This window comes from Curtobacterium sp. ER1/6, from assembly GCF_001742745.1.
In the GTDB taxonomy this organism is placed as follows: domain Bacteria; phylum Actinomycetota; class Actinomycetes; order Actinomycetales; family Microbacteriaceae; genus Curtobacterium; species Curtobacterium citri.
The window spans coordinates 55,608-99,561 of sequence record NZ_MJAK01000011.1 but is presented as its reverse complement, the minus strand read 5'-3'; the positions used below and the strand labels follow the sequence as shown (position 1 = coordinate 99,561).

Annotated in this window: 43 protein-coding genes and 2 tRNA genes (1 of these 45 running past the window's edge); 16 read left to right on the top strand and 29 right to left on the bottom strand. The window is 71.9% G+C overall.

Going from position 1 to position 43,954, the window contains the following annotated elements:
* Positions 1-46: 46 nt before the first annotated feature.
* From Cus16_RS14345 to Cus16_RS16755, 3 genes are all read right to left on the bottom strand, one after another.
* The gene (locus Cus16_RS14345; RefSeq protein ID WP_069713334.1) at positions 47-1,495 is read right to left on the bottom strand and encodes a flotillin family protein; all 1,449 of its coding nucleotides are present in this window, start codon (positions 1,493-1,495) and stop codon (positions 47-49) included.
* A gap of 205 nt (positions 1,496-1,700) precedes the next feature.
* Positions 1,701-2,528 (bottom strand): ammonia-dependent NAD(+) synthetase, encoded by an 828-nt coding sequence (gene nadE / locus Cus16_RS14340; protein WP_069713333.1) that lies wholly within the window; start codon positions 2,526-2,528, stop codon positions 1,701-1,703.
* 385 nt (positions 2,529-2,913) lie between these two features.
* Positions 2,914-3,081: a hypothetical protein gene (locus tag Cus16_RS16755; RefSeq protein ID WP_189319610.1), complete on the bottom strand. Its 168-nt coding sequence runs from the start codon at positions 3,079-3,081 to the stop codon at positions 2,914-2,916.
* Positions 3,082-3,475: 394 nt separating this feature from the next.
* Between Cus16_RS16755 and Cus16_RS14335 the strand changes: the two genes are divergently transcribed.
* Positions 3,476-4,612 carry an AI-2E family transporter gene (locus Cus16_RS14335; RefSeq protein WP_069713332.1) on the top strand — a complete coding sequence of 379 codons (1,137 nt, stop codon included), beginning with the start codon at positions 3,476-3,478 and terminating at the stop codon, positions 4,610-4,612.
* A 71-nt stretch (positions 4,613-4,683) separates the two neighbouring features.
* Here the strand turns inward: Cus16_RS14335 and argG are convergent, their stop codons facing one another.
* The 6 genes from argG to Cus16_RS14305 form a co-directional block, all read right to left on the bottom strand.
* On the bottom strand, positions 4,684-6,123 hold the full coding sequence (gene argG, locus Cus16_RS14330) for an argininosuccinate synthase (RefSeq protein ID WP_069713331.1): 1,440 nt from the start codon (positions 6,121-6,123) through the stop codon (positions 4,684-4,686).
* Between the two features lie 82 nt (positions 6,124-6,205).
* Positions 6,206-6,280, bottom strand: a tRNA-Arg gene (locus tag Cus16_RS14325).
* A 13-nt stretch (positions 6,281-6,293) separates the two neighbouring features.
* The gene (locus Cus16_RS14320) at positions 6,294-7,409 is read right to left on the bottom strand and encodes an epoxide hydrolase family protein (protein WP_069713330.1); all 1,116 of its coding nucleotides are present in this window, start codon (positions 7,407-7,409) and stop codon (positions 6,294-6,296) included.
* Positions 7,410-7,675: 266 nt separating this feature from the next.
* Positions 7,676-8,170: an HNH endonuclease gene (locus Cus16_RS14315; RefSeq protein ID WP_069713329.1), complete on the bottom strand. Its 495-nt coding sequence runs from the start codon at positions 8,168-8,170 to the stop codon at positions 7,676-7,678.
* Between the two features lie 378 nt (positions 8,171-8,548).
* Complete coding sequence (locus Cus16_RS17080) at positions 8,549-9,544, bottom strand: C40 family peptidase (protein ID WP_069713328.1); 996 nt, start codon at positions 9,542-9,544, stop codon at positions 8,549-8,551.
* 291 nt (positions 9,545-9,835) lie between these two features.
* Positions 9,836-10,531 (bottom strand): metal-dependent transcriptional regulator, encoded by a 696-nt coding sequence (locus Cus16_RS14305; RefSeq protein WP_069713327.1) that lies wholly within the window; start codon positions 10,529-10,531, stop codon positions 9,836-9,838.
* 166 nt (positions 10,532-10,697) lie between these two features.
* Between Cus16_RS14305 and serC the strand changes: the two genes are divergently transcribed.
* On the top strand, positions 10,698-11,816 hold the full coding sequence (serC, locus tag Cus16_RS14300) for a phosphoserine transaminase (RefSeq protein ID WP_069713326.1): 1,119 nt from the start codon (positions 10,698-10,700) through the stop codon (positions 11,814-11,816).
* An 89-nt stretch (positions 11,817-11,905) separates the two neighbouring features.
* Here the strand turns inward: serC and Cus16_RS14295 are convergent, their stop codons facing one another.
* Positions 11,906-12,595, bottom strand: coding sequence for a DUF3027 domain-containing protein (locus Cus16_RS14295; RefSeq protein WP_069713325.1), 690 nt, complete (start codon positions 12,593-12,595; stop codon positions 11,906-11,908).
* A complete protein-coding gene (locus Cus16_RS14290; RefSeq protein WP_069713324.1) occupies positions 12,595-12,972 on the bottom strand; it encodes a cold-shock protein in 378 nt (125 codons plus the stop codon). The genes Cus16_RS14295 and Cus16_RS14290 overlap by 1 nt, the downstream gene beginning before the upstream one ends.
* 55 nt (positions 12,973-13,027) lie before the next feature.
* Here Cus16_RS14290 and Cus16_RS14285 point away from each other — a divergent pair, with 55 nt between their 5' ends.
* The 5 genes from Cus16_RS14285 (at position 13,028) to Cus16_RS14265 (ending at position 19,446) form a co-directional block, all read left to right on the top strand.
* Positions 13,028-13,327: a hypothetical protein gene (locus Cus16_RS14285; protein WP_141719005.1), complete on the top strand. Its 300-nt coding sequence runs from the start codon at positions 13,028-13,030 to the stop codon at positions 13,325-13,327.
* Between the two features lie 28 nt (positions 13,328-13,355).
* Positions 13,356-15,131 carry a helicase-associated domain-containing protein gene (locus tag Cus16_RS14280; protein ID WP_069713322.1) on the top strand — a complete coding sequence of 592 codons (1,776 nt, stop codon included), beginning with the start codon at positions 13,356-13,358 and terminating at the stop codon, positions 15,129-15,131.
* Between the two features lie 101 nt (positions 15,132-15,232).
* Positions 15,233-16,927, top strand: coding sequence for a DNA repair helicase XPB (locus tag Cus16_RS14275; protein ID WP_069713321.1), 1,695 nt, complete (start codon positions 15,233-15,235; stop codon positions 16,925-16,927).
* Positions 16,928-16,982: 55 nt separating this feature from the next.
* Positions 16,983-17,678: a response regulator transcription factor gene (locus Cus16_RS14270; protein ID WP_069713320.1), complete on the top strand. Its 696-nt coding sequence runs from the start codon at positions 16,983-16,985 to the stop codon at positions 17,676-17,678.
* 61 nt (positions 17,679-17,739) lie between these two features.
* Positions 17,740-19,446, top strand: a complete 1,707-nt coding sequence (locus Cus16_RS14265) for a sensor histidine kinase (protein WP_069713319.1) — start codon at positions 17,740-17,742, stop codon at positions 19,444-19,446.
* A gap of 121 nt (positions 19,447-19,567) precedes the next feature.
* On the opposite strand, the gene Cus16_RS14260 is transcribed toward Cus16_RS14265, so the two are convergent.
* The 7 genes from Cus16_RS14260 to Cus16_RS14230 all read right to left on the bottom strand — a co-directional run bounded on the left by Cus16_RS14260 (position 19,568) and on the right by Cus16_RS14230 (position 25,450).
* A complete protein-coding gene (locus tag Cus16_RS14260) occupies positions 19,568-20,458 on the bottom strand; it encodes a hypothetical protein (RefSeq protein ID WP_069713350.1) in 891 nt (296 codons plus the stop codon).
* A gap of 280 nt (positions 20,459-20,738) precedes the next feature.
* The gene (groL, locus tag Cus16_RS14255; RefSeq protein ID WP_069713318.1) at positions 20,739-22,358 is read right to left on the bottom strand and encodes a chaperonin GroEL; all 1,620 of its coding nucleotides are present in this window, start codon (positions 22,356-22,358) and stop codon (positions 20,739-20,741) included.
* A 247-nt stretch (positions 22,359-22,605) separates the two neighbouring features.
* The gene (locus Cus16_RS14250) at positions 22,606-22,809 is read right to left on the bottom strand and encodes a cold-shock protein (RefSeq protein ID WP_022903461.1); all 204 of its coding nucleotides are present in this window, start codon (positions 22,807-22,809) and stop codon (positions 22,606-22,608) included.
* Positions 22,810-22,979: 170 nt separating this feature from the next.
* Positions 22,980-23,585, bottom strand: a complete 606-nt coding sequence (locus tag Cus16_RS14245; RefSeq protein WP_069713317.1) for a LytR C-terminal domain-containing protein — start codon at positions 23,583-23,585, stop codon at positions 22,980-22,982.
* Positions 23,582-23,875 carry a DUF3263 domain-containing protein gene (locus tag Cus16_RS14240; RefSeq protein ID WP_223246633.1) on the bottom strand — a complete coding sequence of 98 codons (294 nt, stop codon included), beginning with the start codon at positions 23,873-23,875 and terminating at the stop codon, positions 23,582-23,584. Before Cus16_RS14240 ends, Cus16_RS14245 begins: the two co-directional genes overlap by 4 nt.
* A 97-nt stretch (positions 23,876-23,972) precedes the next feature.
* Positions 23,973-24,986, bottom strand: coding sequence for a DUF2332 family protein (locus tag Cus16_RS14235; RefSeq protein ID WP_069713315.1), 1,014 nt, complete (start codon positions 24,984-24,986; stop codon positions 23,973-23,975).
* Positions 24,983-25,450 carry a GNAT family N-acetyltransferase gene (locus tag Cus16_RS14230; protein WP_069713314.1) on the bottom strand — a complete coding sequence of 156 codons (468 nt, stop codon included), beginning with the start codon at positions 25,448-25,450 and terminating at the stop codon, positions 24,983-24,985. The genes Cus16_RS14235 and Cus16_RS14230 overlap by 4 nt, the downstream gene beginning before the upstream one ends.
* 65 nt (positions 25,451-25,515) lie before the next feature.
* On the opposite strand from Cus16_RS14230, the gene msrB reads away from it, so the two are divergent.
* Together msrB and Cus16_RS14220 are read left to right on the top strand one after the other, a co-directional pair.
* Positions 25,516-25,926, top strand: coding sequence for a peptide-methionine (R)-S-oxide reductase MsrB (msrB, locus tag Cus16_RS14225; protein WP_069713313.1), 411 nt, complete (start codon positions 25,516-25,518; stop codon positions 25,924-25,926).
* Between the two features lie 45 nt (positions 25,927-25,971).
* A tRNA-Thr gene (locus Cus16_RS14220) sits at positions 25,972-26,044 on the top strand.
* Positions 26,045-26,302: 258 nt separating this feature from the next.
* On the opposite strand, the gene Cus16_RS14215 is transcribed toward Cus16_RS14220, so the two are convergent.
* Positions 26,303-27,334, bottom strand: coding sequence for an aldo/keto reductase (locus Cus16_RS14215; RefSeq protein ID WP_069713312.1), 1,032 nt, complete (start codon positions 27,332-27,334; stop codon positions 26,303-26,305).
* 146 nt (positions 27,335-27,480) lie between these two features.
* Positions 27,481-28,272 (bottom strand): alpha/beta fold hydrolase, encoded by a 792-nt coding sequence (locus Cus16_RS14210; protein WP_069713311.1) that lies wholly within the window; start codon positions 28,270-28,272, stop codon positions 27,481-27,483.
* 22 nt (positions 28,273-28,294) lie between these two features.
* Here Cus16_RS14210 and Cus16_RS14205 point away from each other — a divergent pair, with 22 nt between their 5' ends.
* Positions 28,295-29,077, top strand: coding sequence for an NAD(P)H-hydrate epimerase (locus tag Cus16_RS14205; protein WP_069713310.1), 783 nt, complete (start codon positions 28,295-28,297; stop codon positions 29,075-29,077).
* Positions 29,078-29,086: 9 nt separating this feature from the next.
* On the opposite strand, the gene Cus16_RS14200 is transcribed toward Cus16_RS14205, so the two are convergent.
* Together Cus16_RS14200 and Cus16_RS14195 are read right to left on the bottom strand one after the other, a co-directional pair.
* Positions 29,087-30,028: a 2-deoxy-5-keto-D-gluconate 6-phosphate aldolase domain-containing protein gene (locus Cus16_RS14200; protein ID WP_069713309.1), complete on the bottom strand. Its 942-nt coding sequence runs from the start codon at positions 30,026-30,028 to the stop codon at positions 29,087-29,089.
* Positions 30,029-30,062: 34 nt separating this feature from the next.
* Complete coding sequence (locus tag Cus16_RS14195; protein ID WP_069713308.1) at positions 30,063-31,205, bottom strand: glycerol dehydrogenase; 1,143 nt, start codon at positions 31,203-31,205, stop codon at positions 30,063-30,065.
* Positions 31,206-31,308: 103 nt separating this feature from the next.
* On the opposite strand from Cus16_RS14195, the gene Cus16_RS14190 reads away from it, so the two are divergent.
* Positions 31,309-32,196: a neutral zinc metallopeptidase gene (locus Cus16_RS14190; RefSeq protein WP_069713307.1), complete on the top strand. Its 888-nt coding sequence runs from the start codon at positions 31,309-31,311 to the stop codon at positions 32,194-32,196.
* A gap of 20 nt (positions 32,197-32,216) precedes the next feature.
* Here the strand turns inward: Cus16_RS14190 and Cus16_RS14185 are convergent, their stop codons facing one another.
* Positions 32,217-33,131, bottom strand: coding sequence for a DsbA family protein (locus Cus16_RS14185; protein ID WP_069713306.1), 915 nt, complete (start codon positions 33,129-33,131; stop codon positions 32,217-32,219).
* 250 nt (positions 33,132-33,381) lie between these two features.
* On the opposite strand from Cus16_RS14185, the gene Cus16_RS14180 reads away from it, so the two are divergent.
* Together Cus16_RS14180 and Cus16_RS14175 are read left to right on the top strand one after the other, a co-directional pair.
* Positions 33,382-34,482, top strand: coding sequence for an ABC transporter ATP-binding protein (locus tag Cus16_RS14180; protein ID WP_069713305.1), 1,101 nt, complete (start codon positions 33,382-33,384; stop codon positions 34,480-34,482).
* A 103-nt stretch (positions 34,483-34,585) separates the two neighbouring features.
* Positions 34,586-35,896, top strand: a complete 1,311-nt coding sequence (locus tag Cus16_RS14175) for a DUF4032 domain-containing protein (RefSeq protein WP_069713304.1) — start codon at positions 34,586-34,588, stop codon at positions 35,894-35,896.
* A 217-nt stretch (positions 35,897-36,113) separates the two neighbouring features.
* On the opposite strand, the gene rlmB is transcribed toward Cus16_RS14175, so the two are convergent.
* From rlmB to Cus16_RS14155, 4 genes are read right to left on the bottom strand one after another with little or no spacing between them, the layout of a single operon-like run.
* The gene (gene rlmB, locus Cus16_RS14170) at positions 36,114-37,124 is read right to left on the bottom strand and encodes a 23S rRNA (guanosine(2251)-2'-O)-methyltransferase RlmB (protein WP_069713303.1); all 1,011 of its coding nucleotides are present in this window, start codon (positions 37,122-37,124) and stop codon (positions 36,114-36,116) included.
* Between the two features lie 28 nt (positions 37,125-37,152).
* Complete coding sequence (gene cysS / locus Cus16_RS14165; protein ID WP_069713349.1) at positions 37,153-38,562, bottom strand: cysteine--tRNA ligase; 1,410 nt, start codon at positions 38,560-38,562, stop codon at positions 37,153-37,155.
* Between the two features lie 18 nt (positions 38,563-38,580).
* Complete coding sequence (ispD, locus tag Cus16_RS14160; RefSeq protein ID WP_083264006.1) at positions 38,581-39,735, bottom strand: 2-C-methyl-D-erythritol 4-phosphate cytidylyltransferase; 1,155 nt, start codon at positions 39,733-39,735, stop codon at positions 38,581-38,583.
* Positions 39,736-39,783: 48 nt separating this feature from the next.
* Entirely contained in the window at positions 39,784-40,266 is a 483-nt protein-coding gene (locus tag Cus16_RS14155; protein ID WP_017888066.1) for a CarD family transcriptional regulator, read from the bottom strand.
* 158 nt (positions 40,267-40,424) lie between these two features.
* On the opposite strand from Cus16_RS14155, the gene Cus16_RS14150 reads away from it, so the two are divergent.
* Positions 40,425-41,069, top strand: coding sequence for a hypothetical protein (locus Cus16_RS14150; RefSeq protein WP_069713301.1), 645 nt, complete (start codon positions 40,425-40,427; stop codon positions 41,067-41,069).
* Between the two features lie 102 nt (positions 41,070-41,171).
* Here Cus16_RS14150 and Cus16_RS14145 read toward each other — a convergent pair whose 3' ends face one another.
* Positions 41,172-41,852: a response regulator transcription factor gene (locus tag Cus16_RS14145; RefSeq protein ID WP_069713300.1), complete on the bottom strand. Its 681-nt coding sequence runs from the start codon at positions 41,850-41,852 to the stop codon at positions 41,172-41,174.
* Positions 41,849-43,015: a sensor histidine kinase gene (locus tag Cus16_RS14140; protein ID WP_069713299.1), complete on the bottom strand. Its 1,167-nt coding sequence runs from the start codon at positions 43,013-43,015 to the stop codon at positions 41,849-41,851. The genes Cus16_RS14145 and Cus16_RS14140 overlap by 4 nt, the downstream gene beginning before the upstream one ends.
* Positions 43,016-43,173: 158 nt before the next feature.
* Between Cus16_RS14140 and phoU the strand changes: the two genes are divergently transcribed.
* Together phoU and Cus16_RS14130 are read left to right on the top strand one after the other, a co-directional pair.
* Positions 43,174-43,845: a phosphate signaling complex protein PhoU gene (phoU, locus tag Cus16_RS14135; RefSeq protein ID WP_069713298.1), complete on the top strand. Its 672-nt coding sequence runs from the start codon at positions 43,174-43,176 to the stop codon at positions 43,843-43,845.
* A 22-nt stretch (positions 43,846-43,867) separates the two neighbouring features.
* Positions 43,868-43,954, top strand: the 5' portion of a protein-coding gene (locus tag Cus16_RS14130) for an AAA family ATPase (protein ID WP_069713297.1). 462 nt of this gene lie beyond the right edge of the window; the window shows 87 of its 549 coding nt (coding positions 1-87); it begins with the start codon at positions 43,868-43,870; its stop codon lies beyond the right edge, outside the window.

Genomic DNA, 43,954 nt, shown 5'->3' with positions numbered 1-43,954 from the left:
CGGGGAGCACCCCGCCGCGCCCGTCGTGACGTGCCCGGTCGTCCGATCAGTCCGCGCTGGCCGTCTCCTGCTCACGGACGACGGCACGCGCCGCGGCCTGGCCGGTCGTGGTGCTCCTGACGATGTCGCTCAGCGTGAACCCCGCTGTGGTCCCGAGCAGCGCGTCCACCTCGCTGAACTGGCTCACGACGCTCTTGGACAGGGCACCGGCGCCGTCCGAGGACACCACGGTGAGCTTGTCGATGTTCCCCATCGGAGCGGCGAGCTCGCGGGCGATGCTCGGCAGCGTCTCGATGGCCTTGACGCGGAGGACGGCCTCGGAGTGCTGCGCGAGTGCGTCGGCCTGGGCCTTCGTCGCGTCGGCCTCGGCCTGACCCTTGGCGCGGATCGCGTCGGCGGCGGCCTCGCCCTCGGCACGGGAGGCGTCGGCCGCCAGCTTGCGGGCAGCTGCCTCGGCCTGCGCCTCGGCGGCGACGGCCTCGGCCGAGATGCGGCGGGCCTCGGCCTGGGCGCGGGCGGTCTCGATCTGTGCGGCCGCGGCGGCCTCGGCCTCGACCCGGGTCTTCCGCGCGTTCGCCTCGGCCACGGCGGAGACCTCGGACTCGAGCTCGGCACGACGGAGCTCGGCTCGCTTCTGCGCGGTGATCTGCTCCTGCTCGACGACGCCCTGGGACGCCCGGGCCTGGGCGAGCGGGCCGGCGGCAGCGGCCTCGGCGGAGGCACGGTCGGCGTCGAGCTGCAGCGCGGCACGACGGATGGCCAGGGTGTTCTCGGCCTCGGCGATCGCCTGGTCCGCGGTGGCCCGGGCCTCACGTGCCTCGCGGTCGGCCTGCGCCTCGGCGTTCTCGGCCTCGAGCCGCACGCGGGCACGCTCGGCCCGACCGAGGTCGCTGATGTAGTCGTTGCGGTCGGAGATGCCCTTGATCTCGAACGAGTCGACGTCGAGCCCCTGGCTGTGCAGGGCGTCCTTCGCAACGTCGAGCACCGCGACCGTGAGCTGGTCGCGGTTGCGGATGATCGTCGACACGTCGGTGGCACCGATCGAGGCGCGGAGCGATCCGGAGAGGACCTCCCGTGCGAAGTCGTCGATCTTCTTCTCCTGCCCGAGGAAGCGCTGCGCCGCCGCGCGGATCGACGCGTCGGCCTCGCCCACCTTGACGAGCGCCACGGCCTCGACGTCGATCGTGACGCCGCGGGAGTCCTGGGCGTTCACGTTGATGTCGATCGCCCGCGAGGACAGCGAGATCTTCGCCACCCGCTCGAAGAACGGCCGGACGAGCACACCCGCGCCGAGCACGACCTTGATGCCGGACTCCACCGTCTCGGTGCCGTCTGGGTTCTTGACCTTGCGGGACCGCTTGCCGGTGATGATGAGCGCCTCGTCCGCCCCGGCGTTGCGGTAGACGAGCTTGGCGTACACGAGCACGATGACGGCGAGGACGACGATCCCCACGATGACGAGCGGGACGGCGCCGAGCGCGAGCAGGACTTCCATGGTGATTCCCCCGAGCGGGCCCGCCACGGTCGGTCGTGACCGGGATTCCGCATCTGTTGTTCCGTTGCGCCCATCCTAGGAGTGCGGCGCGGTGCCACGGCAGCCCCGGGACGGGGGCTGTGGAGAACCCCGCCGGACACGACGGGAGGCGCGGTGCAGGTCCGGACCTGCACCGCGCCTCCCGTCCGGTGGTCGCGCCGGGTGCCTACGCGCCCTGCTGCCACCAGTCGTCGAAGGGCGTCGCGGGGACGCGACGCTTGTGCTCGGTCGCGCGGTAGCGCGTCTCGATCGCCTCGGCGACCTCGTCCGGCACGTCGTGCCCCTGCAGGTACGCGTCGATCTCCGCGTACGTGAGCCCGAGGTTGGCCTCGTCCGTCTGACCGGGCAGGTCGTCGAGCAGGTCCGCGGTGGGTGCCTTCTCGTAGAGGCGGGCCGGGGCACCGAGGTGCTCGAGCAGCTGCCGGCCCTGCGTCTTCGTGAGCCCCGTGAGCGGCGTGAGGTCCACGCCGCCGTCGCCGTACTTCGTGAAGAAGCCCGTCACGGCCTCGGCCGCGTGGTCCGTGCCCACGACGAGGAGCCCGAGCTGCCCCGCCACCGCGTACTGGGCGACCATCCGCGTCCGCGCCTTGACGTTGCCCTTGACGAAGTCGCTCAGCTCGACGCCCGACGCTGCCGTGTCCTGCACGACCCCGTCGACGCCGTGCTCGATGTTGACGACGATGCCCGGCTCGGCGGCGATGAACTGCAGGGCGAGCTGCGCGTCGTCCTCGTCCGCCTGCACCCGGTACGGCATCCGTACGGTGACGAAGCGGGCGTCGTGCCCCTCGGCCCGGAGGGACTCGGTGGCGAGCTGCACGAGGCGCCCGGCGAGCGTCGAGTCCTGGCCACCGCTGACGGCGAGGACGTAGCCCTTCGCACCGGTGGTGGTCAGGTAGTCACGGAGGAACCCGACGCGTCGGGCGACCTCCTGCTCCGGGTCGATGGTCGGCTGGACGTCGAGGTCCGCGGCGATGGCGGCTTGGAGTTCACGCACGCGACCAGTATCGCGCGCCGTCCCCACCGGCGCCCGGATTCACCGCGGGCACCCGGCTCCCGTTCACCGGGCCGACTCGTCCGGCCGGCCTCAGCCGATCGTCGGGGCGGCGTGCCGGATCGTGTTGTCGTGGTCCGCCCCGATCGCGCACGTGCAGACGACCCGCAGGGTCTCGTCGGTACGGCTCAACCGGAACCGCTCGACGTGCGGCGGTCCGATGTGACGGTCGAACGGATGGGTGTCGTGGTCGTGCACGTCGGGTCCTCCCTGATCCGGACTCCGCTGGTGAGGCGGAGGAGGGCTCCTGGGAGTCCTTGCCCGAGATTCTCCACGTGGGCCACACCGCGCCGCGATACCCCTGTCCGGGGGTCCCGCAGCGCGGCGGTCAGACCTGCTCGCCGAGGAAGTCGGCGTAGGACGGTTCGTCGTGGTCGGCGCCCGCCGAGCCCGCGGCGTCGGAGGTACCGCCGACGCGGTCGGCGATCATCTGGGCGACCTCGTCGGGGGAACGCAGGCCGTGCCGATGCCAGTCCTCTGCGAAGCGGGGCGTCACGAGAGCACCGACAGCGCGGTCGCGACGAAGGGGGAGGAAACGGGGTAACGGGTCTGGCCCGCGGAGAAGTCGAGGTGCGTGGAGCACGTGCAGCGCATGGCGGTCACGAGACAGCCTTCCGTCGGAGTGGTGCGCACTCCGGATCCGACCGGGCCGTCCCGCTGTGCCAGACCTCGCAGACCGCGAGGGCATCGTGACGACGGGACCCTGAAGGAGAACCCGGTGACTCCAGGGTAGGAGTGGGTGGATCACGCGTCCACGACGATGCGTTTACCGGCGACCGCATCCGCGTGCGCCCGTCGGCTGACCGCGCTCTCCACGGGTCCGTCGGTGCCCGACCCGAGGAGCCGCCGCGTCGGTAGCGTGGTGGCTCCGCACGACACCGAGGAGCCCCATGCCCCTGTTCGGCAACACCGCCGCCCCGTCCGACGCCACCCCGGGACCCTTCGTCCGCAAGTGGACGGACGGCTTCGGCAGCCTCGCCACCCGGTGCCTGCAGGTGATCATCGTGCTGGTCATCGCGATCGGCATCGTCTACGCCGCATCGACCCTCAGCGTCGTGACGATCCCGGTGCTCCTCGCGCTCATCATCGCGTCGGCCATGCATCCCGTGGTGTCCTGGCTGCGCCGTCACAAGGTGCCGTCCGTGCTGGCGACCCTGATCGTCCTCGTCGGGGTGCTGATCGTCCTCGGGCTCGTCGGCTGGCTCATCGTCGTCGCCGTGATCTCCCAGTGGCCTGACCTGCAGAAGTCCGCCGTCGAGGGCTTCGGCCAGCTGCAGGACTTCGTGGCGCACCTGCCGTTCGCGATCTCCGACCAGCAGGTCGACGAGGCCGTCAAGGGCGTCCAGGGCTTCCTGACCAGCTCGCAGTTCGGCTCCGGCGCACTGGCCGGGGCATCCGCCACCGCGAACTTCCTCACCGGCCTCGTGCTGATGATCGTGGTGCTCTTCTTCTTCCTCAAGGACGGCCCGGCGATCTGGGAGTTCCTGCTGCGCCCGTTCACCGGCGCCCGCTACGAGCGCGCCCGCCGGGTGGGTGACCGCGTCGTGCAGACCCTCGGCGGCTACGTCCGCGGCACCGCGAGCGTCGCCGCGGTGGACGCGGTCGGCATCGGCGTCGGTCTGGCGATCATCGGGGTCCCGCTGGCGCTCCCCCTGGCCGTCGTCGTGTTCATCACCGCCTTCATCCCGATCGTCGGTGCCACGGCCGCCGGCATCCTCGCCGCTCTCGTCGCGTTGGTCGCGAACGGGCCGGTCGCCGCACTCTTCGTCGTCGGCGTCGTGGTGCTCGTGAACCAGCTCGAGGGCAACCTGCTGCAGCCGGTCCTGATGGGCAAGACGCTCAAGCTGCACGGCCTGGTCATCCTCATCGGCCTGACCGCCGGCACCGTCCTCGCCGGCATCACCGGTGCGATCATCTCGGTCCCGCTGCTCGCGGCGGCCTGGGGTGCCGTGCAGGTGTGGGACGCGCCGGGCCAGCCGGCCCTGCCGTGGCGGCAGAAGCGTCCGGAGACCGCCGAGCGGCGGTAGTCGGTCACAGCAGACGGACGGGAGGCGCGGTGCCGGCTGGCACCGCGCCTCCCGTCCGTCTGCGGTGCGGGTCAGTCCGTGCCGGAGTCGAACGCGGCACCCTCGGACGCCGCGTCGGTCGCGCGGCCGAGCGCCTCGTCCTCGCTGGAGACGATCGCTCCGCCGAGGATCTCCTCCGCCTCGCCCGACTGCAGCTCGCCGACGAGCTCGCCCGTCGCGCCGCCGATCAGCCCGGCCGCCGCGTACTGCTCGAGGCGCGAACGCGAGTCCGCGATGTCGAGGTTCCGCATCGTGAGCTGACCGATCCGGTCGTCCGGGCCGAAGGCCGCGTCGCCGACGCGCTCCATCGAGAGCTTGTCGGGGTGGTACGACAGCGCCGGACCGGTCGTGTCGAGGATCGTGTAGTCGTCGCCGCGACGCAGGCGCAGCGTGACCTCGCCCGTGACGGCCGAGGCGACCCAGCGCTGCAGCGACTCGCGCAGCATGAGGGACTGCGGGTCGAGCCACCGGCCCTCGTACATCAGGCGACCGAGGCGTCGACCCTCGTTGTGGTACGCCGCGACGGTGTCCTCGTTGTGGATCGCGTTGAGCAGCCGCTCGTAGGCGATGTGCAGCAGCGCCATGCCCGGGGCCTCGTAGATGCCCCGGCTCTTCGCCTCGATGATGCGGTTCTCGATCTGGTCCGACGCACCGAGGCCGTGGCGACCGCCGATCGCGTTCGCCTCGTAGACGAGGGCGACGGCGTCGGCGAACTCGGTGCCGTTGATGGCGACCGGGCGACCGGCCTCGAAGCGGACGGAGACCTCCTCCGTGGCGACCTCGACGTCGTCACGCCAGGCGGCGACGCCCATGATCGGCTCGACGATGTCCAGACCGCTCGAGAGCTCCTCGAGGCTCTTCGCCTCGTGGGTCGCACCCCAGATGTTCGCATCGGTCGAGTAGGCCTTCTCGGTGGAGTCGCGGTACGGGAACCCGCGGGCGACCAGCCACTCGCTCATCTCCTTGCGACCGCCGAGCTCCTCGACGAACTCGGTGTCGAGCCACGGCTTGTAGACGCGCAGGCGGGGGTTCGCCATGAGGCCGTAGCGGTAGAACCGCTCGATGTCGTTGCCCTTGTAGGTGGAGCCGTCGCCCCAGATGTCGACGCCGTCCTCCTTCATGGCGCGGACGAGCATCGTGCCCGTCACCGCGCGGCCGAGGGGCGTGGTGTTGAAGTAGGTCTTGCCGCCGGAGCGGATGTGGAAGGCGCCGGTCTGCAGCGCGACGAGGCCCTCTTCGACCAGGGCGCTCTTGGCGTCGACGATGCGGGCGATCTCGGCGCCGTACTCCTTCGCGCGACCGGGGACGGCGTCGATGTCCGGCTCGTCGTACTGGCCGATGTCGGCCGTGTACGTGCAGGGCACCGCTCCCTTCTCGCGCATCCAGGCGACCGCGCAGGAGGTGTCGAGCCCTCCCGAGAACGCGATGCCGACTCGTTCGCCGACGGGGAGACTGCTCAGGACCTTGGACACGGGGTCAATCGTACGGGGCGCGCGGCCCGGGCTACCGTCCAGCGCGACGGTTGTGGAGAACCCGGCCCGGTTCGCTTCGAGATGGTGCCCCTGGAGGGACTCGAACCCCCAACCGTTTCCTTAGGACGGAACTGCTCTTCCGTTGAGCTACAGAGGCTGGCCCGTCCACTCTAGCGGCGGATCGCCCCGCGGTACGGCTCGAGGAACGTGCGGAGCTCCTCGACGTACAGCTCCGGCACCTCGAACGGTGCGAAGTGCCCGCCCCGGTCGAGTTCCCGGTGGTACACGAGGTTCGTCGTGCGCTCGAGCCACTCCCGCGGCGCCCGGACGATGTCGCCCGGGAACACCGAGAAGCCGGACGGCACCTCCACCCGCCGACTCAGCTGCGCGGCGGGGATCGCGGCGTTCGCGTGGTACATGCGCATCGACGAGCCGATCGTCGCCGTCGCCCAGTACTCGGTCAGCAGCGCCAGGACCTCGTCCCGCGTGTAGACCGACCAGAGGTCCCCGTCGCAGTCGCTCCACGACCGGAGCTTCTCGACGATCCACGCCGCGAGCCCGGCCGGCGAGTCCGTGAGGCCGACCGCGGCGGTCTGGGGCTTCGTGCGGTGCATCATCGCGTACGCGCCCTCCGCCGTGCGCCACTGCTCCGTCGCGCGCACGAACGAGCGCTCCGCGGGCGACAGCTCGGTCTCGTCGAGCCCCGGCCAGGCCAGACCGCCGTCGATCCGGTGCACGGCGACGACCCGGTCGGGGTGGTCGAGCGCGAGGTACCGGGCGACGTGTGTGCCGATGTCCCCGCCGGACACGACGAACCGCTCGTACCCGAGGTCGGTCATGAGCGTGGCCCACATGCCGGCGACCTCGCGGGCGTCGAGCACCCGCGGCGGCGCGTCCGAGAACCCGTACCCGGGCATGTCCGGCACGACGACGTCGAAACCGGCAGCGACGAGCACCGGCAGCACCTTCCGGTACCGCCACCCCGAGTCCGGCCAGCCGTGCGCCAGCAGCAGGGGCAGCGGGTCCTCGGTGTCGGCCCGGGCGTGGAGCACGTGCACGCCGATCCCGTCGACGACCACTCGGCGCGAGGGCAGTGCCGCCAGCGCCGCCCGGTGCGCGTCGAAGTCGAAGCCGTCGGCCCAGTACTCGACGAGCGGTCGGAGCTCGGCCACGTCGACGCCGAGCGACCACCCGGTGCCGGCGGGTGCGTCCGGCCAGCGCGTGGCACGGAGCCGGGTGCGGAGGTCCTCGATGGTGGCGTCGTCGATCACCGGCGTCTCGCTCATGCCGTGCACGCTACGCCCGCCCGTTCCTTCCCACGACGGTTGCGATGGGAGGCGGGAACGGGCGTACCTGGTGGTCCGGGACGACCGGGTACGCCCGATCCGCCCCGGTACGCCCGGAACCACCCGGCAGCAGCGCCCAGCGCCCACCGGCACCGGCACCGGCATCAGCACCAGCACCAGCACCAGCACCAGCGCGACCACGGACGGACGGGAGGCGCGTGGCGACCCCGCCACGCGCCTCCCGTCCGTCTCGGCGCGGCTGACCGCTACGCGGCCACCAGGTACTCGTCCCACTCCGACTGCGGACGCTCGATCCCGCGCACGACCCAGGACGCCCCGTGCGGTGCCTTCGGCCGGAACCGGAGGCGCCACCCCATCTCCTGCGGCGTGCGGTCGCCCTTGGTGTTGTTGCACGCCAGGCAGCAGGCGACGAGGTTCTCCCACGAGTCCTGACCGCCCCGCGACCGCGGCTGCACGTGGTCGATCGTGGTTGCGTGCCGACCGCAGTAGGCGCAGTGGTTGCCGTCACGCCGCAGGACGCCGCGGCGCGAGACGGGCACGAGCCGCGCGTGGGGGATGCGGACGTACCGGGTGAGGATGATGACGGACGGTCGGTCGAAGCTCGTCGTCGACCCAGTGACCGGGTGGTCGGCGTCGGCGGCGACGATGGCGGCCTTCTGGTTCATGACCAGCACGAGGGCCCGTCGGTCCGAGATCACCGCGAGGGGCTCGTAACCGGCGTTGAGGACGAGAGTGCGCATGGGTTCCCTTCCGACGGTGCCTGGACGGCTTCCAGGCGCTGCGGGTGCGTCGGGCCGAGCGTCGCCGACAGGGGACCGCGGTCTGCGACCACGCCCGGAACCACGAAGAGCACCACCCGGATGGGCAGTGCTCTCGTCAGACAGGGGCGTGATGGTGCACGCAGGGGGCGGTCGACCGTATGTCCACGAGCGCGCGCCGACCCGTGGTGCGGGTCGTGCGGAACGCTGACATGAGGTCTCCCGTGTTCGGGCCGGATCGGACCGGTGCGGGACCAGGCTACGTCAGGAACCGGCCCAGCACGAGGGTGTGCGGGCCGGTTTCCGGGAGTGTTCACGGGAACGACACGAGGGCCGTCCGACGTAGTGCGCGCGCTGGCGTCAGATGCCGAAGCGGACGATGTGGTAGTCGCTCGTCCAGATCGGGCGGATCGAGACGGCACCGCCGGGCTTCGGCGCGTCCATGATCATGCCGTTGCCCATGTAGAAGCCGTCGTGCGCCTCGTTGTTGAAGATGACGACGTCGCCGGGCTGCGCCTCGGACTCGGGGATCGTGGTGCCGGCCTGGTCCTGCAGCGGCACGGAGTGCGCGAGGCTGATGCCGTACTGCGCGTACACGTACATGACGTAGCCGGAGCAGTCGAAGCCGGACGGGTCGGCGCCGCCGAAGACGTACGGGGTGCCGATGTACTGCTTCGCGGTCGCGACGACCGCCGGGAGCGAGAACGGGGTGTTCGCGGCGGTGGCCGACGTGGCGATCTCGTCGGCGCTCGGGCCGCTGTACGACGAGTACTGCTTCGCGGTCTGGGCGCGCGCGGCCTGGGTGGCGGCCGCGTCCGAGGCCTGCTTCGCCGCTGCCTGCTGCGCTGCCTTCGCGGCGGCCTGCTGCGCTGCCTCGGCGTCGAGCGTCGACTGCGCGGTGGCACCGAAGCCGTCACGCGAGGTCCCGGCGAGGGCGACGGCGTCGGAGACCGAGAACTGCTGCGCCTCGGCGGCGCGGACCTGGCGCTGTGCGGTCGCGGCGTCGGTCCCGGTCTGCTGCGTCGCCGCGAAGGCCGGGGCGACGGCGACGGTGCCGAACATGCCGGCGGCCACGGTGAGCACCACCGGGGCGAGGAAGCGACGCTTGCGGGCCGCGCTGCTCGCCTTGGCGGTCTCGGCGGCGCGGGCGGCCTGCGCCGCACGGCGTCCGCCGGGCAGCGGGGCGTCGCGGACCGGGGTGACGCGGCGGACCGGCGTCGAGGCCTCGCGGGCTGCTCGTCGGGTGAGCGGCGCGGCGGTGGCGTCCGCCGTGTTCGCGCGAGTTGCGGCCGTCGAGAGGGCGGGCGTCGGGGCTGCGGGCGTCGGGGCGTCCGCGGCGGAACCGGTCTGCGTCAAGGGCGGTGTCTCCGGCGTCTCGTCCCCCGTCTCCGCCTGGGTGGGGCGGAGGGGTGGACCCCATCCGTTCGTCATCGTCTCCGATCCAGGCAGGAGACGGGTCGAGACGTCCTGCCACGGGTCCTGGGCCTCTGTGGGCGGCCCGGGGACTCGACGAGTGTACGTGGGGGCCGTTACCTTGTCGAGACGAAACGGCCGTCCGGTAACGGAACGATCACGAAGCCCTGGTCAGGAGCGGGTCGCCGACACCAGCATGAGCCCATTCTCAGGCTCGGGCAGCCCCGGCTCGCCTCAGGAACGCTCGATGTAGACGTGCTGGGCGACCTCGGTCGGCAGCTCGATGCCGGCGTCCTCGCCCTCGACCCGGACCGCCACGTACGCCCCGGCACGCTGCACGCTCGCGACGCGACCGGGCATGACGCCCGCGATGCGCAGCTGGTGCAGCAGCTCGGGTTCGAACTGCACGGGCTCCCCGAGACGCCGCACGACGCCGGTCGCCACCGCGTCGGTGCCGTCCGTCGCCGCGACGATGTTCTGCACGCCGTCGAGGAAGTGTCCGGCGGTGGGACCGCCGATCTCGGCGAGCCCGGGGATCGGGTTGCCGTAGGGGGACTCGGTCGGGTTGCCGAGCATCTCGAGCAGGCGGACCTCGACCTGCTCGCTCATCACGTGCTCCCACCGGCAGGCCTCGTCGTGCACGAACGCCCAGTCCAGCCCGATCACGTCGGCGAGCAGGCGTTCGGCCAGACGGTGCTTCCGCATCACGTGGGTCGCGCGGGAGCGTCCCTCGCCGGTGAGCTCCAGGTGCCGGTCGCCGGAGACGACGACCAGGCCGTCGCGCTCCATGCGGGCGATGGTCTGCGAGACCGTCGGACCGGAGTGCCCCAGCCGCTCGGAGATGCGCGCGCGCAGCGGGACGATCCCCTCTTCCTCGAGGTCGAGGATCGTCCGCAGGTACATCTCCGTGGTGTCGACGAGATCGGTCACGCGTGTCGCCTCTCATGTCCGGGACCAGCCCAGTCCACCCTACTTGAGCAGGACGACGAGGCGGCACCGCCGGCACGCTGGACGGACGGGAGGCACGGCGCACCTCCACCCCGTCCGGCCGGTCCAGGGACGGGAGCGCTGGGATACCACTGGCTAGGATCGGCGCATGGCAGACATCGTCATCCCCGCTGAACTCCTCCCCACCGACGGACGCTTCGGCTGCGGCCCGTCCAAGATCCGTGGCGCACAGCTCGAGTCCCTCGTGACCCGCGGGGCGACGATCCTCGGCACGTCCCACCGCCAGAAGCCCGTCAAGGACCTGGTCGGCAGCGTCCGCCGCGGCCTGGCCGACCTCTTCCAGCTGCCGGACGGCTACGAGGTCGTCCTCGGCAACGGCGGCTCCACCGCGTTCTGGGACGCCGCCGCCTTCGGGCTCGTCGAGCGCCGTGCCGAGAACCTGTCCTTCGGCGAGTTCGGCTCCAAGTTCGCCAAGGCCGTGCAGACCCCGTGGCTCGAGGCGCCGCACGTCGTCGAGGCACCCGGCGGCTCCCTCGCCGCACTCGAACCGGTCGAGGGCGTCGACGTCTACGCGTACCCGCACAACGAGACCTCGACCGGCGTCATGGCCCCGGTCGTCCGGGCCGAGGGCGACGCGGGCGCACTGACCGTCGTCGACGCCACGAGCGCCGCCGGCGGTGCGGCGTTCGACGTCTCCGCGACGGACGTCTACTACTTCGCCCCGCAGAAGAACTTCGCGTCGGACGGCGGTCTCTGGCTCGCGCTGTTCTCCCCCGCCGCGCTCGAGCGCGTGGAGCGGATCGCCGCGAGCGACCGGTACGTGCCGGAGTTCCTGTCGCTCAAGAACGCCGTCGACAACTCCCGGCTCGACCAGACGCTCAACACCCCCGCGCTCGCGACCCTGCTGCTGCTCGACGACCAGGTCGGCTGGATCAACGAGTCCGGCGGCCTGGCATGGGCGGACACCCGGACGCGGACGTCGTCCTCCACCCTGTACGACTGGGCCGAGGCCTCCGACTACGCGACGCCGTTCGTGACGGACCCCGCAGCCCGGTCGCAGGTCGTCGCGACCATCGACCTCGACGACTCGATCGACGCCAAGGCCGTGGCCGCGACGCTCCGCGCGAACGGGATCGTCGACACCGAGCCGTACCGGAAGCTCGGCCGCAACCAGCTCCGGGTCGCGACCTTCACGGCGATCGACCCGGACGACGTCGCGAAGCTCGTCCGGGCGATCGACCACGTCGTCGACGCGCTGCGCGGCTGACGCACCAGCACGACGGACGGGAGGCGCGGTGCCGGCTGGCACCGCGCCTCCCGTCCGTCGTCCGTCAGGTCCGACCGGGTGACCCGCGGTCAGGCGCCGTGGCGCTCCGGGTCCGTCTCCCCCGGGTCGAGCCGGTCGACCTCGAGGTCCTCGTCGGGGTCGGTCGGACGGACGCGGGACGCCCGGCGGCGGGCGCCGCGGGAGCGTGTCGGCACGGCCTCCTCGTCGGCGGTGTCGGCGTCGTCCTGCTCGGCGGCGTCCTGCTCGGCGGCAGCGTCCACGTCGACCCCGTCGAGCTCGTCGTCGTCCGATTCCCCGAGGTCGTCCTCGTCGTCGTCGAAGTCGTCGTCGTCGTCGGCGTCGTCGTCGTCGTCGTCGTCGGAGGCGTCGTCGTCCGCCTCGTCGTCGTCCGGGTCCTCGTAGTCGGCTTCCTCGTCGAGGTCGTCGTCGTCGCCCTCGTCGTCCGACTCGTCGTCGTCGCCCTCGTCGCCCTGTCCGGCGCGGTACTCCGCCATCCGGTCGGCCCAGGGCACCCACTCCGGCGCGACGAGCGACCCGTCGCCCGGCATGAGCTCGACCTCGAGCACGGTGGGCTCGTCGCCCTCGACCTGCGCGACCGAGACCGTCCAGCGCCAGCCGGGGTACCCGGGCATGCGGTTCGCGAAGAGGACGGAGACGACCCCGTCGCCCTCGTCGACCGTGCCGACCTGCTGACCGACCGTCGACTCGGGCGTGACCTCGAGCAGCGCCGTGCGCGCGAGCTCCGTGACGTCCTCCATCAGGCGTCCAGCTGGTCTGCGACGTGGCGCAGGATCGCGGCGAGACGCTCGCCGTTCTTCGGGTAGTGACCGCGGCGGAGGTCCCCGCTGATCCGGTCGAGCTCCTTCACGAGGTCCTCGACGATCACCGCCATGTCGTCCGCCGAGCGCCGGGAGCGCTTCGACAGCGACGGCTGGGCCTCGAGCAGCCGCACGGTGAGCGCCTGCGAGCCCTTCTTGCCCTGCACGACGCCGTACTCCAGGCGCGTGCCGGCCTTGACCGAGGTGGTTCCGTCCGGCAGCGAGGACGCGTGCAGGAACACGGGTTCGCCGTCGTCGCCGGTGATGAACCCGAAGCCCTTCTGCTCGTCGTAGAACTTGACCTTGCCGGTGGGCATGCGTGGTCTCCTCGTGGTCGTGGAACGGCCGTGGTGCGTCGGATATCCTGGGCCGATGGCCAAGCCGACCCGATCCACCGGGACCCCCCGCGAAGCAGCGGAGCCCTCGATGACGTTCAATCGTACCGAACGCGTCCTCGGGTTCATGATCGGTGGGATCTTCGTCGCCGGGATCCTCTGCATCATCGCCATGGTCGTGATGTGGTTGACGGTGCCGAGCGCCAACGGCTCGATGCCCTGGCCGGTCATCATGGCGATCCCGCTGATCGGTCTGCCGATCGGGATGGTGCTCGTGATCGTCCTGCTCGGCATCACGTGGTCGAAGCGCGCCCGCGAGAACCGGTCGGCACGCTGATCCCCCGCGCCGACCGTCGGGGCGGACGATGACGACCACCGCCGACCTGGCCGCCCGGCTCCGGGCGATGCCCGACGACGAGCTCGAGCGGCTCGTCGTCGCCCGACGGCTGCCCGCGGCCGTCCTCGCCGACTCCGGGCCCCAGCACGCGTCCGACTTCTTCGACCTGGCCGAGGCGCTCCGCACCGACGACGCGGTGGACGCCGCGCTCGAGCACCTGCCCCGCGCCACGCTCCTCGCGCTCCGCGACGGCGCCGCGGACCCCGACGCACTGGCACCCGCGGTCGCACTCGGCCTGGCGGACGACGCGGGCGCCGTCGACGACGCGGTCGCCGCCCGCCTGGCCGCCTCCCCCGAGGTCACGGCGCTGCGGACGGGAGGCACGGAGCAGCCCCGCCCCGCGGCCGCCGCTCCGGAGACGGCCGACACCGACACCGACCCGGCCCGCGCCCGTGCCACCGGCGCGGAGCGCGCCTTCGCGACGATGACGGTGCTCGCCGAGCTGCTGCGCGCGGTCGACGCGGGCGAGGTCCGCGAACTGGTCAAGGGCGGCATCGGCACACCGCTCGCCCGGACGCTCGGCGAGCGCGTCGGCGCCGAGCCCGAGGTGGTGCCGGACCGCCTGGCCCTGCTCGGTCGGACGGGTCTCGCGGACGCCGGCGAGGGCCGGTGGAGCGTCACGGACGACGGTCGCTCCTGGCTCCGTGCCGCCTGGCCGGAGCGCTGGGTCGACCTCGCGACGCGGTGGTGGCGGTCGCTCGACCCTGCCGTGCACGACGTGCTCGCAGCCGCGGACGACGACCTCCGCGACCTGGTGTCCGTCGGTCGCTGGGCGTTCCCGGCCGGGGCGCGCTGGCTCGACGCGGTCCTGCTCGACGTCGGCGGCACGGCCGAGGTCCTCGGCACCGCGGTCGACGGCCGGGTGACCCCGACCGGCCGTGCGGTGCTCGGCGGCGACGTCGCGGCGGCCGCGGCGGACCTGCCGCCGACCGTCGAGGGCGTGTACCTGCAGCACGACCTGACCGTCATCGCTCCCGGCCCGCTCTCCCCCGCGGACGACGAGGCACTCCGGAGCGTCGCCGACCTCGAGGCGCCCGGCCTCGCCGCGCGGTACCGCGTCTCGGAGGACTCCGTCCGCCGGGCCCTCCGCGCGGGTGCGACCCGTGACGACCTGCTCACGCTGCTCGAGCGCCTGTCCGCGACCGACGTGCCCCAACCGCTGCGGTACCTCGTCGACCAGGTCGCGGCGCGCGACGGGGGCATCGTCGTCGACGTGGACCCGACCGGTACCGGGACACGGGTGGTCGGGACGCCTGACCAGCTCGACCTGGTCGGGGTCGACGCCGAGCTGCGGCAGCTGGGCTGGGACCGCCTCGACCTGACGACCCTCGCGACCGCCCACCCGCCGCACGTGGTGCACGCGGCGCTCGAGGATCAGCGCTACCCGGCCGTGCTGACGGCCGCGGCCCGGCCCGTGACGCAGGACGCGCCTCCCGTCCGTCGCCGTGCCGCCGGGCGGACGCCGGAGCAGGCCGCCCGCGCGCTCGTGGAGCGGCTGCGGCTGACGACCGAGCGCGGCGAGGCGGAGCCGGAGCAGGAGTGGCTCGGTCGGCAGATCGACCTGGCGGTGCGCGGGAAGACTCCGATCCGGCTCACGGTGCGGATGCCGGACGGCTCCGAGCGGCCGTTCTCCATCGTGCCGACGTCCGTCGCGGCCGGCCGCGTGCGGGGCCGGGACACCGCGGTGGACGTCGAGCGGACGCTGCCGCTGTCCCTCGTCGTGGCGGTCGACAGCGAGGCGTGAGGCCCCGGGCCGTCCTGCACACCCGTGCCGGACGGGCCGGTTCTCCACCACAGCGCGCTGACGGCGACTGCTCGCAGGCGCGCCGCCTAGGCTGATCCGTCATGAACGGACCGCTGATCGTGCAGAGTGACCGCACCGTGCTCCTCGAGGTCGCCCACCCCGACGCCGAGGACGCCCGGCACGAACTCGCGGCCTTCGCCGAGCTCGAACGCGCGCCCGAGCACGTGCACACGTACCGCATCACGCGGCTCGGTCTGTGGAACGCCCGCGCGGCCGGACACGACGCCGACTCGATGACCGGCACGCTCGAGCGGTTCGCCAAGTTCCCGGTCCCGCAGAGCGTCACGGTCGACATCCGCGACACGGTCTCGCGGTACGGACGGCTCGTCATCCGGCGCGAGGAGCGCGAGGACGCCCCGGCGATCGCGAACTCCCCGACCGAGGAGCTCGAGCGCCAGCCGGTCCTGCTGCTCACGGCGGAGGACCCGGCGGTGCTCGCCGAGGTGACCCGGTCGAAGCGCATCAAGCCCCTGCTCGGTGACCAGCGGTCCCCGAACGAGGTCGCGCTGCAGCCGTGGGCCCGCGGTCAGGTCAAGCAGGAGCTGGTGAAGCTCGGCTGGCCGGCGGAGGACCTGGCGGGCTACACGCCGGGGCAACCGCACCCGATCGACCTCGACACCGAGTCGTGGCACATGCGGCCCTACCAGGAGCAGGCCGTCGACACCTTCTTCGCGCAGGGGTCCGGCGTCGTCGTGCTGCCCTGTGGTGCGGGCAAGACGCTGGTCGGCGCCGGGGCGATGGCGACCGTGAAGGCGACGACGCTCATCCTCGTCACGAACACCGTCTCCGCGCGGCAGTGGCGCGACGAGCTGCTCCGCCGCACCACGCTCACGCCCGAGGACATCGGCGAGTACTCCGGCACCTCGAAGGAGATCCGACCGGTCACCATCGCGACCTACCAGATCCTCACCGCCCGCCGGAAGGGCGAGTACACGCACCTTTCGCTGCTCGACGCGCTCGACTGGGGGCTCATCGTCTACGACGAGGTCCACCTCCTGCCGGCACCGGTGTTCAAGCTGACCGCCGACCTGCAGGCACGTCGCCGACTCGGGCTCACGGCGACGCTCGTGCGCGAGGACGGTCGCGAGAGCGACGTCTTCTCGCTCATCGGGCCGAAGCGCTACGACGCCCCGTGGAAGGAGATCGAGGCCCAGGGCTACATCTCCCCCGCCGCCTGCTACGAGGTCCGCATCGACCTGCCGCACCAGGACCGCCTGGAGTACGCGGCGTCCGGCGACGACGAGCGCTACCGCCTCGCCGCGACCTCACCGGCGAAGACCCCGGTCGTGCGCGAGCTGATCGGCAAGCACCACGGCGAGCAGATCCTGGTGATCGGGCAGTACATCGACCAGCTCGACGAGCTCGCCGCGTCGCTCGACGCCGCCGAGATCACGGGGTCGACCCCCGTCGACGAACGCGAGCGGCTGTTCCAGGCGTTCCGCGAAGGATCGATCGACGTCCTGGTGGTCTCGAAGGTCGCGAACTTCTCGGTCGACCTGCCCGACGCCACGGTCGCGATCCAGGTGTCCGGCTCGTTCGGCTCACGGCAGGAGGAGGCCCAGCGGCTCGGCCGACTGCTCCGGCCGAACAAGGACGGTCTGCCGGCGTCGTTCTACACCCTCGTGGCGCGGGACACGGTGGACCAGGACTTCGCGCAGAACCGGCAGCGGTTCCTCGCCGAGCAGGGGTACGCCTACACGATCCTCGACGCCGACCAGGTCCTGGCTGCCGCCTAGCCATCACACGTCCCGCTCCCAGGAAACCTCTAGGGAACGGTCAGAGGATGGGTCCATGACCGATGGCCCCAAGATCCTGATCGTCGACGACGAACCGAACATCCGCGACCTCCTCACGACCTCGTTGCGCTTCGCCGGGTTCGCCGTCCGCGCGGTCGGCAACGGTGCCCAGGCGATCTCCGCCGTGCTCGAGGAGGAGCCCGACCTGATCATCCTCGACGTCATGCTCCCCGACATGAACGGCTTCGGCGTCACCAAGCGCCTCCGGTCGTCGGGCTACACCTCGCCGATCCTGTTCCTCACCGCGAAGGACGACACCGAGGACAAGATCACCGGGCTCACGGTCGGCGGTGACGACTACGTCACGAAGCCGTTCTCCCTCGACGAGATCGTCGCGCGCATCAAGGCCATCCTGCGTCGCACGATGAACGACGAAGAGGACGCCATCATCCGCGCGGGCGAGCTGACGATGGACCAGGACACGCACGAGGTCACCATCGGTGACGCGCAGATCGAGCTGTCCCCGACAGAGTTCAAGCTCCTCCGCTACCTCATGCTCAACCCGAACCGGGTGCTGTCGAAGGCGCAGATCCTCGACCACGTGTGGGAGTACGACTTCAACGGCGACGCGGGCATCGTCGAGTCCTACATCTCGTACCTCCGGCGCAAGCTCGACCAGTACTCGACCGAGCCGATCATCCAGACGAAGCGCGGGTTCGGCTACATGCTGAAGGCGACCAAGGCGTCCTGACGTCGGGCACACGGCGACCGTCCGGTTTCACCGGGCGGTCGCCGCTTATCGTTGGGGCAGCATGCACACGCGAATGAGCCGCTGGTGGGACGGGATCTCCCTGCGCACGAAGATCACCGGGATCACGGTGCTCCTCGTCGCGCTCGGACTCCTCGTCGCGGGGCTCGGCACCATGACGGTGCTGTCGACGTACCTCATGCAGCAGCTCGACAACACGGTCAAGCAGACGACCGAGCAGCTCGAGGGCCAGAACATCAGCGACGGCCAGCAGTACTGCACCCTGTCGATCGTGCTGTCGCAGAGTGCCTACGTCGCCGCGTACGACGCCCGCGGCGACCAGATCTGCCAGACGCGCGCGGCCAGCCGGCCCGACATCCGCAGCCTCGACTTCCCCGCCGCCGCGCAGTCGTCACAGCGGTTCTCGCTGTACGACAGCCAGCACAACCACGAGTGGCGTGCCCAGGTCATCCCCGCGTCGCTGCAGAACCAGTCGAGCGGGACCTCGGAGACGGGCTTCGTGCTCGTCGCCGTGTCGAGTGCGGACACCGACCAGACCATCGCCCGGTTCACGGTGATCTTCCTGGGCTTCGGCATCTCGGTCATCCTGCTCGGCGCGATGCTCACGCGGTTGCTCGTGACGGCGACCTTCGACCCGCTGCGCGACGTCGAGGACACGGCGGCACGCTTCGCCGCGGGCGACTTCAACCAGCGCCTCGAGGCGGACACTCCGAACACCGAGGTCGGTCGCCTCAACCGCTCCCTCAACGCGATGCTCGAGCGCATCGACTCGGCGTTCGAGGACCGCGAGCGCACCATCGCGCAGATGCGCCGCTTCGTCGGGGACGCCTCGCACGAGCTCCGGACGCCGCTCGTGTCCCTCCGCGGGTACGCCGAGCTGTACCGCATGGGTGCCCTGCGCAAGGACGAGGACGTCGCGCAGGCGATGGACCGCATCGAGAAGGAGGCCCAGCGCATGGGCCTGCTCGTGCAGGACCTGCTGCAGCTCGCCCGCATCGACGAGTCCAAGCCGCTCGAGCTCGGGCCGGTCGACCTCGTCGCGATCGCGCGCGACTCGGCGCTCGACACCATGGCCTCCAACCCGGACCGTGAGATCCAGGTGCTCGTCGAGGACTCGGTGACCGGCGTGAGCGTGCCGCAGGCCGTGCGGCCGGTCAGCACCGAGGGCTCCGACACCGGCGAGGCCCCGGTGTCGCCGCCCTCCGCCAACACCACCGGTCCGATCGCGTTCTCGCGGCAGACCATCGCCCGCCTGCGTGCCCGTCGGACCCGAGCCATGGGCCTCGACGGACTCGAGCCGTCCGACGAGACCTCGCCGCTGCCGACGGTCGTGCTGCCGGCCCGTCCGCCGATCGTCCTCGCCGAGGAGAACAAGATCCGGCAGATCGTGACGAACCTCATGGGCAACGCGATGCGGTTCACCGAGCACGACGACCCGATCGAGATCGGCATCGGGGTCGACGACGAGCGCGGCATGGCCCACCTCGACGTCATCGACCACGGCGAGGGCATCCCGCCGCAGCTGCGCGAGAAGATCTTCCAGCGCTTCTGGCGGGCCGACACCTCCCGCGCCCGCGACACCGGCGGCTCCGGCCTGGGCCTGGCGATCGTCTCCGGCATCGTGCACGCACACCGCGGCTCCGTCGAGGTCTTCGACACCCAGGGCGGCGGCGCCACCTTCCGCGTCTGGCTCCCCCTGCTCCCCCGCGACTACACCCCCACCCCCGCGCCCCCGGCGCCCAGCGCCTGACGCCGCCGGCAGGCCCGGCCGGTTCCCGCCCGTCCCGCCCCGCCCACCCGCTGCACCGCCGAGCGTGCAACATCGGCCACCGTCGCGCCGCCTGGGCGACAGGTCGTGCACTGCCGACGACTCACGCGCGGCGTGTCCTACCCGCTCGCTCAGCGAAGGCCCGGCGCAACCGCTCGAACAAGACCGCCGGTCGGGCGAGATCGACCGCGGTCGCGTGGATCACCAACCACCCGTTGACCGTGAACCCGTTGCTGCGCCGTTGGTCATTCCGGAACGTCTCCCGCTCGCGGTGGTGATCGCCGTCGTACTCCAGGGCGATCCGGTGTTCCTGCCAAGCCATGTCGACCCGGCCGAGGAAGGCCCCGTCATCACCTCGGACGTCGATGTTGAGCGCCGGCTCCGGGAAGCCGGCGTCGACGACGGCGAGTCGCAGGTGGGTCTCCATCGCCGACTCGGCACCGACACGGATCCGGTCGAGGGCCGCGCGGGCGGTCCGTGCTCCGCGGGACCCCGGTCGGACGGCAGCGGCCAGGTCGTCGAGCGTCGCCAGCTCGTTCCGCCCGACCATGTGGTCGCCGAGCGCGACGAGGTCCGCCACCGAGAGCATGCTCGCGCACTCGAACCAGGTGTCCGCGGGACTGCTCACCGGCCCACTGGGACTCTCCCGGACGTCCGGAGCCGGTGACCGGTGTCCGACCACGCCGACTCGACGCATCGCGACCTCGGTGCTGGACGAGACGTGCACGGTCTCGTCGTCGCGGTACGTGCGCGGCAGGGGCGCTCCCCAGATGCGCGCCGCGGTGACGTGGCTGAAGCGCTGACCGGGCCGGAGCACCGCGGCGACCGCCTCGATCGGACCGACCGGCACGCCCACCGGGGCACGCACCCCGTGGATCGGAGCGACGAGGTCACGGCGCCGGAGCCGCTCAGGACCGATCCCGGCGCGGAGTGCGTCTCCCACCGAGAAGGCGATCTGGCCGAAGGGAACGGGCAACGGGGACTGCTTCGACATGTCGACGATCGTCTGCCGCCCGTTGCCGGGGCCGGCCACGGACGGGCGGAGGTGTGAAGGACGACGCCGGTCGGGCCTCCTGTGCGGGACCAGGCTCCGACGCGACCGGAGCCCGACGCGACCGGGCAGGACATGCCGTGCGTCTTGCGCCGGGCGGGCAGAAGTCGTCGTCCGGTCAAGCCGAACGTGACGGAAAAGGCCCGCTCGCCCACCCCGCCCCGCCCCGGCACGCAGAAGGGCCCCGCACGCGCAGCGTGCGGGGCCCTTCCGTCAGGACCGCTTAGAAGTCCATACCACCCGTGGGGTCGCCGGCCGGCATGGCCGGGGTCTTCTCCGGCTTGTCGGCGACGACGGCCTCGGTGGTCAGGAACAGACCGGCGATCGACGCAGCGTTCTGCAGCGCCGAGCGCGTGACCTTGGCCGGGTCGATGATGCCCGCGGCGACGAGGTCGACGTACTCACCGGTCGCGGCGTTGAGGCCGTGACCCGACTCGAGCTCGCGGACCTTGGCGGCGACGACACCCGGCTCGAGACCGGCGTTCAGCGCGATCTGCTTGAGCGGCGCGTCGATGGCGACGCGGACGATGTTCGCACCGGTCGCCTCGTCACCCTGCAGGTCGAGCGAGTCGAGCGCGACGGACGCCTGGATGAGGGCGACGCCACCACCGGCGACGATGCCCTCCTCGACGGCGGCCTTCGCGTTGCGGACGGCGTCCTCGATGCGGTGCTTGCGCTCCTTGAGCTCGACCTCGGTCGCGGCACCCGCCTTGATGACGGCCACGCCACCGGCGAGCTTCGCCAGGCGCTCCTGGAGCTTCTCGCGGTCGTAGTCGGAGTCGGTCGCCTCGATCTCGGAGCGGATCTGACGGACGCGGCCCGCGATCTGCTCGTCGTCGCCGGCACCCTCGATGATCGTGGTCTCGTCCTTGGTGATGATCACCTTGCGGGCCTTGCCCAGCAGGTCGAGGGTCGCGTTCTCGAGCTTGAGGCCGACCTCCTCGGAGATGACCTGGCCACCGGTCAGGATCGCGATGTCCTGCAGCATGGCCTTGCGGCGGTCACCGAAGCCCGGGGCCTTGACGGCGACGGACTTGAAGATGCCACGGATCTTGTTCACGACGAGGGTCGCGAGGGCTTCGCCGTCGACGTCCTCGGCGATGATGAGGAGCTGCTTGCCCGCCTGGATCACCTTGTCGACGACCGGGAGCAGGTCCTTGATGTTGGAGATCTTCGAGTTGACGATGAGGATGTACGGGTCCTCGAAGACCGCCTCCTGGCGCTCCGGGTCCGTGACGAAGTACTGCGACAGGTAGCCCTTGTCGAAGCGCATGCCCTCGGTCAGCTCGAGCTCGGTGCCGAAGGTGTTCGACTCCTCGACGGTGACGACGCCCTCCTTGCCGACCTTGTCGATCGCCTCGGCGATGAGCTCGCCGATGGTGGGGTCGGCGGCCGAGATCGACGCGGTGGCGGCGATCTGGTCCTTGGTCTCGATGTCCTTCGCGTTGGCGAGGAGCTGGTCGGAGACGGCGGCGACGGCCTTCTCGATGCCGCGCTTGAGCGACACGGGGTCCGCACCGGCGGCGACGTTGCGGAGGCCCTCGCGGACGAGCGCCTGGGCGAGCACGGTCGCGGTGGTCGTCCCGTCACCGGCGACGTCGTCGGTCTTCTTGGCGACCTCCTTGACGAGCTCCGCGCCGATCTTCTCGTACGGGTCGTCGAGCTCGATCTCCTTGGCGATGGAGACACCGTCGTTCGTGATCGTGGGGGCGCCCCACTTCTTCTCGAGGACGACGTTGCGGCCGCGCGGGCCGAGCGTCACCTTCACGGCGTCGGCCAGGGTGTTCAGGCCGCGCTCGAGGCCACGACGGGCCTCCTCGTCGAAAGCAATGATCTTAGCCATGTGAGTTTCTCGTCCCTCCCGGACGTCGTGCATGGGGGTCCTGCTGGCACTCAGCGTGAGCGAGTGCCAACGCCGATTCTGGCACTCGCCGGTTGCGAGTGCAACACAGCCGGGAGGCACGGGTCGACTTCCCAGGACACACCCCGCCCGGCGTGGACCACCGCGGCCACGCGGACGGCGCGGCCCGCCGGACACGACGAACGCGCCGCCCCCGAGGGGACGGCGCGCTCGCAGTGGTTCCGGGACGTCAGGCGGGTCGGACGGACTCGGCCTGCGGCCCCTTCGAGCCGGTGCCGACGTCGAACGTGACCGCCTGCCCCTCCTCGAGGACCTTGTAGCCCGACATGTCGATCGCCGAGTAGTGCACGAACACGTCCTGGCCCCCTCCATCGACGGTGATGAAGCCGAAGCCCTTCTCGGCGTTGAACCACTTCACGGTTCCGTTGGCCATGATCTCTTGCTCCCTGGTGCTGCTGGTGCGAACGACGCAGTCGCCGTCTGGCGACGACTCTGCTGGAACGCACGCGGGAGGGCAAGAGGTGTGACGTTGTTTCACGACGATGCCGTCAGAAATCAACGTGTCGGAAACACGCCCGACACACGGGCGGTCGCCGATCGGGCTCAGCCGCGGTAGTCCGCCCCGAGCACGACGCTGACGTCGGCGTTCGGGAAGGCGGCGGACTGCTGCACGGCCGTGATGCCGAGCGCGTTCGCGATGCCCTGCGCCACCGCCTGCTGGTCGGCCTGCCGGTAGTACACGACCGACCCGGTGGCCCCGGTCGTACCGGCGTCGCCGGTCGAGGTCACGCGCCACCCGGCACTGGTCAGCGCCGTGCTGCCCCGGGCGGCGAGCCCGGTCGTGGTCGTGCCGTTCAGCACGACGACGCTCGTCGAGCCCTGGTCGGCGGGCGTCGCGGCGCTCGGCGCCTGCGAGGCGGAGGACGAGGACGAGGACGAGGACGACGCCGACGGCTCCCCGGACGGCGCGGCCGACGCGGAGGCCGAGGCGCTGGGCGTCGACGACGGCGAGGCCACGCCCGGGAACGACGTGCTGCCGTTCAGGAGCGCGAGCACGAGGACCCCGACGAGCACCAGGACGCCGGTGGCGAGCGCGGCCCAGGCGAACGCGATCCACCCGCGACCACGACGACGGGCACCACGGTGCGCGCCGACCCGGGGCCCGTCGGTCGCGTCGTCGAACCGGTCTCGCGGGAATCTCTGGGTCATCGTTCCTCTTCACGGGGATCGGGCGCGGGGGCGACGAAGGCGCGTGCCGCTCGTGCGCGGGTGCGTGCGTGCCGCAGGCGCTGCAGGCGTCCGACCAGCTGCGGGTCGAGGACGAGTGCGGCGGGCAGGTCGATCACGCGGTTGAGCACCTGGTAGTAGCGCGCTGGCGACATGTCGAACTCGACCCGGATGTCGGCTTCCTTCGTGCGGTCGTGCTGCGCCCGGTCGTGCTCGAACGCGAGCACGCGCTGGTCGAGCTCGCTGAGCTCGTCGGTGGGGAGGGCGGTCACGGCACTTCCGGTCACGGTCGGGTCACGGGTCTCGCACATCGTAGGGGTGGTCCGGGGCCGGACCCTGGCACGCGGCTGGACTGTCGCGAAGCCCGGTTCAGGCGAGCGGCCGGCGGAACCAGCGGACGCGGAGGCCGAACGGGTCGCAGACGGCGAGGGCGACGCCGTCGAGCGAGACCGTCGCGAACGCGTCGGGGTCCGACGGGTCGACGTCGTCGGGCAGCGTCGCGGCCACACCGCCGAGGATGCCGGTGCGTTCGAGGGCGATCCAGTGCACCCGCCGCTCCCGCAGCCGGTCCACGACGCGCTGCCGGTCGGCGCCGGGCACGTAGACCAGCGTGCCCGTCGTCAGGACGACGGGCCGCACGCCGTCCGGCAGGGCGTCCAGTGCGCGGTCGAGGTCGCCGGGCAGCGTCCCGCGGATCCGGACGGGAGGCACGGCGAGCGTCGCGCGCGCCGCCTCGCGCATCAGGGCGGTGCGGTCCGTCGCCTCGGGCGGGACCGCCTCGACCAGCCGCTCGAACGCGTCCGGGTCGCCCGCGTCGATCGGTGCCGGGTCGAGGGCGACCCGGGCCCCGATCCGGATCGGCACCGTCGCGGGTGCCGGGACCGTGCCCCGGACCTCGACGGTGAGGTGCAGGGCGGGCTCCTCGAGCGCGGTCGCGAACCGGACGGTGGCGTCCCCGGTCCGGTGGTCGAGCGTCACCCGGTCCGGGATCGAGCACAGCCCGGCGGCCGCACCGGCGTCGACGAGGCCGAGCGGCCGCGGGTCGCCGGTCTGCGCTGCGGCCGCGGCGAGCGCCGCGAAGAGCGGGACGACGGGTCCGAGCCGCCGCGGGTCGTTCGCCTGCACCGTGGCGGTCGCGAGGGCTCTCGTGAAGAGGAGCGGAGCCTCCCGTCCGAGCGCGTACAGCGCCCCGGGGTCCGACGGGTCGGCGCCGAGCCGCCGGGCGACCGCGAACACGAGTTCGGGCTGCCGCTGCTGCTCGGGCACGGTGTCGAGCAGCGCGACCAGGCCGTCGTCGACGGACCGGGCCCACGCGGCGTACGACGGCGAGACCGCGGCGATGCGGTCCGCGTACGCGGCGTAGCGCTGCCGGGTGCTCGTCACGGGCGGTGCATGCCGACGTGACGGATGCCGGCCTCGTCGTACGGCTCCCCGAAGCGGACGAAGCCGTGCCGCTCGTACAGCCCCGCGACGTACTCCTGCGCGTGCAGGACGAACGGTTCGTGCCCGTGCCGGTCGAGCACCGCGGCGACCAACCGACCCGCGATCCCCTGCCCGCGGTGGTCCGGGTGCGTGGCGACCCGTCCGATCACCCACGCCGGCGGCTGGAGACCCGAGGGGTGCGCCTCGTCCCGGGCGGGCCGGACGAGCCGGAGGTACCCGACCGGATCGTCGTCCGCTCCGAACCACCAGTGCTCCGTCTCGGGCTCGCGGTCACGGCCGTCGAGGTCCTCGGCGGCGACGCGCTGTTCGAGCGCGAAGACGCGGTTCCGCAACCGCACGATGCCGTACAGTTCGTCCGTCGTCAGGCGGGTCCAGCGGGCGTGGCGCACGGAATGCTCGGACATCGTGGCGAGTTTACTGAAGGGGTCGGGCACCACCATCGAGCCTCGACCGGAAGCAGGAGGAAGCAATGGCGTACAACGTCGACAAGTCCGACGCCCAGTGGCGCGAGGAGCTCTCCCCGGACCAGTACGCCGTGCTCCGGCAGGCCGGGACCGAGCGTCCGTGGACCGGTGAGCTGCTCGACGAGGAGCGCGCCGGCATCTACACGTGTGCGGCGTGCGGCAAGGAGCTCTTCAAGAGCGGCACGAAGTTCGACTCCGGCTGCGGCTGGCCCTCGTTCTACGAGTCGGTCGACCCCGAGGCCGTGCAGCTCATCGAGGACAAGTCCCTCGGCATGGTCCGCACCGAGGTCCGCTGCGCGAACTGCGGCTCGCACCTGGGCCACGTGTTCCCCGACGGCTTCGGTACGCCGACCGGCGACCGGTACTGCATGAACTCGCTGTCGCTGAACTTCTCGGCGGACTCCTCGGCCGAGTGACCACCCGACGCGCCCGTTGCGTCCGCCGCTAGGATGGGCGCGTCAGCCGGCATGGCGCAATTGGTAGCGCACCGTACTTGTAATACGGGGGTTGCGGGTTCGAGTCCCGCTGCCGGCCCCGGTACGAGGACGAAGGGCCCGGACGGAAGCCGTCCGGGCCCTTCGGCGCGTGGAACGCGGATCAGGGGGCGTTCCGGGCGCTCGACGCGGTAACCAGCCGGTCGTCCTCCGATGGTCGCACCGTTGGGCGTCCCGCGACCACCGATCCTCCCGGTTCCGCGGGTTCCCGCACGAATCTGCAGGAAGTGGCTGCCCCGTCTGCGTCCGGGCTGGGCGGTCGCCGTGCGGTTGCCCGACGACCGCCCGGGACGGACGCTCAGCGCCCGCCCGTGATGCGCCGCTCGCGCTGGCCGACGCCGGCCGTGCCGTACGGGTAGTCGTCGATGCGCGGTGCGCTGGCGTCCGTCAGGCTGCGGAGCTCCTCGTCCGTGAGCACGAGGTCGGCTGCACCGAGGTTGTCCTCGAGCTGCGACACGGTGCGGGCACCGAGGATGACGCTCGTGACCGCCGGGCGGGCGAGCAGCCAGGCGAGGGCGACCTGCGACCTCGACGCACCGTGCGCGTCGGCGACGGCGGACACCGCGTCGAGCACCTGCCACGTGCGCTCGTCGGCGTTCCGGGCCTCCCACGCCTCCATGCCGCGCTTCGGGTCCTCGCCCAGGCGGGTCGCGCCGGTGGGGGCCTCGTCGCGCTGGTACTTGCCGGAGAGCCAACCGCCGGCCAGCGGCGACCAGGGCAGCAGGCCGATGCCGGCGTCGAGGCAGGCCGGGACGACCTCGTGCTCGATGTCGCGAACGAGCAGGTTGTACTGCGGCTGCAGCGTCACCGGCGGTGCCCAGCCGTGCGCCTTCGCCTCGTAGACGGCCTTCGTCACCTGGTAGCCGAGGTAGTTCGAGAACCCGTAGGTGCCGATCTTGCCGGCGGACACGGCGTCGTCGAGGAAGCGCAGGGTCTCCTCGATCGGCGTCAGGGCGTCCCACGCGTGCATCTGGTACAGGTCGATGTGCTCGACGCCGAGCCGCTCGAGCGAGGCGTCGAGGGCGACCCGGAGGTGTCGGCGGGACAGCCCGAGGTCGTTCGGGCCGTCGCCCTGCGGGAAGCGGCCCTTCGTGGCGAGGACGACCTGCTGCGCCTCGGTCGGGTGCGCGGCGAGCCAGCGGCCGATGATCCGCTCGGACTCGTTGCCCGAGTAGACGTCGGCCGTGTCGACGAGGGTGCCGCCGGCGGCGACGAACGTGTCGATGATCTGGTGGGAGGTGGGTTCGTCGGCTTCGCTGCCGAACGTCATGGTGCCGAGGGTCAGCGTCGACACCGATGTCCCGCTGTTGCCGAGGAGTCTGTAGTCCATGGGCGGGACGCTACGCCCGGTCGGCTGGCCCCGAGGGGACCCGCCAGTACCCGTCAGGGGAGGCGCACCGCCCGGTCAGCGTCCCTGGGACAGGAAGGCGATGGCCGCTTCGCGGAAGTCGCGCGACGTCGGCGCGCCGAACCGTGTCACTGTGTGGTTCCGCCGCTCAGGAAGGCGATCGCTCGTTCGCGGAAGTCGCGCGACGTGGGCGCATTGAAGTGGTTCCGCCGCGGGATCTCGAAAAACGACGCGTCCGGCGCCGCCTCGGCCAGGCGCACCGCGCTGTCCCGGATGCCGTCCTCGCTGCCCGCCGCCATCAGGATCGGCTGCGCCGGCGCGTTCTCGGGCGTCGGCTCGACGCTGTTCCGCATCCCCTCGACCATCGCCACGAGCGCCCGCAGGTCGTTCCCCTCGACGTTCGCCGCCATCTGCAGGTACCCGCGCGTGACGCGGTCCTCGACGGGCGTGCCGTCCGCGATGTACGCCTTCGCCTGGTCGACCGCGACCCGTCGCATCGGGTCGGCGTCGGGGATCCCGCCGAGCACGGCCCGCGAGATCCGGTCGGGGATCTGCTCGGCGGTGTGCCAGCCGACCCGGGCGCCGAGCGAGTAGCCGAGGAAGGCGACGTCGGTGAGCAGGTACGTGTCGACGACCGTCGTGACGTCGGCGACGAGCAACTCCATCGAGTACGCCGACGGTTCGTGCGGCTTCGACGACGCCCCGTGGCCGCGCTGGTCGAGCGCGACGACCCGGTAGCCCGCGCGGACGAGGTCGCGGGTCCACCCCGAGGCGTGCCAGTTGAGGACCGCGCCGGAGGCGAACCCGTGCACGGCCACCACGACGGGGGCATCCGGGTCACCGAAGTCGTACGTCGCGAGCTTCAGGCCGTCCGGGGACATCACGGCACGGGGACGGGGCGCTTCGGGGACGAGTGACATGTCCCCACCAGGCTACCGGGGCATGGTGGTCCCCATGGACGGCTACGGCGGCGATCAGGTCCGGGCGGCGGAGCGGCCGCACCTCGAGGCGGGCGAACCCCTCATGCAGCGCGCGGCGGACGGGCTCGCCCGCATCGTGGGCGACCTGCTCGACGACCCGGCGGTGCGCCCGCAGGGCGGGCCCGGTTCCGTCCTGCTCCTGGTGGGCAGCGGCGACAACGGCGGTGACGCCCTGTTCGCGGGTGCGCGGCTGGCGTCGGCCGGGAGGCACGTGGCGGTGCTGCGCGTCGGCGCACGGGTCCACGAGGCGGGCCTGGCAGCGGCGCTGGACGCCGGAGCGCGCCTCCTTGACCGCCCGTCGGCCCGCGGGGCGGACCGTGACGACGCCGGTGCGGCCGACATCCTGCGGGCGGCTGCGACGCCGGACGCCGAGCGCCTGGCGGCCGCCGCCGCCGAGGCCGCTGCGGGGGCCGGCCTCGTGCTCGACGGCATCCTCGGCATCGGCGCCGGCGGCGGAACGCCCCTGCGCTCCCCCGCTCGGCAGGTCGTCGACGCGATCCGCGAGCTCGCCCGCGACCAGCGCGCCCCGTTCGTCGTCGCCGTCGACGTGCCGAGCGGCATCGACGTCGACACGGGTGCCGTCGCGGACGAGCACGTGCTGCACGCCGACGTCACGGTGACGTTCGGCGGGGTGAAGGCGGGACTGCTCACCGGCCCCGGGGCGACGCTCGCCGGACGGATCGAGCTCGTCGACGTCGGGATCGGTGCGGACCTGGCGACCGTGGAGCCGCTGGTCCGCACCTGATCGGTGGTGTCAGGCCGCGCCGGCGTCGACCCCGTCGACCACGTCCGGACGGGCCTCGAGCCAGGTGTCGACGAAGTGCCGGTAGTTCGCGGCGATGAGCTGCTCGGCCGCCTCGCGGTCGAGCCCCTGCTGCACGACGTCGTCGAGGGCGTCCTCCCAGTTGCTCCGACCGATCGCGAAGCCGACGAACCCGTCGACGGGTGCCGCGGTGCGGAGCCAGTGGTCGAGCTGCTCCTCGGGGGCGTCCCGACCGAGCACGATGCACTGCAAGCCGTCACGACCACCGGCACGGGCTGCGGCCACGACGCGCTCGGCGTCCTCGGCGCGGTCCAGGCCCTCGAGCTTCCACACGTCGGGCTCGACCCCGTGCTCCTGCAGGAACCCGATCGACTCGACGACGAGCCCGGGGCGGACGTCGCGGTCGTAGTCGTCGGCCTGCGCCTGCTGCTCATCGGTGCCGGGCACGAGCAGCTCGACCAGGAACTCCCGGTCGGCGTCGTGCAGCGTACGGGAGACCTCGGCGAGCCGCTCGGCCTGCGCCGTCCGGTCGTCGGCGTCGAAGGCGGGGTTGTCGCGGACGAGCACCTTCACGAAATCGGGGTCGAACGAGTCGACGTGCGCGATCCAGTCGTCGCCGTACTCGAGCTCGAACCAGTCGCGACCGGAGCGCTCGATCGGCATCGCGAGCTGGAGTCCGGCCTCCCGGACCAGCCGTGCGACGTCGGCGCCGTACCGCTCGTCGACGAGGACGCCGGTGCGTGCTCGTGACGCACCAGCGGCGAGCGCCGTCAGGACCCCGCGGTAGACCAGCTGCTTGCCAGCGCGGACGCGCTGGGCGTCGGCCTCGTCGGCCGGTTCGCCGGACTCGTCGCCGTAGGTGTGCTCGAGGAGCGAGGAACGCTGGTCCATCGCGAGGAGGAAGAGGGGGTGCTGTTCGTCGAGGTCGGCCATGCCGCCATGCTGCTCGCACCCCCTCGGTGCGGACTCAGTGGGCGCGGTACAGTTCCGGCGTCGGCAGGCCGTGCGCGGCACGGATGCTGCGCGCGATGCCCTCGATCGCGACGAGTGCGTCGACGACGGCCTCGGCGGTGATGGGGAACGGCATGTTGTGGATGGTCTCGCCCTCCACGGTGGCGGCCTCGGCGACCGCCTGCAGGACGTCGCGGTCGTCGACGGTCAGGCCGATCTCGGTGAGCGTGTTCGGCAGCCCGACCTTCGTGGTGAACACGACGAAGTCCTCGATCTCCTCGGCGGGGGCGCCCTCGAGGACGAGCTGCGCGATCGTGCCGACGTTGACCTTCTGCCCGTGCGCGAGCCCGTGCGCCTGGGGTGCGGCGGTCAGGCCGTTGTGGATCGCGTGCGCCGCGGCGAGGCCGCCCGACTCGAACCCGAGGCCGGAGAGGAGCGTGTTCGCCTCGACGACCTTCTCGAGCGCCGGCGTGACGACCTTCGCCTTCACGGACTCGATCGCCTGGAGCGCGTTGTCGTGCAGGAGCTCCCACGACAGCTTCGCGAGCGCGACACCGGTCTCGGTCTGCAGCCCACCCGCCATCGTGTCGGCGTTCGCGCGCTTCGCGGCCCGGGCCTCGACCCAGGTCGCGAGGGCGTCGCCGATGCCCGCGACGAGGAACTGCACGGGGGCGTTGGCGACGAGCTTCGTGTCGATGAGCACGAGGTCGGGGTTGTGCGGGAAGAAGCGGTACTCGATGAACTCCCCCTCCTCCGAGTAGACGACCGCGAGCGCGGAGGTCGGGGCGTCGGTGCTCGCGGCGGTCGGCACGCTCGCCCAGCGGATGCCGGCGAGGTGCCCGGAGGCCTTCGCGGCGTCGATCGCCGAACCGCCACCGAGGCCGACGACCACGTCGCTGTCGGTCGCGCGGATCGTCTCGACGAGGTCGTCGATGGCCTGCGGGGTGGCGAACCGACCGAAGCCGACGCGCTCGACGGGCAGGTCGGCGTCGGCGAACGAGGTGCGCACGGCCTCCTCGACGATGCCCCAGACGACGTCGTCGGCCACGAGGAGCGGGCGTCGGCCGATCGGGGCGACGAACTCACCGACGCGGGTGATCGCGTCCTTGCCCTGCACGTAGCGGGCGGGGCTCATGACGGTGCTGATCGGAGTGGCCATGGTGCTGCTTCCTTCCGGGTGGTGACGAACGCTTGCACGACAGGTGTCGGCTCAGACGACGAGCCCGACGCTACGCGGGCCGGCTGCGGGTACGGTCGGCGGCATGACGTTCAACGACGACTCGAAGCTCAGCGGCGGGAAGGTGCAGCGCCGCGGGCGGACGGCCGCGATCGGCGGTGGCACGGTCGGCATCGGCGCGATCGTGGTGTTCCTCATCGCGCAGTTCACCGGGTTCGACCTGAGCGACTTCGTCGACGACGGCACCACGCAGGTCCAGGACCAGGGTCGGACGGTGCAGCCGGCCGAGGAGTGCCGGACCGGCCGCGACGCGAACCAGCGGGTCGAGTGCCGGATGGAGGGCGCCGCCGAGTCCCTCGACGACTACTGGACCGACGAGTCCCGACAGCTCGGCATCTCCTACACGACGCCGGGGTTCTGGCTCTTCGACGGCTCGACCGGCACCGGCTGCGGCCAGGCGACCGCCGCGACGGGCCCGTTCTACTGCCCGCCGGACCGTGCCGTGTACCTCGACACCGCCTTCTACGACGACCTGCAGTCGCAGTACGGGTCGTCCGGCGGTCCGCTCGCCCAGATGTACGTCGTCGCGCACGAGTGGGGGCACCACGTCCAGCAGCTCCAGGGCACCTTCGCGGACACCGACCGCTCCGGCACCGGGGCGTCGTCGGGCAGCGTCCGCGTCGAGCTCCAGGCGGACTGCTACGCCGGGGCGTGGGTCGGGTCGGCCGCGACGACCGAGGACGCGGACGGCCAGACGTTCTTCGAGCCGATCAGTCGGTCACAGATCGCCGATGCCCTGTCCGCGGCGAGCGCGGTCGGCGACGACAGCATCCAGGAGCGGGCGACCGGTCGGGTCGACCCGGACTCGTTCACGCACGGCTCCAGCGAGCAGCGCCAGGCCTGGTTCACCCGCGGGTACGAGCGCGGCGCGACCGCGTGCGACACGTTCAGCGTGCCGGGGTCGTCCCTCTGACCGAGATCCGGACCGGCTGATCAGTCGCCGGAAGGGCTCGGGGTCGCGCTGGCCGACGGGGTCGGCGTGGGCGTCGTCTCCGTCGAACCGGCCGCCGACACCACGAAGGTGCGGAAGTCGTCGTTCGTGATGGGCGAGGTCAGCTCGTACTGCTTGCCGTTCACCAGCACCAGCGGCGGTCCGGGGAAGGCGTCGAGCGACGAACCCGGGATGTCGCCGTCCGTCACGTCGGTCGTGCGCTCGTCGACCCACTTCGCGTAGGTCTGGTCCTGGATGCAGTCGCGGATCGCCGCCTGGTCCTGCACGCCGTCGACGCCGGTGACGATCCGCTCGAGCTGCGCGTTCGTCAGACCGGACGTCCCCTGCTCGGGCTGCCGGGCGAAGAGTGCCTGGTTCACGGCGTAGAACTGCCCCGGGGAGCGGTCGGCCACGCAGGCCGCCGCGTTCGCCGCCCGGAGCGAGTACTTCGTCCCCTGCGACCGGTTGGTCAGCACGGCCACCGGGTGGATGTCGACCGTCGCGGCGCCGGAGTCGACCAGGCTGGCGATGTAGTCGCCGTTCGCCCGCTCGAACTGCGCGCACGTGTCGCAGAGGTAGTCGACGTACATGGTGATGCGCACCGGGTCCGAGGCGTCGGTCGCACTCGGCGACGGCGACGCGGACGCCCCGACGGGCTGCAGGCCCTGCCCGATGGTGATCCCGCCCTGCGACATCGTCGACGGGCCGGGGCCGGCGGGCTTGACGGAGTCGACGAGCACCAGCGTCACGACGGCGACCGCCGCGAGGAGCACCACACCGAGCCCGATCCGGAGCCCGAGCCGCGTCCCGCGCTGCCGACGCTTCTGCTGCGTCCGTGCTCGCTGGGCACGCTGCCGTGCGGCTTCTCGTCGTTCGTTGCGCGCGGCGCGTGCGTCACCCTCGGGGCGGTTGGTCATGCGTCGATGGTCCTCACGTTGATCCTGACGTCCGTGCGGCCTTCCCCCGGTACGCCGGACGGACCCACCGATGGTAGTGGTCCTTCCTGGGACCAGCCAACCAGGTCGCCCCCGACACTGGCGCTGCCCGGGGAAGTCGTGTTGTATGAGCAGCGATGGTCGACGGCGACCATCCGGGGCCCCCTCGGGCAACCGCTTCACAACGGATCGTCCGGCACGTACCTGCCGGTGAAGGAAGGATCGAACGCTCATGGCGTCCGTCACCTACGACAAGGCAACCCGTCTCTACCCCGGAGGCACCCGCCCCGCGGTCGACTCCCTCGACCTGGACGTCGCCGACGGCGAGTTCCTCGTCCTCGTCGGCCCCTCGGGCTGCGGCAAGTCCACCTCCCTGCGCATGCTCGCCGGCCTCGAAGAGGTCAACTCCGGCGCCATCCGCATCGGCGAGCGCGACGTCACCGACGTCCCGCCGAAGGACCGCGACATCGCGATGGTGTTCCAGAACTACGCGCTGTACCCGCACATGACCGTCGCCGAGAACATGGGCTTCGCGCTCAAGATCGCCGGCGTCGGCAAGGAGGAGCGCGCCACCCGCGTGCAGGAGGCCGCCAAGCTCCTCGACCTCGAGCAGTACCTCGGCCGCAAGCCGAAGGCGCTCTCCGGTGGTCAGCGTCAGCGCGTCGCGATGGGCCGCGCGATCGTCCGTCAGCCCCAGGTGTTCCTCATGGACGAGCCGCTGTCGAACCTCGACGCCAAGCTCCGCGTCCAGACCCGCACCCAGATCGCGTCGCTCCAGCGCCGCCTCGGCGTCACCACGGTCTACGTCACGCACGACCAGACCGAGGCGCTCACCATGGGCGACCGCATCGCGGTGCTCAAGGACGGCATCCTCCAGCAGGTCGGCTCGCCGCGCGACCTCTACGAGAAGCCGAACAACGTGTTCGTCGCCGGCTTCATCGGTTCGCCGGCCATGAACCTGCTCCCGGCCGACGTCATCGAGGGCGGCATCAAGTTCGGCACGCTCAACCACCCGATCGACCGCGACACCCTGTCGAACGCCCGCTCGGGCAACGTCACGGTGGGCATCCGCCCGGAGGACGTCATCGTGTCGGCCTCCGGCGAGGGCCTGCCCGTCACGGTCGACGTCGTCGAGGAGCTCGGCGCCGACGGCTACCTCTACGGTCACGCCGACGTGAACGGCCAGCGCACCGACATCGTCGCGCGCGTCGACGGCCGCTCGCACCCCTCGATCGGTGACACGATCGTCATCGCGCCGAAGCAGGGCCACGTGCACGCCTTCGACACCGAGTCGGGCGACCGCCTCGACGACAAGGCCGTCGTCAGCGCGTAACGCGTGAACAGCCGGACGGGAGGCGCGGTGCCAGCTGGCACCGCGCCTCCCGTCTGTCAGACCGCCGGACCGTCACCGGCCACCGCACCGACAGGAAGCCACCGTGCCCGACTCCCTCGCCATCACCGCCGCCACCGTCGACCCCGGTCTGCTCGACCTGCCGTGGGACGTCCCGCTGGAGGACTGGCCGGACGACGTCATCGTCGCCCTCCCGAAGGGCATCTCGCGGCACCTCGTCCGCTTCGTGCACCTCAGCGGGTACGTCGCGGCGGTGAAGGAGACGGGCGAGGAGGTCGCACGCTCGGAGTACGAGATGCTCCGCACCCTGCAGCGCATGGACGTGCCGTGCGTGGACCCGGTCGCCGTCATCACGAACCGCGTCGACGAGCACGGTGAGCCGCTGCACCCGGTGCTCGTCACCCGGCACCTGCGGTTCTCGCTGCCCTACCGCGCGCTGTACTCGCAGACGCTCCGCCCCGAGACCGCCACGCGCCTCGTCGACGCCCTCGCGCTGCTGCTCGTCCGCCTGCACGTCATCGGCTTCTACTGGGGCGACGTGTCCCTGTCGAACACCCTGTTCCGCCGCGACGCCGGAGCCTTCGCCGCGTACCTGGTCGACGCCGAGACGGGGAAGCTCTACCCCGGCGGCCTGTCGAACGGGCAGCGCGAGAACGACCTCGAGGTCGCCCGCGTGAACATCGCGGGCGAGCTCCTCGACCTCGAGGCCGGCGGGCGGCTCGACGAGAACGCCGACGCCGTCGACGTCTCGAACCGGATCGTCGCCCAGTACCGGACGCTCTGGAAGGAGCTCACCGGGACCGAGCAGTTCGACGTCAAGGAGCGGTGGCGCATCAACGACCGCGTCGAACGGCTCAACGCGCTCGGCTTCGACATCGAGGAGCTCTCGATCCACACGACCGAGGGCGGGTCGCAGGTGCGCATCCAGCCGAAGGTCGTCGACGCCGGGCACCACCAGCGCCGGCTGCTCCGCCTGACCGGTCTCGACGCCGGCGAGAACCAGGCCCGCCGACTGCTGAACGACCTCGACGCGTACCGGGCACGCAACGGCCGCGACCAGCTCGACGAGGAGATGGTGGCGCACGAGTGGGTGTCGCGGGTGTTCGAGCCCGTCGTCCGCTCGATCCCGCGGGACCTGCGGGGACGGCTCGAACCCGCCGAGGTGTTCCACGAGCTGCTCGAGCACCGCTGGTACATGTCCCAGGAGGAGGAGCGTTCGGTCTCGCTGCCCGAGGCCACCACCGCGTACATCAACGACGTGCTGCGCCACCGTCGTGACGAGCGCCTGCTCATCAACCCGCCGACGTCGTCGATGACCCTGCCGATCCCCGTCGTCGACGACGACGGGTCGGCGGACGAGTCCGACGACGTCGAGGACTGGCGCGCCTCCGTCTGAGGCCGGCGCAGGATCGCGGCGAGGCCGGTGCGGTCGCGCCCTGGTCCGCCAACGGGCCAGATCCGGCACGCTCGAGCACGCCGGACGACGGGTTCCGCCCGCTCGGCGACGCAGGCGCGGCGCGTCCTGCCCGCTCGCGCACGGACGGGAGGCCCGGTGCCGGTCCCGTGGACCGGCACCGCGCCTCCCGTGGCGCGCGGTGCGCTGGTGCGGGCCGCTACTCGGCGCGACGGCGCCGGGCGACCTCCCACAGCGTGACGCTCGCGGCGATGCCCGCGTTGAGGGACTCGGTCGCGCTCGAGATCGGGATCGAGACGACCGCGTCGCAGGTCTCGGTCACGAGTCGGGACAGCCCCTTGCCCTCGGAGCCGACGACGATGACGATCGGCCGGTCCGCGAGCTCGAGCTGGTCGAGTTGCACGTCGCCGTCGCCCGCGAGACCGAGCACGAAGAGCCCCATCGACTTGAGCGACTTCAGGGTCTGGGTCAGGTTCGGCGCCATCGCGACGGGCGTGCGGGCGGCCGCGCCGGCGGAGGTCTTCCATGCGCTCGCAGTCACGCCGACCGAGCGGCGCTGCGGGACGATGACGCCGTGCCCGCCGAACGCCGCCGTGGACCGGATGATCGCACCGAGGTTGCGCGGGTCGGTGATGCCGTCGAGGGCGACCATGAGCGGGACCTCGTCCCGACCGAAGGCGCGCTCGGCGAGGTCCTCCGCCACGGCGTACTCGTACGCCGGGACCTTGAGGGCGACGCCCTGGTGCACGCTGTCGTGCCCCGTGATGCGGTCGAGCTCCGGCCGCATGATCTCCATGATCGGGACGCCGCGGTGGTTGGCGAGCGCGAGGATCTCCTTGACGCGGTCGTCCACCTCGATGCGGGCGGCGATGTAGAGGGTCGTGGAGGGGGTCTTCGTGCGGAGGGCCTCGAGCACCGAGTTGCGGCCGGTCACGAGCTCCGAGTCGTCGGACTTCCGCTGCGGCGGGCGACCGGTGCGCTGCTGCGGCGAGCTCGACGCGCCGTGACGACCACGGGCGGCGTCGAGCCGCTCCTTGGCGGCCTTGCGCTTGCCGGCGGGGTGGTACGGGCGGTCCTCGGCCTTCGGCGTCGGCTTCCGGCCCTCGAGCGCCTGGGCGCCCTGGCCGCCGGAGCCGACCTGCTTGTTGCCCTTGCGGCCGGAGCGGACGGCGCCGGGCCGGCCCTTCCTGCTCCCCGAGACGTTCTTCATGCGTAGCTCCTGTTCGGCACTGCCGTGGTCAGGCGATGCTCCAGCGTGTTCCGGACGGTGTGTCCTCGATCGTGATGCCCGCTGCTGCGAGATCGTCGCGGTACCGGTCGGCGGCCGCGAAGTCACGTGCTGCTCGTGCGTCGGTGCGCTCCTGGAGGAGACGCTCGACGAGAGCGGCGAGCGGTGCGGCAGCGACGTCGTGGCCGGTGCCGGACCAGTGGGCTGCGCGCGGGTCGATGCCGAGCACCTCGACCATCGCAGCCACCTGATGGTACGCGGTTCCGAGCGCATCCGCATCGTCGGCGTCGAGAGCGGCGTTCCCGGCCCGGACGGTCTCGTGCAGCACGGCGAGGGCCTGGGGCACCGCGAGGTCGTCGTCCATCGCGGTCCCGAAGGCCTCCGGCACGCCCGGGGCGTCCCGCACCGGGACACCAGCGAGCCGGGCACCGGCACGCTCGAGGAAGCCCGCGATCCGGTCGTAGGCCGCCTCGGCCTCGACGAGGGAGCCCTCGTGGTGGTCGATCGACGACCGGTAGTGCGCGGCGCCGAGGAAGTAGCGGACCACGGCGGGTCGGGCGGCAGCGAGGAAGTCGGCGGCGAAGATCGAGTTGCCCAGCGACTTCGACATCTTCTGCCCCTCGACGGTCACGAGCCCGTTGTGCAGCCAGTACGACGCGAAGGGGTCACCGGCCGCGGTCGACTGCGCGAGCTCGTTCTCGTGGTGCGGGAAGCGCAGGTCGAGTCCACCGCCGTGGATGTCGAACGCCGGGCCGAGGTACCGCCGCGACATCGCGGAGCACTCGATGTGCCACCCCGGTCGTCCGGGGCCCCACGGGGAGTCCCACGTGGCCGTGCCCGGCTCGCCCGGCTTCGCGCCCTTCCACAGCGCGAAGTCGCGGGGGTCCCGCTTGCCGCGCGGGTCCGCGTCGGCCGCCTCGACCATGTCCTCGCGGCGCTGTCGGGTGAGGGCGCCGTACGCCTCCCAGCTCCCGGTGTCGAAGTACACGTCGCCCGAGCCGTCGGCCGCCGCGTAGGCGTGCCCGCGCTCGATCAGGCGCTCGATGATCTCGTGCATCTGCGGCACGCTCGCCGTCGCCCGCGGCTCGTAGGTCGGGGCGAGGATGCCGAGGGCGTCGTACGCGGCGGTGAACTCCCGCTCGACGCGGTACGCGCGGGCGAACCACTCCTCGTCGGTGCCGGCCGCCAGGTCGAGCACCTTGTCGTCGATGTCGGTGACGTTCCGGACGAGGGTCACCCGGTAGCCGCGGTACGTCAGCCACCGCCGCCAGATGTCGTAGACGAGGGCGGAGCGCAGGTGCCCGATGTGCGGCGACGACTGCACCGTGGGGCCGCAGACGTACATGCTGACCTGTCCGTCGACCAGCGGGACGAGGTCGACGACGGCTGCGGCGCGGGAGTCGTGGAGGCGAACGGTCACGCCCACCACCCTAGGACGTCAGACCGGACGGACGACGGCCGTCGCGATCGCGGCGAGCCCCTCACCGCGGCCGGTCAGCCCGAGGCCGTCGGTCGTCGTGCCGGAGACGGCGACCGGAGCGCCGACGACGGCGGCGAGTGCGGCCTGCATCTCGTCCCGCCGGCCGCCGATGCGGGGGCGGTTGCCGACGACCTGCACCGTCACCGAGGTGGGGACGAGGCCGGCCTGCCGCAGGAGCTCGACGGCGCCGCGGACGAACACGTCGCCCGCCGCACCGGAGTAGCGGGGGTCCGACGTGCCGAAGCGGCCGCCGATGTCGCCGAGCGCACCGGCGGACAGCAGGGCGTCGCACACCGCGTGCGCGACCGCGTCGCCGTCGCTGTGCCCGGAGAGGCCGGGTTCGCCGGGGAAGTCGAGGAGTCCGATGCGGCACGGCGATGCGGCGTCGAAGGCGTGCACGTCGACCCCGAGGCCGATCCGCACCGTCGGCGCGACGGCACCGGCGACGAGCGCCTCGGCCCGGGCGAGGTCCCACCGGGTCGTGATCTTGAACGCGTCCGCGCTGCCCGGCACGGTGCGGACCGTGCCGCCGGCGGCGCGGAACACACCGGCGTCGTCGGTCTCCGACCGCTGCGAGGACGCGTAGGCCGCGCGGAGCGCTCCGAGCGGGAACACCTGCGGGGTCTGCACCCCGACGAGCGCCGACCGGTCGACGGTCTCGACGACCTCGTCGCCGTCGACGCGCTTCACCGTGTCGGTCACGGGCAGCGCCGGGACCACGCCGTCACCGGTCGCACGGGCCCGGTCGAACACCGCGTCGAACTGCGTCGCCGGTGTCAGGCACCGCGCGGCGTCGTGCACACCCACCCACTCGACGCCGTCGGGCAGGGCGTCGAGCCCCGCCTGCACGGACGCGTGCCGGTCGGCACCGCCTGGCACGACCGCGGTCAGCCCCGCGGCCGGACCGGCGACGGCGTCGACCAGTGCACGGCACTCGTCGAGCCGTGCGGCCGGGGCGACGACCACGACGAAGGTCGGTTCGGCCGACGTGAACACCGTGCGGACCGCGCGGGTGAGCATGAGTTCGCCGGCGACGGGCACGAACGCCTTGGCGTCGCCGATGCCGAGCCGGGTCCCCGAGCCCGCCGCAACGACGACGACCGCCCTGCTCACCCGGTCGGGGAGCAGGACGGTCGTCGTGTGGTCCAGTGGTGACCCGCGCTAGGAGGCGAGGACCTCGTCGAGGACGGTCGATGCCTTGTCCTCGTCGGTCTTCTCGGCCAGGGCGAGCTCGGAGATCAGGATCTGCCGCGCCTTCGCCAGCATCCGCTTCTCCCCCGCGGAGAGCCCGCGGTCCTGGTCGCGGCGCCAGAGGTCGCGGACGACCTCGGACACCTTGATGACGTCACCCGACGCCAGCTTCTCCAGGTTCGCCTTGTACCGACGCGACCAGTTCGTGGGCTCCTCGGTGAAGGGCGCTCGCAGGACCTCGAAGACCTTGTCGAGGCCCTCCTTGCCGATGACGTCGCGGACGCCGACCAGGTCGACGTTGTCCGCCGGTACCTCGATCGTCAGGTCGCCCTGCGTCACGCGCAGCTTCAGGTAGACCTTCTCCTCACCCTTGATGACGCGCGTCTTGACTTCAGAGATGGTTGCCGCCCCGTGATGGGGGTAGACGACGGTCTCGCCGACCTCGAATTGCATGTATCAGGCTCCGTTCCCAGGATCCCCAGTTTACCACAGGGGCACCTCGGCCACGGGGGCCTGGGCACCTGCCCTCCCCGGCGATCGCTAGGATGGAGCCGGACCGTCCGGTCCACAACGTGATCTTCCGGAGGAATCTCTTGCGAGCTCGGGTACTCGTGTCCGTCGCCGTTGCGGCATCCATCGCGCTCGGCGCCACCGGCTGCGAGTTCATGTCGCCCGCGCACACCAAGGAGATCAAGCAGATCACCGACGGCGTGAACGTGACGACCGGCGACCTCGACATCCGCAACGCGCTCTTCATCTCCGACGACGCCGACGACGCCCGCTTCATCGGCACGCTCATCAACCGCGACGCCTCCGACGACATCACCCTGTCGATCGAGGTCGGGGGCGACACCCAGACCGTCGTGGTCCCGGCGAACGGTCGCGTCGACCTCGGCGCGAACACCCCGTCCGCGGCGAGCACCGCCGGCGGCGACTCGCAGGAGGGCGCCGGCTCGCAGGGCTCCGAGGTCGCTGACTCGAAGGCCGTGCTGTTCGACGCCTCCGACGTCGTCGCCGGTTCCCTCGTGAAGACCTACTTCTCGTACTCCGGTGCCGAGGGCGTCTCGGCGTCCGTCCCCGTCCTGACCAGCTCGCTCGAGGAGTACCAGACCCTCGCACCGACCCCCACCCCGTCGAGCTCCGCGACCTCGCCGTCGGAGAGCGGCACCCGCCCGACCGGCGACGCGACCGCCCCGGGTACGCAGCCGAGCGACTCGCAGACCGACTCGTCCGAGGGCGACAGCGGCACGAACTGACCACGTTGCGCGCCGGACCGGCGCGCACCAGACGCAACGCACCGGAGGCCCGGTGCCGGTCCCGAGGACCGGCACCGGGCCTCCGGTGCGTGACAGGCCGCGTCAGCCCTCGATCCGGTACCCCAGGCCGCGGACCGTCACCAGGATCTCCGGTGCGCTCGGCACCCGCTCGATCTTCGAGCGGATCCGCTTGATGTGCACGTCGAGCGTCTTCGTGTCGCCGAAGTAGTCGGACCCCCACACCCGGTCGATGAGCTGCCCGCGGGTCAGCACCCGGCCGGCGTTGCGGAGGAGCAGTTCGAGGAGCTCGAACTCCTTGAGCGGCATCGGCGTCTCGGACCCGTCCACCGACACCGTGTGGCGCTCGACGTCCATGCGGATGCCACCGACCTGCAGGATGCCGCTGTCGCCCGGGTCGTCCTCGGTCCGACGGCGCAGCACCGCCCGGATCCGCGCGAGCAGCTCCCGCGTCGAGTACGGCTTCGTCACGTAGTCGTCGGCGCCGAGCTCGAGCCCCACGACGATGTCCACCTCGGAGTCCTTCGCGGTGAGCATGATGATCGGGACGTTCGACCGGGTGCGGACCTGGCGGCACACCTCGGTGCCGCTCAGCCCCGGCAGCATGAGGTCGAGCAGCAGGAGGTCGGGGTTCTCCGCGTCGAACTTCGACAGCGCGGTCACGCCGTCCGCGGCGACGGAGGTCTCGTAGCCCTCGCGCTGCAGGAGGAACTCCAGGGGTTCGCTCAGGGCCGGCTCGTCGTCGACGATGAGGATCTTGGTCACGATGGCTGCTCTTCCAGTTGCTCTTCGAGTGCGGTGGTGAGGTCGGGATCCGCCTCGGGCAGGCGGATCGTGAAGGTCGAGCCCTTGCCGGGCTGGGACCAGACGCGCACGTCGCCGCCGTGGTTGCCGACGACGTGCTTGACGATCGCGAGTCCGAGTCCGGTCCCGCCGGTGGCGCGCGACCGTGCCGGGTCGACGCGGTAGAACCGTTCGAACACGCGGTCGAGATCGGACTCTGGGATGCCGACGCCCTGGTCGGTCACCGCGATCTCGACGAACCCCTTCGACAGCCGCACGCCGACACCGACGCGCGTGTGGTCCGGGGAGTACTTGACGGCGTTCGCGATGAGGTTCGACACCGCGACCTGCAGCAGCCCCGGGTCGCCCATGACCCGGAGCTTCGACTTCTTCGCGCGCACCAGCTCGATCGACCGTGCCCGCGCGACGACCTCGTTCGCGTCGACGGCGGCCTGCACGACCTTGTCGATCGACGTCTCCTCGCTGTTCTCGAGCGTGTCGACGGACTGCAGGCGGGACAGCTCGATGATGTCCTTCGTCAGGGCGCCGAGCCGCTCGGACTCGGTGACGAGCTGCGAGGCGAACTTCTTCACGTGGTCCGGGTCGTCGGCTGCGAGCACGAGGGTCTCGGAGAGCAGCCCGATGGCGCCGATGGGCGTCTTGAGCTCGTGCGAGATGTTGGCGACGAAGTCGCGACGGACCTCGTCGATGCGCCGGCTCTCGGTCAGGTCGTCCGCCGTCAGGAGCACGTACCGGTTGCCGAGCTGCGCGGCCCGGAAGCTCAGGTAGCCGATCAGCTCCCCGCGTCGGCCGCGTGGGAGCTCGAGGTCCTCGGAGCCCATCTCGCCGCTCCGACGGACCCGGTCGACGAGCTCGACCAGCTCGTCGTGCACGAGCTTGCGCCGGACCACCAGCCCGACCGTGAGCGCCTGCGGGGACGCGGCGACGACCGTGTTCGACGGGTCGACGACCACGGCCGGGTTGTGCATCGTGGCGATGACCGCGGCGACACCGTCGGGCAGCGTCCGCTCGGCGACGTCGGCTGCCCGGGCCGTGCGCTCGGCCGTGATGATCAGCACCACGACACCCGCGCCGAACACCCCGCCGAGGAGCATCGACAGTGGCACGAGCCACGCGTTGTCCATGCCGCCAGTGTAGGGACGGTCACACGGGGTTCCGACGCCGTTCACCCGCCCGGGCCTGCTTTCCCGCTGCTCGGGACGAGGTGTTCAGCCGCAGGTCACCGTTCGTTCACCTGGGCTGACGACACTCGTCCGGTACGCATCAGAGAGGCACATCCCCCATGCGCGAAGTCTTCCAGCAGGAGCTCCAGGACGTCCAGGAGCGTCTGACCGAGATCGCCGGGCTCGTCGAGTCCGCGATCACCCGTGCGACCCAGGCGTTCAGCGAGTCCGACGTCGCCCTCGCCGAGGAGGTGATCGCCGACGACGCCAAGATCGACCAGGCGGCGAACAGCCTCGACGAGATCGCGATCGACATCCTCGCCCGCCAGGCCCCGGTCGCCCGCGACCTCCGTGTCGTCGTGACCGCCCTCCGCGTCAGCTCCTCGCTCGAGCGCATGGGCGACATGGCCGAGCACATCGCGCAGCTCGCCCGCCAGCGCTTCCCCGAGAAGGTCGTGCCGAAGGGCCTGCGCCCCACGTTCAAGCAGATGGGCGCGCACGACGTGCAGATGGCCCAGAAGCTCACGCGTCTGCTCGCCACCGAGGACATCGCCCTGGCCGCGGAGATCCGCGACGAGGACGACGCCGTCGACGAGCTGCACGCGAGCGTGTTCGACTTCGTGCTCGGTGAGACCTGGAAGGGCAACCCGATCGACACGGTCGACGCGACCCTCGCCTCGCGCTACCACGAGCGCTTCGCCGACCACGCGGTCTCGATCGCGAAGAAGGTCGAGTACCTGGCGACGGGCGACTGGGCCGGCGCGGCGTCGGTGACGACCTCCCCCGCCTGACGGGTTCTGCCAGGATCGTGGCATGGCTCAGGTCGCGATCGTCGTCAACGGGATGCCCGGTTCGGGCAAGAGCACGGTCGGGGCCGCCCTGGCCGAGGTGCTCGGCTGC

What these genes read in the sequence shown, in the direction of transcription:
- Cus16_RS14345 (WP_069713334.1), bottom strand. Translation starts at nt 1,495, where the DNA reads ATGGAAGTCCTGCTCGCGCTCGGCGCCGTCCCGCTCGTCATCGTGGGG.
- Cus16_RS14335 (WP_069713332.1), top strand. Translation starts at nt 3,476, where the DNA reads ATGCCCCTGTTCGGCAACACCGCCGCCCCGTCCGACGCCACCCCGGGA.
- Cus16_RS14320 (WP_069713330.1), bottom strand. Translation starts at nt 7,409, where the DNA reads ATGAGCGAGACGCCGGTGATCGACGACGCCACCATCGAGGACCTCCGC.
- Cus16_RS14315 (WP_069713329.1), bottom strand. Translation starts at nt 8,170, where the DNA reads ATGCGCACTCTCGTCCTCAACGCCGGTTACGAGCCCCTCGCGGTGATC.
- serC (WP_069713326.1), top strand. Translation starts at nt 10,698, where the DNA reads ATGGCAGACATCGTCATCCCCGCTGAACTCCTCCCCACCGACGGACGC.
- Cus16_RS14295 (WP_069713325.1), bottom strand. Translation starts at nt 12,595, where the DNA reads ATGGAGGACGTCACGGAGCTCGCGCGCACGGCGCTGCTCGAGGTCACG.
- Cus16_RS14290 (WP_069713324.1), bottom strand. Translation starts at nt 12,972, where the DNA reads ATGCCCACCGGCAAGGTCAAGTTCTACGACGAGCAGAAGGGCTTCGGG.
- Cus16_RS14285 (WP_141719005.1), top strand. Translation starts at nt 13,028, where the DNA reads ATGGCCAAGCCGACCCGATCCACCGGGACCCCCCGCGAAGCAGCGGAG.
- Cus16_RS14280 (WP_069713322.1), top strand. Translation starts at nt 13,356, where the DNA reads ATGACGACCACCGCCGACCTGGCCGCCCGGCTCCGGGCGATGCCCGAC.
- Cus16_RS14275 (WP_069713321.1), top strand. Translation starts at nt 15,233, where the DNA reads ATGAACGGACCGCTGATCGTGCAGAGTGACCGCACCGTGCTCCTCGAG.
- Cus16_RS14270 (WP_069713320.1), top strand. Translation starts at nt 16,983, where the DNA reads ATGACCGATGGCCCCAAGATCCTGATCGTCGACGACGAACCGAACATC.
- Cus16_RS14265 (WP_069713319.1), top strand. Translation starts at nt 17,740, where the DNA reads ATGCACACGCGAATGAGCCGCTGGTGGGACGGGATCTCCCTGCGCACG.
- Cus16_RS14260 (WP_069713350.1), bottom strand. Translation starts at nt 20,458, where the DNA reads ATGTCGAAGCAGTCCCCGTTGCCCGTTCCCTTCGGCCAGATCGCCTTC.
- groL (WP_069713318.1), bottom strand. Translation starts at nt 22,358, where the DNA reads ATGGCTAAGATCATTGCTTTCGACGAGGAGGCCCGTCGTGGCCTCGAG.
- Cus16_RS14250 (WP_022903461.1), bottom strand. Translation starts at nt 22,809, where the DNA reads ATGGCCAACGGAACCGTGAAGTGGTTCAACGCCGAGAAGGGCTTCGGC.
- Cus16_RS14245 (WP_069713317.1), bottom strand. Translation starts at nt 23,585, where the DNA reads ATGACCCAGAGATTCCCGCGAGACCGGTTCGACGACGCGACCGACGGG.
- Cus16_RS14230 (WP_069713314.1), bottom strand. Translation starts at nt 25,450, where the DNA reads ATGTCCGAGCATTCCGTGCGCCACGCCCGCTGGACCCGCCTGACGACG.
- msrB (WP_069713313.1), top strand. Translation starts at nt 25,516, where the DNA reads ATGGCGTACAACGTCGACAAGTCCGACGCCCAGTGGCGCGAGGAGCTC.
- Cus16_RS14215 (WP_069713312.1), bottom strand. Translation starts at nt 27,334, where the DNA reads ATGGACTACAGACTCCTCGGCAACAGCGGGACATCGGTGTCGACGCTG.
- Cus16_RS14210 (WP_069713311.1), bottom strand. Translation starts at nt 28,272, where the DNA reads ATGTCACTCGTCCCCGAAGCGCCCCGTCCCCGTGCCGTGATGTCCCCG.
- Cus16_RS14205 (WP_069713310.1), top strand. Translation starts at nt 28,295, where the DNA reads ATGGTGGTCCCCATGGACGGCTACGGCGGCGATCAGGTCCGGGCGGCG.
- Cus16_RS14200 (WP_069713309.1), bottom strand. Translation starts at nt 30,028, where the DNA reads ATGGCCGACCTCGACGAACAGCACCCCCTCTTCCTCCTCGCGATGGAC.
- Cus16_RS14195 (WP_069713308.1), bottom strand. Translation starts at nt 31,205, where the DNA reads ATGGCCACTCCGATCAGCACCGTCATGAGCCCCGCCCGCTACGTGCAG.
- Cus16_RS14190 (WP_069713307.1), top strand. Translation starts at nt 31,309, where the DNA reads ATGACGTTCAACGACGACTCGAAGCTCAGCGGCGGGAAGGTGCAGCGC.
- Cus16_RS14185 (WP_069713306.1), bottom strand. Translation starts at nt 33,131, where the DNA reads ATGACCAACCGCCCCGAGGGTGACGCACGCGCCGCGCGCAACGAACGA.
- Cus16_RS14180 (WP_069713305.1), top strand. Translation starts at nt 33,382, where the DNA reads ATGGCGTCCGTCACCTACGACAAGGCAACCCGTCTCTACCCCGGAGGC.
- rlmB (WP_069713303.1), bottom strand. Translation starts at nt 37,124, where the DNA reads ATGAAGAACGTCTCGGGGAGCAGGAAGGGCCGGCCCGGCGCCGTCCGC.
- Cus16_RS14155 (WP_017888066.1), bottom strand. Translation starts at nt 40,266, where the DNA reads ATGCAATTCGAGGTCGGCGAGACCGTCGTCTACCCCCATCACGGGGCG.
- Cus16_RS14140 (WP_069713299.1), bottom strand. Translation starts at nt 43,015, where the DNA reads ATGGACAACGCGTGGCTCGTGCCACTGTCGATGCTCCTCGGCGGGGTG.
- phoU (WP_069713298.1), top strand. Translation starts at nt 43,174, where the DNA reads ATGCGCGAAGTCTTCCAGCAGGAGCTCCAGGACGTCCAGGAGCGTCTG.